The organism is Metamycoplasma hyosynoviae (genome assembly GCF_004365165.1).
GTDB classification, from domain to species: Bacteria; Bacillota_I; Bacilli_A; order Mycoplasmatales; family Metamycoplasmataceae; genus Metamycoplasma; species Metamycoplasma hyosynoviae.
Window position 1 is genome coordinate 115343 of the sequence record NZ_SOCH01000002.1, and the last position, 57671, is coordinate 173013.

Annotated in this window: 40 protein-coding genes, 7 tRNA genes, 2 rRNA genes and 2 pseudogenes (1 of these 51 cut by a window edge); 22 read left to right on the forward strand and 29 right to left on the reverse strand. The window is 29.1% G+C overall.

Annotation, left to right across the window (positions count from 1 at the left end; all coding sequences use genetic code 4):
• Positions 1-840: 840 nt before the first annotated feature.
• The 20 genes and pseudogenes from JN03_RS08390 to JN03_RS08415 all read right to left on the reverse strand — a co-directional run bounded on the left by JN03_RS08390 (position 841) and on the right by JN03_RS08415 (position 25113).
• On the reverse strand, positions 841-2178 hold the full coding sequence (locus JN03_RS08390) for an MAG4530 family protein (protein WP_036441855.1): 1338 nt from the start codon (positions 2176-2178) through the stop codon (positions 841-843).
• The gene (locus JN03_RS08395) at positions 2169-2921 is read right to left on the reverse strand and encodes a hypothetical protein (RefSeq protein ID WP_134076447.1); all 753 of its coding nucleotides are present in this window, start codon (positions 2919-2921) and stop codon (positions 2169-2171) included. The genes JN03_RS08390 and JN03_RS08395 overlap by 10 nt, the downstream gene beginning before the upstream one ends.
• Before the next feature lie 89 nt (positions 2922-3010).
• Positions 3011-4609: an MATE family efflux transporter gene (locus JN03_RS08400; RefSeq protein WP_134076448.1), complete on the reverse strand. Its 1599-nt coding sequence runs from the start codon at positions 4607-4609 to the stop codon at positions 3011-3013.
• Positions 4610-4665: 56 nt separating this feature from the next.
• Positions 4666-5433: a DUF2779 domain-containing protein gene (locus JN03_RS08405; RefSeq protein WP_134076449.1), complete on the reverse strand. Its 768-nt coding sequence runs from the start codon at positions 5431-5433 to the stop codon at positions 4666-4668.
• Between the two features lie 49 nt (positions 5434-5482).
• Entirely contained in the window at positions 5483-6361 is an 879-nt protein-coding gene (gene tsf, locus JN03_RS00465; protein WP_134076450.1) for a translation elongation factor Ts, read from the reverse strand.
• A 313-nt stretch (positions 6362-6674) separates the two neighbouring features.
• A pseudogene (gene rpsB, locus JN03_RS04260) lies at positions 6675-7622 on the reverse strand (30S ribosomal protein S2); the annotation flags it as partial.
• A 277-nt stretch (positions 7623-7899) separates the two neighbouring features.
• The gene (gene dnaK, locus JN03_RS00475; protein WP_036441886.1) at positions 7900-9675 is read right to left on the reverse strand and encodes a molecular chaperone DnaK; all 1776 of its coding nucleotides are present in this window, start codon (positions 9673-9675) and stop codon (positions 7900-7902) included.
• 113 nt (positions 9676-9788) lie between these two features.
• Positions 9789-10607 (reverse strand): nucleotide exchange factor GrpE, encoded by an 819-nt coding sequence (locus JN03_RS00480; protein ID WP_036441889.1) that lies wholly within the window; start codon positions 10605-10607, stop codon positions 9789-9791.
• Positions 10597-11625: a heat-inducible transcriptional repressor HrcA gene (gene hrcA, locus JN03_RS00485; RefSeq protein ID WP_036441892.1), complete on the reverse strand. Its 1029-nt coding sequence runs from the start codon at positions 11623-11625 to the stop codon at positions 10597-10599. Before hrcA ends, JN03_RS00480 begins: the two co-directional genes overlap by 11 nt.
• 129 nt (positions 11626-11754) lie before the next feature.
• A tRNA-Arg gene (locus JN03_RS00490) sits at positions 11755-11831 on the reverse strand.
• Between the two features lie 4 nt (positions 11832-11835).
• A tRNA-Cys gene (locus JN03_RS00495) sits at positions 11836-11910 on the reverse strand.
• A gap of 128 nt (positions 11911-12038) precedes the next feature.
• Positions 12039-14947, reverse strand: a 23S ribosomal RNA gene (locus JN03_RS00500).
• A 205-nt stretch (positions 14948-15152) separates the two neighbouring features.
• Positions 15153-16670, reverse strand: a 16S ribosomal RNA gene (locus JN03_RS00505).
• The 16S and 23S rRNA genes sit together here with 2 tRNA genes alongside, the layout of an rRNA operon.
• A gap of 364 nt (positions 16671-17034) precedes the next feature.
• Entirely contained in the window at positions 17035-17505 is a 471-nt protein-coding gene (gene greA / locus JN03_RS00510) for a transcription elongation factor GreA (protein ID WP_036441895.1), read from the reverse strand.
• On the reverse strand, positions 17506-18225 hold the full coding sequence (locus tag JN03_RS00515) for a BC85_0335 family putative methyltransferase (RefSeq protein WP_134076451.1): 720 nt from the start codon (positions 18223-18225) through the stop codon (positions 17506-17508).
• Positions 18225-18551: a hypothetical protein gene (locus JN03_RS00520; RefSeq protein WP_036443772.1), complete on the reverse strand. Its 327-nt coding sequence runs from the start codon at positions 18549-18551 to the stop codon at positions 18225-18227. Before JN03_RS00520 ends, JN03_RS00515 begins: the two co-directional genes overlap by 1 nt.
• Positions 18551-18976: a Holliday junction resolvase RuvX gene (gene ruvX, locus JN03_RS00525; protein WP_036441904.1), complete on the reverse strand. Its 426-nt coding sequence runs from the start codon at positions 18974-18976 to the stop codon at positions 18551-18553. The genes JN03_RS00520 and ruvX overlap by 1 nt, the downstream gene beginning before the upstream one ends.
• Positions 18969-21626: an alanine--tRNA ligase gene (gene alaS, locus JN03_RS08410; protein ID WP_134076452.1), complete on the reverse strand. Its 2658-nt coding sequence runs from the start codon at positions 21624-21626 to the stop codon at positions 18969-18971. Before alaS ends, ruvX begins: the two co-directional genes overlap by 8 nt.
• 34 nt (positions 21627-21660) lie before the next feature.
• Positions 21661-22773, reverse strand: a complete 1113-nt coding sequence (gene mnmA, locus JN03_RS00535) for a tRNA 2-thiouridine(34) synthase MnmA (protein ID WP_036443777.1) — start codon at positions 22771-22773, stop codon at positions 21661-21663.
• Positions 22774-22881: 108 nt separating this feature from the next.
• Positions 22882-25113 (reverse strand): putative immunoglobulin-blocking virulence protein, encoded by a 2232-nt coding sequence (locus tag JN03_RS08415; RefSeq protein ID WP_036444653.1) that lies wholly within the window; start codon positions 25111-25113, stop codon positions 22882-22884.
• 1228 nt (positions 25114-26341) lie between these two features.
• On the opposite strand from JN03_RS08415, the gene JN03_RS08420 reads away from it, so the two are divergent.
• The 7 genes from JN03_RS08420 to JN03_RS08445 all read left to right on the forward strand — a co-directional run bounded on the left by JN03_RS08420 (position 26342) and on the right by JN03_RS08445 (position 36837).
• The gene (locus JN03_RS08420; RefSeq protein ID WP_134076453.1) at positions 26342-27226 is read left to right on the forward strand and encodes a hypothetical protein; all 885 of its coding nucleotides are present in this window, start codon (positions 26342-26344) and stop codon (positions 27224-27226) included.
• A gap of 103 nt (positions 27227-27329) precedes the next feature.
• Positions 27330-28523, forward strand: coding sequence for a phosphopentomutase (locus tag JN03_RS08425; RefSeq protein ID WP_036441920.1), 1194 nt, complete (start codon positions 27330-27332; stop codon positions 28521-28523).
• A 5-nt stretch (positions 28524-28528) separates the two neighbouring features.
• A complete protein-coding gene (locus JN03_RS08430; RefSeq protein WP_036443783.1) occupies positions 28529-29470 on the forward strand; it encodes a hypothetical protein in 942 nt (313 codons plus the stop codon).
• A 13-nt stretch (positions 29471-29483) separates the two neighbouring features.
• The gene (gene proS / locus JN03_RS08435; RefSeq protein WP_134076454.1) at positions 29484-30923 is read left to right on the forward strand and encodes a proline--tRNA ligase; all 1440 of its coding nucleotides are present in this window, start codon (positions 29484-29486) and stop codon (positions 30921-30923) included.
• A 98-nt stretch (positions 30924-31021) separates the two neighbouring features.
• Positions 31022-31321 carry a thioredoxin family protein gene (locus tag JN03_RS00565; protein WP_036441928.1) on the forward strand — a complete coding sequence of 100 codons (300 nt, stop codon included), beginning with the start codon at positions 31022-31024 and terminating at the stop codon, positions 31319-31321.
• A gap of 207 nt (positions 31322-31528) precedes the next feature.
• Positions 31529-33442 (forward strand): MnuA family membrane nuclease, encoded by a 1914-nt coding sequence (locus JN03_RS08440; protein ID WP_134076455.1) that lies wholly within the window; start codon positions 31529-31531, stop codon positions 33440-33442.
• A 164-nt stretch (positions 33443-33606) separates the two neighbouring features.
• Positions 33607-36837 carry a DEAD/DEAH box helicase gene (locus tag JN03_RS08445; RefSeq protein WP_134076456.1) on the forward strand — a complete coding sequence of 1077 codons (3231 nt, stop codon included), beginning with the start codon at positions 33607-33609 and terminating at the stop codon, positions 36835-36837.
• A 276-nt stretch (positions 36838-37113) separates the two neighbouring features.
• Here JN03_RS08445 and JN03_RS00580 read toward each other — a convergent pair.
• The 4 genes and pseudogenes from JN03_RS00580 to rpmH form a co-directional block, all read right to left on the reverse strand.
• A pseudogene (locus tag JN03_RS00580) lies at positions 37114-37524 on the reverse strand (UpaP162 family type II restriction enzyme); the annotation flags it as partial.
• A 341-nt stretch (positions 37525-37865) separates the two neighbouring features.
• A complete protein-coding gene (yidC, locus tag JN03_RS08450) occupies positions 37866-39974 on the reverse strand; it encodes a membrane protein insertase YidC (protein ID WP_134076458.1) in 2109 nt (702 codons plus the stop codon).
• Entirely contained in the window at positions 39952-40278 is a 327-nt protein-coding gene (gene rnpA / locus JN03_RS08455; RefSeq protein WP_254735335.1) for a ribonuclease P protein component, read from the reverse strand. The genes yidC and rnpA overlap by 23 nt, the downstream gene beginning before the upstream one ends.
• Before the next feature lie 74 nt (positions 40279-40352).
• Positions 40353-40499, reverse strand: a complete 147-nt coding sequence (rpmH, locus tag JN03_RS00595; RefSeq protein WP_036441939.1) for a 50S ribosomal protein L34 — start codon at positions 40497-40499, stop codon at positions 40353-40355.
• Between the two features lie 544 nt (positions 40500-41043).
• On the opposite strand from rpmH, the gene dnaA reads away from it, so the two are divergent.
• The 6 genes from dnaA (at position 41044) to JN03_RS08465 (ending at position 45979) form a co-directional block, all read left to right on the forward strand.
• A complete protein-coding gene (dnaA, locus tag JN03_RS00600) occupies positions 41044-42444 on the forward strand; it encodes a chromosomal replication initiator protein DnaA (RefSeq protein WP_134076459.1) in 1401 nt (466 codons plus the stop codon).
• A 14-nt stretch (positions 42445-42458) separates the two neighbouring features.
• Positions 42459-43556, forward strand: coding sequence for a DNA polymerase III subunit beta (dnaN, locus tag JN03_RS08460; protein ID WP_134076460.1), 1098 nt, complete (start codon positions 42459-42461; stop codon positions 43554-43556).
• The gene (locus JN03_RS00610; RefSeq protein WP_036441948.1) at positions 43557-43775 is read left to right on the forward strand and encodes an RNA-binding S4 domain-containing protein; all 219 of its coding nucleotides are present in this window, start codon (positions 43557-43559) and stop codon (positions 43773-43775) included.
• A 98-nt stretch (positions 43776-43873) separates the two neighbouring features.
• Positions 43874-44071: a 50S ribosomal protein L28 gene (gene rpmB, locus JN03_RS00615; RefSeq protein WP_036441950.1), complete on the forward strand. Its 198-nt coding sequence runs from the start codon at positions 43874-43876 to the stop codon at positions 44069-44071.
• A 54-nt stretch (positions 44072-44125) separates the two neighbouring features.
• Positions 44126-44659: a cysteine hydrolase family protein gene (locus JN03_RS00620; protein ID WP_134076461.1), complete on the forward strand. Its 534-nt coding sequence runs from the start codon at positions 44126-44128 to the stop codon at positions 44657-44659.
• Between the two features lie 210 nt (positions 44660-44869).
• Complete coding sequence (locus JN03_RS08465; RefSeq protein ID WP_134076462.1) at positions 44870-45979, forward strand: alanine/ornithine racemase family PLP-dependent enzyme; 1110 nt, start codon at positions 44870-44872, stop codon at positions 45977-45979.
• Between the two features lie 97 nt (positions 45980-46076).
• On the opposite strand, the gene JN03_RS00630 is transcribed toward JN03_RS08465, so the two are convergent.
• From JN03_RS00630 to JN03_RS00640, 3 genes are all read right to left on the reverse strand, one after another.
• A tRNA-Lys gene (locus tag JN03_RS00630) sits at positions 46077-46152 on the reverse strand.
• A 5-nt stretch (positions 46153-46157) separates the two neighbouring features.
• Positions 46158-46244: transfer RNA gene (locus tag JN03_RS00635), tRNA-Leu, on the reverse strand.
• Positions 46245-46478: 234 nt separating this feature from the next.
• A tRNA-Leu gene (locus JN03_RS00640) sits at positions 46479-46562 on the reverse strand.
• A 58-nt stretch (positions 46563-46620) separates the two neighbouring features.
• Between JN03_RS00640 and JN03_RS00645 the strand changes: the two genes are divergently transcribed.
• Together JN03_RS00645 and gyrA are read left to right on the forward strand one after the other, a co-directional pair.
• Positions 46621-47106, forward strand: coding sequence for a dUTP diphosphatase (locus JN03_RS00645; protein ID WP_036441959.1), 486 nt, complete (start codon positions 46621-46623; stop codon positions 47104-47106).
• 246 nt (positions 47107-47352) lie between these two features.
• Positions 47353-50103 (forward strand): DNA gyrase subunit A, encoded by a 2751-nt coding sequence (gyrA, locus tag JN03_RS08470; RefSeq protein WP_036443803.1) that lies wholly within the window; start codon positions 47353-47355, stop codon positions 50101-50103.
• Positions 50104-50598: 495 nt separating this feature from the next.
• Here the strand turns inward: gyrA and arcA are convergent, their stop codons facing one another.
• Positions 50599-51831, reverse strand: coding sequence for an arginine deiminase (arcA, locus tag JN03_RS08475; protein ID WP_036441965.1), 1233 nt, complete (start codon positions 51829-51831; stop codon positions 50599-50601).
• 600 nt (positions 51832-52431) lie between these two features.
• Here arcA and rpoE point away from each other — a divergent pair.
• From rpoE to JN03_RS08485, 5 genes are all read left to right on the forward strand, one after another.
• A complete protein-coding gene (gene rpoE / locus JN03_RS00660) occupies positions 52432-52701 on the forward strand; it encodes a DNA-directed RNA polymerase subunit delta (protein ID WP_036441968.1) in 270 nt (89 codons plus the stop codon).
• A 59-nt stretch (positions 52702-52760) separates the two neighbouring features.
• Complete coding sequence (gene fba / locus JN03_RS00665; RefSeq protein ID WP_036457651.1) at positions 52761-53648, forward strand: class II fructose-1,6-bisphosphate aldolase; 888 nt, start codon at positions 52761-52763, stop codon at positions 53646-53648.
• Entirely contained in the window at positions 53620-54609 is a 990-nt protein-coding gene (locus JN03_RS08480; RefSeq protein WP_036457648.1) for a thermonuclease family protein, read from the forward strand. The genes fba and JN03_RS08480 overlap by 29 nt, the downstream gene beginning before the upstream one ends.
• A gap of 32 nt (positions 54610-54641) precedes the next feature.
• Positions 54642-54734: transfer RNA gene (locus JN03_RS00675), tRNA-Ser, on the forward strand.
• A 180-nt stretch (positions 54735-54914) separates the two neighbouring features.
• Entirely contained in the window at positions 54915-57062 is a 2148-nt protein-coding gene (locus JN03_RS08485; protein ID WP_051599436.1) for an ATP-dependent Clp protease ATP-binding subunit, read from the forward strand.
• A 35-nt stretch (positions 57063-57097) separates the two neighbouring features.
• On the opposite strand, the gene JN03_RS00685 is transcribed toward JN03_RS08485, so the two are convergent.
• A tRNA-Lys gene (locus JN03_RS00685) sits at positions 57098-57173 on the reverse strand.
• Positions 57174-57293: 120 nt separating this feature from the next.
• On the opposite strand from JN03_RS00685, the gene JN03_RS08490 reads away from it, so the two are divergent.
• Together JN03_RS08490 and JN03_RS08495 are read left to right on the forward strand one after the other, a co-directional pair.
• Complete coding sequence (locus tag JN03_RS08490; protein WP_119863624.1) at positions 57294-57485, forward strand: N-6 DNA methylase; 192 nt, start codon at positions 57294-57296, stop codon at positions 57483-57485.
• Positions 57486-57502: 17 nt separating this feature from the next.
• Positions 57503-57671, forward strand: the start of a protein-coding gene (locus tag JN03_RS08495; RefSeq protein WP_422385921.1) for an Eco57I restriction-modification methylase domain-containing protein. The gene runs 656 nt beyond the window's last position; only the first 169 of its 825 coding nucleotides appear in the window; the start codon lies at positions 57503-57505; its stop codon lies off the right edge, out of view.

The window sequence follows — 57671 nt, forward strand, 5'->3', positions numbered from 1 at the left end:
TACTTGTTTTACATTAATAAAATTATAGCATTATTAATTATTTTACTCTATTTACTAAATATTGTATAGGTGCTGTTCAATATTTTTTTGTTTAACATTTTAAACAAAAATAATTTTCTATTTAATACACAATTTTAAACAAAATATCAAGCACATTGTGTTGCACTTGATATTTTCTCCAATTTAATTGCTGGGGTTATTTTAATTTTGTTTTTTTGCTTTGTTGTAAAATAATTTCAGCAAAATATTATTTATTTATATCATTTATTAGTAAATTAAAGTAGGATTTTAATGATTTTGATTTTATGAACTTAAATTACTTTGTTCTTGTTGAGATGAATTCTCAACATTTTCATAAAAATTTATGTCTTGTGAATTGAAAATAGATAGAACTATTGGCTGCTTTTTAATTTGTCAAATTAAAAGCGAAAGAAATACCATAAGTATTACACATGAAATTATTGATAATAGAGAAAATGTAAATACTCATATATACTTATATCATTCAATTACAGTTAAAAATAAAATAATATTTAAAAATAAAATGAATAATAGAGAAAAATATGCTATTAAAATTTTAGTTTTGTGTTTTCTTAATTTCGGAATTATCAACATATCTATTAATAAATAAATTAAAATAAAAGTAATTAAAACTATAAATATAAAAATCAAAGACCCAAATGTTACTGTTGGATAAAATAGTTTATATTCTTTGCCAACCATTCCATAAATACTATATATAAACTTTCAAAAAAACATAAATAAAATAGTTGAGAGAAATGACAACAAAATGGATATTTTTATTATTACATTTTTAAAATAGTTTTTCATTTGCTTCCTTTATATTAATTTTTTATTCAATTCTAATAACATTATTTGTCTAATATCCAGTGTGTCAAGTTGCTTGTTAGGATCATTTTCGAATAAATCATAAAATAGTTTAATTACTTTTGAACCAAAGGAATAATCTTGATAATTATCTTTAATAAATTTATTTTTCTCAGCTTCAGATGAAAATATTCTTTTTAATGAGGAAATTTCTCTTTCTTCACTGCTTGAATAATTTAAGAAATTATTTTCTAATTTTTCTTTATCTTTAATTATTTGGTTAATTGATTTAGCCATCTTAATCATTAATGTATTAGACTTCAATTTACTAATAAGTTCATCAAAGAAGAAAAATAATTCATTTACATTTTTTAAATCATTTATTTCAGTTGCAAGATATTCAGAAAACTTTGTTATATTTCCATCACTAAAATCATCGAAACAATTGCTATTTAAAAAATAACCAATAAAGAAATTAGAAATATAAAGATATTGAATATTTAAAATAATTTTGTTAATATTAAAGATTTTTAATTTACTCAATAGAAATGCTGTATCTATTAAAGTATTATTAATCTTTTCTTTTGAAACTATATTCCCATCTTTTCTTAAATTATATAATTTAACTAATTGATGAAATTTCATCGCTATCATTCAAGTAATTTTTGGAATTTTTATCCCTCTTTTATTTTCAACAAAATAACTAGGAACATATTTTGAAATTATAACTTCTACCGAGACTCCATTAAAAATAAGTTTCCCTACTATATTGTCTTTTTGTTTGATTTCAATATTTTTTTGTTTTTCCAAATTATTTAATTTAGCATTAATTTCAAAAGCATTGAAATCAAAATCATTAGTTTGTCTTTCAAAATCTTTATATTTTCATAATATGGATTTGCTTCCTTGAAGTAAGAAACGATTTTTTTGCATATATTTAACAAAATCTATTTCTTCTTCTTTGAAATCATTAACTCTTTTACACAATTGGGTAAATAATTTATATCTAAACGTAAAAAATAATTTTAATTTCAATCATTTGCTGCAACGATAAATATTAAACCTATAATATTTATTTATAAAAATCATTGCAAGTGAATCAATGAATCAAATTAAATTAAATGCTATAGATAAAAACAAAACCATCCATAAATAAATCTGTATTTTTTGTTTTGTTGTAATATTTTTTGAATCAAATATTTTAAATGTTATTCCCATTTTTTCAGTTAAAAGAAAAATAAAATATAATGATAGAAAAAATAAAAATGTACTAAAAAATAAGAAAAAATAGTATTTTTTTAAATTTATTTTTAAAATTTTCTTCTCTATTAAAATTTTTTCTAATAGCATCCACCACCTCAAACATTGTTTCTCAAATATTCTTCGTATCTATTAAAAGCGAGACGATAAATATTTATAACTTCATTTAGGCAAATATTTACCTTTCTTCTTGCAATTGGTAATGTTAATAAAATAGAAAATGATAATGTTTGTTCATCAAGAATTCTCTTTGCTTCTCATAAAGTAGATTTTAGTATTTCAATATTCTTTGTATTTTTGGCTTTTATTATTTTTTCTAAAATGTCAAGAATAAATTCTTTAGAATATTCAAATTTTTTATTATCTACACGCAATGCAGCTAAAACTGCTCCAACAGTTTTGCCCACTAAAACAGTTGTATCAAAAAGAGGTATTCCTGTTGGGTTCATTTCTGATAAAACATTAGATAAATTATCACCAAATTCTAACAATGGATCTATTGTTTGTAAAAATTCTTTAATTTTAGTCAATGTACTTCTTACAACTGAATGAAAATTATAAAATGTTGTTATATATTTATATATATTGTGGTCAATACTTTTTCATTCTTCTTCTGTAACAAAATCATTAACATTAGCAGAAGTAGAACCAATTGATGCAGTTTGTATTCTAATTTCTTTTTCTTTCGTTAAAGTTGTAGCATCAAATAATTGATTTATTTTTTTATCAAATTTTGCCTTTAAAGCATCAATTTTCTCTTTAAATTTTTCAAAACTTTCAGTTTCGTTAATTTGATTTTCGCTTTTATAATATATAGGTTGAATAGGTAACATTTATCTCCTTTTTTAATGTTAAATTTTTAACAATTAAAATATACCTATAATAAATTATATTATAGGATTTTAAGTTTTTAGCTATGTGGTTATTGAACTATTTGAATTTGCGGATTTTCAGAAGTTTCAAGTGTAATATTTTGTTTTCAATTAGATTTACGCAAAACTATTTCGAATATAATAAAGCGAATAATATCGAAAATATAGAAGATAAAATAAGCTAATGGAAGTGATATTGTTGGGTTAAATTTAACAATAGCAAATAAAACTATTACAAGTCATGCAAAAGAAAGCATATTAGTTATAAGCATTGTTACAGACCCTAAATATGTACGTCCACCTGATCTAATTAAAGCGGCTGCTGTATAAAATCAACATCATAATGGATTAACTAAAATAAATGTGAAGCTAGAATGTAAGAAATTATTTCTAAATACTTGTTTAGCCACTGTTATTCTTTCATCTAAAAAACTAGAAGTTAAAGTTCAAGTATTTGGTAACTTAGATTCTTGTTTTATTTTAATAAGATTATTAGGATCTTCAAAATAAGTTCGAACTGAATTTTCTACACCTTTAGTAATAGTTGGTGTATATGCTATAGCATATACAGTACCAATCATAGCAAGTGACATTATTATTCCGGTTAATGTGTGAAAGCCTTTTAATTGATATGCATGTTTTTCAGCTTCCTTGAAATTACCCTTTCCAAGTTCAGTTGCGACAAAATAAGAAACATTTGAAGAACATGCACTTGTAGTAGCAGCAGCTACATTAGATAAATTTTCTACAAGTCCAAGAATGGTCACACCACTAATCCCCATCCATTTTTCACCAATACTATTTTCAGGAAATGTTTTTGACCATAAAATCATACGAATAGGAATAGTAATCATAGCAGCTATCATTAATAGCATTGCAGGGATTTTGCTTAAAATTTGTTTAGCAATAGGTTTAGTTATATGAAATAGTTTGAATGGATTTATAAAGATATTCCTATCTTTATAATAAGCAAAAAGTGAATCACTTATCGTACAAACAATATTAGAAATAATCGATCCTATAGCTGCATAATAGATAGGTTTTTTTAGAGCATATAAGAAAATTGCATTAATTGTAACATTAGTTGTAACTGAAAACACTGCACTAGTTAGAGCATAATTAGAATGCCCTACTTCATTTAACATAATGTTGGTATTAAAGTTATATGAACAAATAAGTCAAGAAATAGTAATTAATAGTAAATAAGGTTTAGCCATCGCAATAGTATTATCGCTAAGCGGAGTGGCAGCAGCTGATTTTATCATCATCTGAGGAACTATTCAACTTGGAATTGAAAACGACATAGCAATAACAAAGAATATTCAAACCCGTAAGTTCATAATTTGGTTGAGTTTATCATATTCTTTTTTACCGTAATATTGGCCTACAAACATAGCTGCTATTCCTTGAATAGCAAAAAAGATAACAAATAATATTCCAGTTCAAGTGTTTGCATAAGTCAAAGCATCAATACCATTAGAATGATGGCTTACCATAAAATTGTCGAGGAATCCGTTGATACAAAATAGTATTTCACCAATTATGATTGGTACTGTTTTTTTGAAATACAAAATTCAATCAGTTTTTGACTGTGGAAAAAGTTTTTTAATATTCTTACATCTACTTTTAGTTTCTTTTGTGCTAGTCATAAATTCCTCCTTTTGAATGTTTTAATTTGGATTTAGTTATAGTTAGGGTGATAAAACTACAAAGTTCAAATTTTTTCTTTGATTTCTTTGATGGTTAGATTATCATCAAAGTTTAAGTTCTTTAAGATTTTCATTAAATCCTTTTTCAAACTTAACTCACGCATCAAAATTTTTGCTTCTTCTGGATTTTGTTCAACAAATATCATTTTATGAACATCATCAGCAGAATAATTTCGAAGATCACGCGTTAAACTTTTTTTATCAAGGTCATAAAAGTATTTTAACTTTTTATCGTTACTACGCAAGTTCTTGATACTTTTGGTATAAAGTCAATAACCTGCAAATGAAGCTAATGCACCATTATTTTCTATAGTCTGTTTCATAACGCTTGAATCTTTAATTTGAGGAAGTAAGACCTTACGTGTATTTTTTCAATAGATAGTATTAAATTTTTTTGCAGTTAATTTAGAAAGCGATATAGTTTGCTTACTAATCAATTCACGAACCGTGTTATTAGGAAAAAGTTTTTTAATACAATTGGTTTCCAAAACAGGATTATGTCCAACAAAGACTATGTCTTTGATATCTAAAGTTTTATTGATTTTGTGAATATCATGCACAATAAAACGACGCAATATAGTTCAAATAGAACTTAATTTGTTGTGCTGGTTAAAGTCCATAATGAAGGTAGTAGTTTCAAATGTATTATTTTCATTAATAAGACCAAGTGTATAAGCATAAGGAGTACCACTTGGAAGATCTAAAAGTCTTGCAAATGGATTAGTGATTGCTTCAAAATCAATATAAACTTCGTTTTTGTTCATACTTATTCCTTTAAAAAAGCACCTTAGGAAAAGGTGCTTTACTACTATTTTATTGTTTCATTTGTTCAGCTACTTCAGCTGCAAAGTCTACAATTTTTTTTTCAATTCCTTCACCTAATTCAAAACGAATTGCTTTTTGAAATTTCAAATTAGATTGTTCTAAAAATTTTTGAACAGTTAATGAATCATCAACAACATAAGGTTGGTATTCTAATACACCTAAATCATTATATTCTTTTTTCAACATACCAGCTTTAATGCTTTCTTGAATTTTTTCAGGTTTGCCAGCTAGTTTAGGGCTTGTTGAAATTTTTTCTTCAATTTGTTTAACAACTTCTTTAGGTATTTCTGATACACACATATATGTTGGATTTAGCGCAGTAATATGCATTGCTAAAAATCTTAATTGTTCAGCATTATTTCCTTCAACTAATACAATAGTTGCAACTCTATTATTTGCGTGAGTATATGAAGATACAACTTCTTGTTTTTTAGCAGTATATTTTTCTACTCTTCTTAGAGAAATTTTTTCACCAATTTTAGCAGTTAAATCTTTACAATGATCTTCAATGGTTAATCCATCAATTTTTAATTTTAGAACATCATCTATAGTTTTAAATTTTGCATTAATTAAAAACTTTTCAAGTTTTGCGGCGAAATTTAAAAATAATTCATTTTTAGCCACAAAGTCAGTTTCTGAATTTAATTCAAATAAAATTGCAGTTTGACCTTCAGTATATGCCCTAACAATTCCTTCAGCTGCGATTCTTGAAGATTTTTTAGCAGCTTTAACAATACCTTTTTCTTGCAATCATTTGATAGCTTTTTCAATATCGTTGTTAGTTTCTTCTAAGGCATTTTTGCAATCTAGAAAACCCGAATTTGTGCGTTCTCTTAATTCTTTTAACTTATTTAAATCAACAGCCATTTTACTATTCCTTTACTTCTTCTTTTTTAGTTGCTTTTTTGGTAGTTTTAGCTTTTGTTGCTTTTTCTTCTTTAACTTCGGCAACTGCTTTTTCTTTTGTAGTTTCTTTAGTGGTTTTCTTAGTTTCTTTAACTTCTTCTACTTTTTCTTTTGCTTTAGCTTTGGTAGTTTTTTTAGGTTTTTCTACTTTTACTTCTTCTGTAGCTTCTTCTTTTTTTATGGTTTTAGTTACTTTTTTTGTTTCTTTTACCGGTTTTTCTTCTTCAACAACTTCTACTTTAGTTTCAACTAGTTTAGATTCCACAATTTTAGTTTCAGTAGCAGGAGTTGAAGTTTCAGTTGATGAAGTTTGGGCGTCATCTGCTTCTTTTTTCATAAATGGTCTTTTTACAAAATTTTTCTTATTTGGATCTTTTTTAGGATCTTCAGGTAAGATAATTTCTTCATCTTTTTTGTATGCAAATAATTCTGGATTACCTTTTGCAGCACAAATAGCATCAGCTAATACTGTTAAAATCAATGTAATTGATTTAACAGAGTCATCGTTTGCAGGTATTACAAAATCTGATAAATCAGGTTTTGAGTTAGTATCATTAATGGTAAAAATTTTGATACCTTTTTTAGCGGCTTCTTTAATAGCAATTTCATCATCAATAGGCGATGCACAAATCATAACTTGTGGTAATGAGTTTTTTGTTGCTAATTTTCTGATACCATTTAAGTTCTTTTGTAGTTTAGCAATTTTCTTGTCAAATAAAAGGCCTTCTTTTTTGCTATAACCTTCATATTCAGTTTTTTGTAATTCTTCTAATCTTTCAAGTTCTTTAACTGATTTGAAAATAGTTTGTGAGTTAGTTAAAGTTCCACCTAATCATCTTTCATTTACATAAACTGAGTTAGTTCTCATAGCAGCATCTTCGATTGCTTTTTTAGCATGTTTTTTAGTACCTACTCAAATAAATGAAATAGCTGATTTTTGGCACATTTTGTAAAGTATTTTGTATGCATATTCCAAAGCTTTTTGGGTCTTAGAAATATCAATAATGTGGATACCCAATCTTTTACCATAAATGTATTGTTTCATTTTTGGGTTTCATTGGTAAGCACGGTGTCCAAAATAAACTCCAGCTTCTAATAATTTTTCTCTCGAAATTATTTCAGGAGTGGCTTCAAGTCCTTCTCCGTTTTCTAATGTTGTATCAGCTTCAGTTTTAGCTTCAAGAGCTTTTTCAACTACAACTTTCTTGTCTTTTTCTTCCATTGTAAAATAATTAAAATCCTTAATTTGTTATGCTTCCTATTATTTCTAACAATTTGCATTACTAATGTAACACACGCAAATTGAATTCATAATAGTGTTTGATTAAATCATTTGTGTAATAAAATCAAGTACTTTGTGTTTTTAAAATAATTTTAAAAGTACTTTTTTATTGTATCATAAAAAGCCAAATTTTTTTAAGTGTATTTTACAAAATTTTAGACCAATAAAAAAATGCTCACTAAACTTAGTGAGCAATTATTAAGGATTTATAATTTTATTATTTTTTGTCTTTGCTGTCGTCGTCTTTATTTGGTTGTTGCTTGTTCAAAGCATCCATTACTTGCGCCATTTTTTGTTCAAATTCATTCAACTTCTTTTCAAGAGTGTCAATTTCTTTTTTAGCTACTAAATCTTTAAACTCTTGAATTTCTTTTTCAACTTCTTTACGTTGTTCTTCTGGAATCATTTTAGCTTGTTCACTTGTAAGTGATTTTTCAAGTTGATTAATGATTTGTTCAGCACGTACAACTACTTCAATACTATGACGTTTCTTTTGGTCAGCTTCACGGTTTTCTTCTGCTTCTTTAACCATTTTTTCAATTTCTTCTTTGGTTAGATTTGAAGTGTTTTGAATAGTTATAGTTTGTTCTTTATTGGTTTTCTTATCTTTTGCAGTAACTTTAGTAATACCATTAACATCGATTGAAAAACTTACTTCAATTTGTGGAACACCTCTAGGAGCTGGTTCTATTCCTTCTAAGTTAAATTGTCCTAAGATTTTATTATCAGCTGCCATTTGTCTTTCACCTTGTGTAACCACAATAGTTACAGCTGTTTGATTATCCATTGCAGTTGAAAACACTTGGCTTTTGGTTACAGGAATTGTTGTATTTCTATTAATTAAAGGAGCTACTATATCACCTTCAACTACAATTCCAAGAGTAAGAGGAGTAACATCGATTAATAAAACATCATTGATTTCTCCAGCTAAAACCCCACCTTGAATAGCAGCACCTGCTGATACAACTTCATCTGGGTTGATTGAAGTATTTAATTTTTTGTTTAAAATCTTTTTAACAAGTTCTTGTACTAATGGCATTCTAGTTGAACCACCAACCAGTAAAACTTCATGTAAATCACTTGGTTTTAGTTTAGCTTGTGAAAGAGCGTCTAACAATGGTTTTTCTAATCTAGCAATTAGTTTTTCAGTCATTCTTTCAAATTCTGATCTTTTTAGTTCTAGCTCAACGTTAATTGGACCATTTTCATTCATTGCTAGGAATGGAATATTGATATTTGCAACAAGGCTTTGTGAAAGGGTGATTTTTGCAGTTTCGGCTTGTTCTTTTAACCTAGACATTGCCATTTTATTTGAAGTAACATCATAGTTATAATTAATTCTAATTTGATTAATTAATCATTCAACAATAGCATGGTCTCAATCATCCCCACCTAAATTATTGTCTCCTGATGTTGAAAGTACAGTATAAGTTCCTTCTTGTTTTTCAAGAATTGAAACATCGAATGTTCCCCCACCTAAGTCGAATACTAGAATTCTTTCTTCATCAGAATCTTTTTTATCAATTCCATAAGCAAGCGCAGCTGCAGTAGGTTCGTTTATAATTCTAACTACATCAAGTCCTGCAATTGTACCAGCATTTTTAGTGGCTTCACGTTGTGCATTATCAAAATAAGCAGGAACTGTAATAACAGCTTTTTCTACTTTATGTCCGATTTTCTTTTCAGCATAATCTTTCATATATCCTAATATTAAAGCTGATATTTCTTCAGGTTTATAGTCACGTCCATTTACATGAACTGTTTTGCTAGTACCCATCAATCTTTTGATTGATGCAACACAGTCTGGATTGGTTTCGAGTTGACGTTTTGCAACTTCACCTACAATAATATCTCCATTTTTAAATGCTACAACTGATGGAGTTGTTCTTTTCCCATTTGGGTTTTCTAAAATTTTTGGCACACCATTTTCTATAATAGAAACTACAGAGTTAGTAGTTCCAAGGTCTATTCCTAATATAATTTCTTTTGCCATAATTTCTCCTTAATAAACTATTAATTAGAATTTCATAAAATAAATTTTAGCACTTTATAAAAAAGAGTGCTAAAAATATTTTTATTTTTTTATAAATAAGTAATAGGAGAGGATTATTTAGAAACTACAACTAAAGCAGGTTTAATTGTACGATCATGCAAACGATAACCTACATTCTTGACTTCAAGGATAGTATCTTTTGGTTTATCCGATTCAACAAGTTCATATACTTGATGAATTTCAGGACTAAATTTTTCACCAATTTCAGGAATTATTTTGGTAATGCTAAAACTTTCTAAGACACCAAGAATTTGTTGATACAGCATTTCAAAACCTTTTGCATAAGCAGCTACACTTTCATTAGTTGATGAAAGTGAATGATTTAATGCTACTTCAAAGTTATCAAAAGGTCCAATTAAGTTTTCCACAAATTTTTGCAGAGCAAATTTCTTTTCTTCAGAAATAATTGTTTTCATATGGTTGTCATTTTTAGCAATATGTTCTTGAATAGTTTGCTGTGCTTTTGCTTCCATTAATTCAATATGTTTCTTAAATTCTGTTTCCATTGTGGCATATTTTGTTTGTTCTTCGGCTAATTTTTTTTCTAAATTTTTAGCTTTTTCTTCTAAATTAGTCATTTGAATCTGAAAATATTTCATTTCCATAATGAAATTAACAAAACGGTCAGGTGTTTTATTATATTTAAGCAGTTTAATTTCAAATGTATTTTTTTTATCTTTAGGATTTACAAAGGTTAAAATTTCGTCTTTTTTTTCGGCTTCTTGCCCAATTAAAAAGTTCTCAATTTTTTCATCAAAAGGATCAAGTCCAATATATATTTTTATAACTTCTTTAGGAAATGTCTTTTGAATTTTTTTATTTTTATATTCAACTATTGTAAATTCAACATAGTCATACTTTCTAATCTTCATTTTTCTTCTCCTTGATGATTTTTTCTAGTAGATTAATTGCTTCAAACGATTCATTGAAGTTGATGTTTGAAGGTCCTATTACACTTATTTCTTTTATATTATCATTATTTGAAAAGTCTATTTTTTTACTAATTATACTTAAATTAGGTCTTGAAAGATCTAATTTAATATTATTTTCTTCGTCTAGATTATTTTCAATTGCTTCTCAGACAGAGTGTTTTTCAATGAGTTCTAGTACTTTATTTACATCTTCACGACTAATATTTTCTGAAAGTATAATGGCGCCTTTGTTATAAGCTTTGGTTTTTGTTTCTTCCTGAAAAACAAAAACATTTTTAATAAATTGTTGAATAATAACTTCAAAATTTTTGATTTTTTCTGAAAATATTGGTACAAGTGATTCAGCTTTCTCTGAAAGTTGAATCAAAGGTGTATCTACTAATCTTTCTTTAAACAAACGAATTGCAATTTTTAAATCATTGAGTTCAATTTCATTTGAATCATAATTAAATAATTTGCTTTCCACTTTTCCCGTACTTGTAACAAGTACAACTACAGCGCTATTTTCATTAAGCGGTGTTAATTGAATACTTTTTAAAAGTTCGCTTGCATTATTGGCAGTTGCAATAACAGTAAAATTTGCAATTTTACTAATAACTTGTGCAGCTTCATCTAAAGTAGCATCTACTTTTATTCTTCTTTTGGCTAGTAAATCTTCTAGTTTTTGATTGAAATATTTTTTAGGATCATAAACCAAATATTTTGCATAATACTCAAGGCCAAAAGTTGAAGGTACACGACCACCAGAAACATGTGGTTTTTCAAGTAAATTTACTTCTTCTAATTGACTCATTATATTTCTTACTGTTGCAGAACTACATGAAAGTATACATCTTTCAACAAGTTTTTTTGAACCTACAGGTTCACCTGTTTCTATATAAGTTTCAACAATTAAACGAAAAATTTCTCTCTGTTTTTCGCTCAAATCAAAGTGATTAGAAGAAAAATCAAATGCCATTTATACTCCTTTTATTGAAAATAACCTCTATTATTTTAGCACTCAATTAGCACTTTTTTTACTTAATTGCTAAATTAATGAAAAATAAAAACCACAAAAGTGGTTATTATTCGGTCGATTGTGTCGTAATGGCGCGCCCGGCAGGAGTCGAACCCGCAACCTCTTGGTCCGTAGCCAAGCGCTCTGTCCAATTGAGCTACGGGCGCATTATGGAGCCACCAACCGGATTCGAACCGGTAATCAGGGTGTTGCAGACCCATGCCTTGGCCGTTTGGCTATGGTGGCAACACAGGCAAGTATTATTATAATACATTTTAAGTTAAAATATGAAAAATAAAATGCAGGTATCCTGCATTTGTTTTCGTTCTCTGAAAACTGAATTAGACTTAATTTTATATCACTTCTATAGAATTACTATTAAACCACTCAATTTATTAGTATCGGTCAGCTGAATGTATTACTACACTTACACCTCCGACCTATCAACCTCATAGTCTATAAGGAATTTAAAGGGAATATTCATCTTTGAGGAGGCTTCCCGCTTAGATGCCTTCAGCGGTTATCCTTGCCAAACTTGGCTACCCAGCTATGCTCTTGGCAGAACAACTGGAACACCATCGGTTTGTCCATCCTGGTCCTCTCGTACTAAGGACAGCTCTCATCAATATTCCAACGCCCACATCAGATAGGAACCAAACTGTCTCACGACGTTTTGAACCCAGCTCGCGTACCGCTTTAATGGCCGAACAGGCCAACCCTTGGAACCGACTCCAGCTCCAGGATGCGATGAGCCGACATCGAGGTGCCAAACCTTCCCGTCGATGTGATCTCTTGGGAAAGATAAGCCTGTTATCCCCGGGGTAGCTTTTATCCGTTGAGCGACGGCCTTTCCACGAAGAACCGCCGGATCACTAAGTCCTGCTTTCGCACCTGCTCGACTTGTAGGTCTCGCAGTCAATCACACTTCTACCTTTATGCTCTTAAATACGGTTTCTGACCGTACTGAGTGTAACTTTGAACGCCTCCGTTACCTTTTGGGAGGCGACCGCCCCAGTCAAACTACCCACCACACACTGTCCTCTTACCAGATAATGGTAACAAGTTAGAAGTTCAACGTAACAAGGGTGGTATTTCAACGATGACTCCACAAAAACTAGCGTCTTTGTCTCACAGTCTCCCACCTATCCTACACAAGTTAAATCAAACTCCAATATGAAGTTATAGTAAAGCTCCACGGGGTCTTTTCGTCTAGATGCGGGTATGCGGCGTCTTCGCCGCAACCATAATTTCACCGAGTCCAATGTCGAGACAGTTAAGAGATAATTACTCCTTTCGTGCAGGTCAGTATTTAGCCGACAAGGAATTTCGCTACCTTAGGACCGTTATAGTTACGGCCGCCGTTCACCCGGGCTTCACATCAACGCTTCGCATAGCTAACGCCTTTGCTTAACCTTCGGGCACTGGGCAGGAGTCACCCCATATACATCGTCTTGCGACTTAGCATAGAGCTGTGTTTTTGATAAACAGTTCCCCCTTACTATTCACTGCGGCCTATGTTTTACCATAGGCATCCCTTCTTGCGAACTTACGGGATGAATTTGCAGAGTTCCTTGACATTGGTTTTCTCGCTCGCCTTAGAATACTCATCTTGGGGACGTGTGTCCGTTCTCGGTACGGGTTTCACAGAATTTATAGTTAGAAGCTTTTTTAAGAGGTATGAAATCATTTAATTCGTTACTTTGTTGCCATTTCACTATGCGTCATATCTTCCGGTTAAGCCGTGCGGATTTGCCTACACGACCCAGTAAATACTTACCCCACATTTGCTTGCGCTTCCAGTTTGTGGTAAAACTATCCTCCCCCGTCACTCCATCACATTCAAGAAAGTACAGGAATATTAACCTGTTATCCATCGACTACGCCTTTCGGCCTCGCCTTAGGACCCGACTAACCCTGGGTGGACGAACCTTCCCCAGGAAACCTTCCCCAATAGGCGTCAAAGATTCTCACTTTGAATCGTTACTCATACCGGCATTCTCACTTCTAAGCGCTCCACTAGTCCTTACGGTCTAGCTTCAATGCCCTTAGAACGCTCCTCTAACGCATCACTGCCCGTAGCTTCGGTATTGTGTTTTAGTCCCGTTGAATTATCGGCACAGAATCTCTCGACTAGTGAGCTATTACGCACTCTTTAAACGATGGCTGCTTCTGAGCCAACATCCTAGCTGTTTAAGAAACTCCACAACCTTTCTCACTTAACACAATTTTGGGACCTTAGCTGACGATCTGGGTTGTTTCCCTCGCGTGCATCGACGTTATCACCGATGTACCGACTGCATAATGATACACGACAGTATTCGGAGTTTGATTATAGTCAGTACGGCTAGGCGCCGCCATCCCATATTCAGTGCTCTACCCCCATCGCTTAACATTACACGCTAGCCCTAAAGCTATTTCGAGGAGAACCAGCTATCTCCAAGTTCGATTGGAATTTCACCCCTACCCACAAGTCATCCGGGCACGTTTCAGCGTACTGCGGTTCGGTCCTCCACTTAGTGTTACCTAAGCTTCAACCTGCTCATGGGTAGATCACCTGGTTTCGGGTCTATATCAACATACTCATTCGCCCTATTCAGACTCGATTTCTCTACGGCTCCGCTTTAATCTGCTTAACCTCGCATGTTGACATAACTCGCCGGTCCATTCTGCAAGATGTACGCCATCACCCATTAACGGGCTCTGACTAATTGTAAGTAATTGGTTTCAGAATCTATTTCACTCCCCTCCCGGGGTTCTTTTCACCTTTCCCTCACGGTACTAGTTCGCTATCGGTGTCTGGTTAGTATTTAGCCTTACCGGGTGGTCCCGGCAGATTCAGACAGGGTTTCACGTGCCCCGCCCTACTCAGGATACTACTAGAAGATTTACACATTTCGCTTACGGGGCTTTCACCTCCTATGGCAGAGCATTCCAACTCTTTCTGCTATATGTAAATATTTGTTCAACTTCGTGTAAGTAGTCCTACAACCCCAACAACAAATGTTGGTTTGGGCTTTTCCCCGTTCGCTCGCCACTACTAAGGGAATCATTCTTTATTTTCTTTTCCTGCTGCTACTGAGATGTTTCAATTCACAGCGTGTCTCGTCATTCAGCTATGGATTCACTGATATGACAATTGAGGATTAGCTCAATTAGGTTTCCCCATTCGGAAATCCCCGTCTCATTGCTTATATCCAACTAAACGAGGCTTATCGCAGGTAATCACGTCCTTCATCGACTTCCAGACCCAAGGCATCCACCAAAAACTCTTGTACATTTAATAGTTAATATGTATGACCTATTGTTTTGTCTATTTTTGAATATTCTATAGGTTGATCTAAACTTTGAAATATTAATTTGATAATTTTTCAATGTCTAATTCAGTTTTCAAAGAACAAAAAGAGAGAATAATTCTCTCAAAACTAGATACGAATATGTTCCATTAACTTTAGTCTAGAAGTATGGATAACTTCAATTGTACTCCGTAGAAAGGAGGTGATCCATCCCCACGTTCTCGTAGGGATACCTTGTTACGACTTCACCCCAGTCACCAGTCCTACCTTAGGCAGTTGCCTCCGAGGTTAGCAAACCGACTTTGGGTATTACCAGCTCCCATGGTGTGACGGGCGGTGTGTACAAGACCCGAGAACGTATTCACCGTAGCGTAGCTGATCTACGATTACTAGCGATTCCGACTTCATGGAGTCGAATTGCAGACTCCAATCCGAACTGAGATCGGCTTTTTGAGATTTGCTCCATGTCGCCATATTGCTTCTCTTTGTACCGACCATTGTAGCACGTGTGTAGCCCCACTCGTAAGAGGCATGATGATTTGACGTCATCCCCACCTTCCTCCCAGTTACCCAGGCAGTATCTCTAGAGTCCTCGACATGACTCGTTAGTAACTAAAGATAGGGGTTGCGCTCGTTGCAGGACTTGACCAAACATCTCACGACACGAGCTGACGACAACCATGCACCATCTGTCACTCCGTTAACCTCCACTATATCTCTATAGCTTTGCGAAGGATGTCAAGAGTGGGTAAGGTTCTCCGCGTATCCTCAAATTAAACCACATGCTCCACCGCTTGTGCGGGTCCCCGTCAATTCCTTTAAGTTTTACTCTTGCGAGCATACTACTCAGGCGGATCATTTAATGCGTTAGCTGCGTCAGTGATTGGCCACCGACTAATGATCATCGTTTACGGCGTGGACTACCAGGGTATCTAATCCTGTTTGCTCCCCACGCTTTCGTCCCTCAGCGTCAGTATAGACCCAGTAAGCTGCCTTCGCCTTTGGTGTTCTTCCATATATCTACGCATTTCACCGCTTCACATGGAATTCCGCTTACCTCTATCCAACTCTAGTTTACCAGTATCCAAAGCGAGCCAGGGTTGAGCCCTGGGATTTGACTCCAGACTTAATAAACAGCCTACGAACGCTTTACGCCCAATAATTCCGGATAACGCTTGCGACCTATGTATTACCGCGGCTGCTGGCACATAGTTAGCCATCGCTTTCTAACAAGGTACCGTCAGTTCAGTTGCATTTCCTCAACTGCTTTTTCTTCCCTTGCAACAGCACTTTACAACCCGAGGGCCTTCATCGTGCACGCTGTGTCGCTCCATCAAGCTTTCGCTCATTGTGGAATATTCCCTACTGCTGCCTCCCGTAGGAGTTTGGGCCGTATCTCAGTCCCAATGTGGCCGTTCAGTCTCTCGACCCGGCTAAACATCATAGCCTTGGTGGGCCATTACCTCACCAACTAGCTAATGTTCCGCACCCTCATCTCTTAGTGAAGCAAACGCTTCTTTCATAACGAAATCATGCGATTTCATACTTATCCGGCATTAACCAATGTTTCCATTGGGTATTCCAATCTAAAAGGTAGATTAAGCACGTGTTACTCACCCATTTGCCGCTAGAGTATTGCTACTCCCGCTCGACATGCATGTATTAGGCACACAGCCAGCGTTCATCCTGAGCCAGGATCAAACTCTTAAATAAAATTTGATTGTGTGTTATTTTTAAATTATTAAATTGACGTTAATGGTATTCGTACCCAGTTTTCAAAGAACTATTTTTGGCTATTTCAAAAAAATAGCAATTGTAATTATACATAAATTTTTATTAAATTTTTAAAAATATTTATTTTCCAATTTTTGTTCTTGAAAAACAAATTTTAAGAATGTTATTTTTAATAAAAATACGTTAATTATTTGACTAACTTATCAAAATTAGCAAATAAAAGTATATCAAAATCTTTTTTATATAAATCAAAATTCTTTATTAATTTTTTTAGCCTGGATTTTATGTTGAAACCCAACAAAAATTAATAAAAAAACTAGCGTGATAAATCAGCTAGTTTAGATTATTTAATTGAAAGAATTCTTATTTTGTATTTGTGTGGTCCATCAACTTCAATGTCTTTTTTTTCAACAGTTTTACCAATTAATGCTTTTGCAAGTGGAGAAGTATTTGAAATCTTACCTTGGAAAGGATCGGCATCTAATGATCCCACAATACTTACAGTGTGAATTTTTTCTGATTGAAGGTCGATATATTCTACAGTTGATCCAATTTTGATTTCATTACTTTTAGTAGCTTTAATAATTTCATAGTTATCAAGGATTTCTTGAATTTGAATAATTTCATTTTCAATAGCAGCTTGTTTTTCACGAGCCGAATCATATTCAGCATTTTCTGATAAGTCCCCTTGCCCACGAGCTTCTTTAATTTCTTCAATTACTTGAGGGCGTGCTACTTCTTGCAAGTATTTATATCTTTCTTTATATTGTCTTAGGCTTTCTTCTGTTAAATAAATTTTTTCAGTTTTTTTCATTTATTCTCCCTTGCTTGGAATATTTGTTTCAGTAGGTTGTTGAGTGTTAGCTATTATTATAATATTTTTGCCCTCAAAATTTTGTGTTTCATACTTTAAGTTATTTTGTATTAGAAAGTTTTTAATTTCTTTAACCTCATTAAATTTGTCAAATGAAACTAATAGCATTGATTTTTCTTTCATTTGAGATAAAGAGTTTGAAATTATTTGTTGTAGGTTTTCTATGGTTTTATTTAAATATAGAATAAGATCAAAAGTTTCGGTTAATATTTCATCTTGATTTTGTTTAATAACGCTAGATTTTGAATTAATTAATTTTTCATCTTCTTCTGAAAACTTTTGATTTTCTATGTAGTTTGGAAGTTTAACTAGATTAACTGAAGTTTCCAATAAAATAGAAATTGAATTAGCCAAATAAGAATTAATGTCATACAAAAGAATGGTTTTATAATCATTTAAACAAATGGTGTTGGTCGAAAAAGCTACTAATGTGTCATTTAAAGGCGTGTCATAGTATTTTTTAAGACCAGTCAAAATTATTCCGTAGCTTGGATTTTTGATTTTTAGCTTTTCTAGTTCAAGCTTACCATCAACACTAAAATATTGTTTGTGGATTTTCTTTTTAAGAAAATGCATAACAATTAAAACAACAATTACTAAAATGATAACTACAAGTGATGAAATACCAAGCCCAATTTTTACATTTGGTGGAATTTTCATTATTCTTCTACCTGTTGTGATTTGAAAATAGTTAGAAGTTGAGTGTTAGGATCATCAATAACCTTAACATCATTATTTTCTAAAAATTCAGTAATCAAATCTTCAAATACTAAATTTTCATCTTCATTTTCTACAACTACATATTCACTTGCTTTTTCATCATCTTTCAAAACCAAAAATAAATTTTTACCATTAGTTACAGTAAGGTATTCTACATTTGCTTCAATTATAGAGAACATCACATAAAACTCAGCTTTATGTTCATTATTACCAATAATAATTTTTCGATCTTCAGTATAAATATTAATTTTCTCTTGTTCTTCCATTATTGTTTCTCCAAATATGATTCTAATATAAATTGTGCTGCTAGTGAATCTTTTTTTGTTTTGCTTTTTGTTTTACTATATCCTGCTTGTTTTAATATATCCATAGCTTTTAAAGTAGTTTGCCTTTCATCTTCTAAGATGATAGGGAGTGAAATTTCTTTTTTTAACATTTGCATAAAATTTTCTACCATAATGCTACGTTCGGATTTTTCACCGCTCATATGCAGTGGATATCCCAAAATAATTTCATCAATTTGCCCTTGATACTCACTTTGCTGCAAGTATCATTTAACTTTAGCAATCACTTCAGAAAATTTTTTTGGTGTGAAATAAAAATTTTCTAAACCAATTGCAATAGTCTCAGACATATCCGAAATAGCAAAACCGCAAGTTTTAGTTCCTAAGTCAAGACACAATTTACGCATTTAATACCTCTTGCAGTTTTTTAGTTAATTTAGTTTCATCTAAACTTTGTTGGATTGAACCTTGACAAATTAGCTCATTACCACCACCCTTGCCATTAAGAGCTTGAGTTAATTTATCAAACACTAATTTAGCATTGTGTTCTTTTGAAGCTACTACTAAAAAGTAATTTGTATCTAATTTACTTAAGCCTACAATAAGAGCATTAGCATATTTTTCACGAAGTGAAACTGCTATTTTTTTTGTTTCACCAACATTTGGTGCAAAAAAGATGAATGTATCAATACCATTCAATTTAATCGATTTATAAGCATCTACTTCAACAACTTTATTTTGTTCTTCTTTTAAATAGGTCTTATAATCTTCACGAATTTTAGTTTCCAGAGCTTCATAATCAAGTAGAAGTTTTTCTAGTTCAGAAGTTGTGCTTGGAATTTTAGAAGCAAATTTTTGGGTGTAAGAAGAATCAAATTTTTTATTTATATTAATTAAATTTAATAATAATTCTTGATATTTTTGAGCCTGTTCTTTTAAATAAGAAATAACATCATGAGTTGAAGTTATTACTCTCAAACGATAAACTCCTGTACCTTTAGAATCAACTGAAATAATTTTGAAATCCTCAATATCTTTTGAATTTTCAGCATGTGTTCCACCGCATAAGTCAAGTGTAATACCATCAAATTTAACAACTCTAACTTTGTTAGCATCATGATATTCACTTTCTTCAATGGTCATTCAAGCCCCTAATCTTTCAGCTTCTTTAATAGAAGTTACAATGTAAGTTCTTTTAGCTTGCATTGCAATATATTCACGCATTACATTTTCAATTTTTCTAATTTCATTTTTGGTAGGTTTGTGATCTAAACCAAAGTCAAAAGTGAAATGATCAGGCGTAATATTTGAACCTAGTTGTTCAATTTTTTCACCTGGATAAATTTTTCTAATAGCATTATATAAAAGGTGAGTCGATGAATGCCCTCTAGCAAAACCTTGACGTTTTAATTTATCAACATAGCATTCAATTGGCTTGCTTGAATCAATTTTTCCTCTTACTTTATGAATATGATTTCAGTGTTTATCTTTAAAAATATCTAAAACTTCGATTTTGTTAGAACCTTGTTTCATATAACCAAAGTCATGATTTTGACCACCGCTTGTTGCATAAAATGGAGTCTGTTTCAATATTAAATAAGAGATGTCTTCTTTATTAGTTTTGGTAATTGAAGTTTCTTCATTTAATAAGTACAAAATTTCGCTTTTGTTTTCTAATGTGTCGTATCCTACAAATTCTGAAACTAGACCAGGAATTAAACTAAGTGAATTAATAACTTTGTCCATTCCTTTTTCTATATTAGATCTTGAAAGTTCTTGATGTTTTTCGATATATTTTTGGAAGTCTTTATCAGTTCAAGTGTATTTGATTTTACGCTCTTGCAAAATTTCTTTTGTTAGTTCAATCGGAAAACCATAAGTGTCAAACATTTTAAAAGCAATTTTGATGGTGATTTCACCATTTTTTGCAAGTTCAGATTCAATTAATTTTTCACCAGATGAAATAGTTTTAGCAAAAAGCATTTCCTCTTCTTGAATTACCTTTTCAACCCTTGGAACATCAACATCATAGATTAGTGAGTCTTTAACTATTTTTGTAAGCTTATATAAAAAAGATTTTTTTGCAATTCCAAGTAAAAGCATAGCACGGTATGATCTTCTTATTAAACGACGAATAATGTATCCACGTCCTACATTAGAAGGAACTACACCATCATTTATAGCGTTAACACTTGCTCTCATATGGTCGGCAATAATTTTAAAATAAGTATTTATTTTGGTTTGTTCAGGATTTTTAGTGAAATAGTTTTGAATGTCGTATTTATAAGATGTATATCTTTCAATTTCTCTAATGATAGGTAAAAATAAATCTGTATCAAAGTTAGTAGGAGCATCTTGTATTATAGAAGTAATTCTTTCAAGACCGGCTCCAGTATCAATATTTTTTGTAGCAAGTTCAGTGTAATTATTTTCACCATCATTATTAAATTGTGAAAATACTATATTTCAAATTTCAATATAACGGTCATTTTCAATATCATCTTTTAAAAGTTCAATACCGCGCTTGTCATATTTTTCACCACGATCATAAAAAATTTCTGTGTCAGGTCCACAAGGCCCTTGGCCAACATCTCAGAAATTAGTATCTCTTGTTCCTTTTATTAGATGTTCTTTACTAATGCCACATTTTATTCACTCATTGTAAGTGTCTTTATCTTCTGAAAAATAAGTGATATATATTTTTGATTTTTCAAATTTTAAAACATCAAAAATAAATTCATAAGCAAAGGCAATAGCTTCTTTTTTGAAATAATCCCCAATTGAAAAATTACCAAGCATTTCAAAAAATGTATGGTGTCTTGCGGTTACACCTACATTTTCAATATCATTGGTTCTAATTGATTTTTGAGAGTTAGTCAACCTTTTTGCAGGTGGAATTTTTTTTCCACTGAAAAAATCTTTTAAAGTTGCCACTCCAGAATTAATTCATAAAAGTGATGGATCATTTTGAGGAATTAGAGATTTTGATTCTATAACCATATGGTTTTTTGAAGCAAAAAAATCTAATCATTTTTGTCTTATTTCTTTTGAAGTCATTTGCCCTCCATTGTTGCTTTATATTATAGTTTTTTTATAGATAGTTTTTTAATTTTGAATTTAAATATACTTTGTCAATTACTCCGCCGCAAACTACTTTATCACCTTCATAAACTACCACTTGTTGACCTGGTGTAACTGCTTCTGTTAGTGGGTATTCTATGGATATAGAATTATTTTCTAATGTTTTTAAAGTTATAGGAATATCGTTTTGACGATATCTAAATTTAGCAGTAAGTTTTTGTGGTTCATAAGAAGCTTGCAAGAAATTAACATCAGTTGCTATTAATTTATTTGATTGCAAATATTCGGGATGATCATCATTTGCTACATATAAAATTTTTTTATGAATATTGTGTCCTACAACAAAATAAGGTTTTTCAAAGCCGCCAAGTGATAGTCCTTTGCGTTGACCAATTGTATAATACATAGCACCAGTGTGTGTTCCAACAATTTGGTTAGTAGCAATATCAATAATATTCCCAGGCATTGCTGCAATATAGTTTTTCAAAAATTCTGTGAACTTACGTTCGCCAATAAAACAAATACCTGTTGAATCTTTTTTATCAGCAGTTTTTAGTTTTAATTTTTTAGCAATATTGCGTACTTCTTCTTTTGTTAAATCTGCAAGTGGAAAAATTACTTTTTGAAGCTGTGTTGAACTAAGCTGAGCTAAAAAATAAGATTGATCTTTTGATAAATCTTTTGCTTTATATAACATTCCATTTTCTTGTTTTGCATAATGTCCCATAGCTATATAATCTGCTTTTAAAGTTTCAAAAGCATAATTTGCAAAATGATGAAACTTTATATATTTATTACAATAAATATCAGGATTAGGAGTTCTACCTTTTGTGTATTCATCAATTAAATATTGAAAAACATTATCTCAATATTCTTTTACAAAATCAACACGATACAATTTAATATTAAATTGATCTGCTACAGCCTGAGCGTCTTTATAATCTTGTTCTTGTGGGCAAATATCTTGTGAAATATGTTGATTACCTAAAAAATCATTATTTGTAAAAGAATCTCAATTACGCATAAAAAGTCCTATAACTTCATATCCTTGTTCTAATAATAGATGTACGCAAACGCTAGAATCTACGCCACCTGACATCCCTAATACAACTCTTTTTTTCACCTTATCTCCATAAAAAAACAAAAATGCAAATTTAAGAATATTATATTGGTAATTTGCATTTGTCTTATATTTTTTGTGAAACTTTTGTGAAAGCTAGTATAGCGTTATTTAGTTATATTCGTTATCATCTTGTGAAGCATCAACATTTAATCCATGAGCTTTTAAGAAGTTAGCTATTTCTTCATTATCAGTTTTAACTGTGTCACGTTTCAAACCATCACCATATTCTAGTAATACTTTTAAGTGTCTAAATCCTTGTTCAGTTAAAGGACCTGATTTACCACTAATTTTTATAAATCTTGTTTGACGGTTAGAAAAGAAGATTTTGGTCTTAGGCATTTGTGGTTGTTTAGTTATCATAATGTCAGCAAATTGTGAATTATTTAACTCATCAGCATCAATTTCAAATGTATTACTATCGTTATATAAAGTTAAACGTTTTAATTTTCTTGTACCATTTGAAGGTTTTAATTCATCATTAAAAATTAATCCACGCAATGACTTTCTCGATTTAATTTTACTCAAATCAAGACCTAAAGGTCAACTATTTTCACCTTCGTTATGGTCAGGACTTAATCCAGGTCCCAATCCACCTTGGAAGAATGGTTCATTGTTTCTAACAAAATATACCATTCTTAAACCATCATTAATTCTATTTAATTTTTCATCTTCTTCATCAAAACCTATAGTATCAAACGTAATTCTTGTAGCAATACGACTTCATTTAGAATAGTCTGAACTTACATTATAGTCAACAGTGTTAACTCATTCAACCTTTTTTAGTCCAAATGGGTTAATAGTTCACTCATCACGAAGTGAATTACCAGTAGTAATTAAAGAGAGTTCTTTAATATGTTTATTTTCTAAATACTTCAAGGCATCGGTATTCATTGTTTCAAAGAATACTTCAAGTTGAGGCAACACATCAGGAAGTTCTTGAACTATTTCACCCATTTTTTGGTTAGCATCAATTTTGCCAACGTTTAAGAAACGATATGATGTAATTTCAACTTTTTTATCTTTTAATTTTTTGATGATTTCTTTTGATTTTTGATATCCAGCTTCATTAGAGAAATCGATTGTTATGACAATTCCTTCATTTAATTTGCCTTCTTGTTCTTTTTCTCTTTTTAGTTGGTGAATTTCAATACCATCAGTATTTCCAATTCCAAGATCTTTAAATCTTTCATCATTTTCAGGTCAAATTTTAGTTCGTTTTCAACCTGGATAATCACCCGTCATAATAGAATTTGAAGGACGCTTGAAATTGTGAATTTCAGAATCAAAACCAAACACTCTTTTATCTTGATTATCTCTTTTAATTCTTTCAAAAGTACTATTTGATCCAGGAAATGGAGAAAATGATCTTGAATCAATTTCGCCGTCTTTATTTATGAAAACGTTATCATCATCAGCTGTTAAACCTTGACGTAAGTACTTTTCGGCATTATTAGATAATTTTTTGAACTTAGACATATCTAGGCGTTTAACAATTAAAACCATTTTTTTAATTTCATTAGGTTCAGCTTTAATTTTTGGTCAATCACCTTTAAATTCTTCTTTGAATCAATTTACTATATTGTCGCCTTGTGCGTCAATAAAATCTTTGAATTTTCAAAGCTGCTTATCAAATCAAGGGCGATTATTTCTAATATGTTCTTCTCATTTAAATTTTTCAGTATCATCTTCCGGAAGATCTTGAATTCCAGGAAAAACGTGACCTAACCCTTGTTTAGCATGTTCCATATTTTTGTTAATTAATTCTTCAGTTACTTCAACGTTAGTAATTTTAAAAGCAATTTCACTATAATATGGATTTAGATTGGTAATTCCTTTTTGGACGTCACTAGGATTATAGACTCTTTTAGCTCTTTCTTCAACATCAACTTCAACTTGAACACCAAAGATCGTAATTTTTCTCTTGTTATGAGTTACTTTAATTTCTTCATTTTCTTTAGGTTTGGGTTTTTCAACTGGAGGTTTAGGTATAGGAGTAGGAATAGGAGTTACTACAGGTGGTTTTGGTTTAGGCAAAGGTTCAAGTTCTGGAGCTATAGGTGTTGGTGGATTTGGTATAGGTTTAGGCTCAGCAGGTTTTACTTCATCTACTATTTTTATAATCTTAGGAATATTTTGGTCAGTAATACTTGGGTTTGCATTGTTTAAATCAAGATCTCCTTTTTGAATCTTCATCTGCGGGTCTCTTAGGTTTAATTTAACTGAATTTGTATTTTTGGCTTGCGATAAATATCAAATACTTGCAATAGTAATAAGTGAACCAACAAAAGCTGATGATCCTACCAATGCTAATTTAGCCTTTTTCTTTTTGAATATCCTCATAAGTGTAGTGTCCTATTCTTTTTTATGCATAAATTGTAATTTATTATATTTTTCAATTGAAAATTCAAACTATTATATCCAAATATGCAAAAAGTTTGTTTGAAATGAGATTATAAATTGTAAAAATTTTTATAAACTTATATTTTTACCTCTAAAAACCCATTTTTTTTGGATATTTACTAAATATATAATATTTAGTAAAGTATTTCCTAAATATTTTGTTTAAAACTTGATTATTAAAATTTCTTAATTTTATTTTATTTTTCAAGATTGTTGTGTTCAAAATAAGTCAAAACTTTTAAGAAATAAAATATAAATTAAAAATTTTGCATCAAAATTAATTGCGCATACTCACAATTTAAGGCTATGATTTTTGAAGAAATCTACAAGTTTAGAATTATTATTGTATTTAACTTTTTATTAAGTGAATTAGCTCATTAATAATCAACAATTTTTTTTAATTTTATACTCTTGCCCATTTAACATTTTGCCTTTATTAAAGATAATTTTTACATTTATACCTACAAAAATTTTAATGAATATAATTCTTACCATTTGGAATTGTTTGATTATGAAAATATCTTCAAATTAAATATTGTTTAAATCGAGTTTTCTTTTTTTGAAAATTTATTTTTAGATTTCTTGAATATAAATTTAAACATTAAATCTTACAACAAACTTTAATTTGTCCCTCCCATAAATGCTGATAAATAAATTTAGTTTTATTTTCTCAAATAACTCATTAATTATCTATTTCATATTTAAACTATTAATCTAAATTCACATCAAAAATTATAGTTATATACAATAAAAATTGAGTAATTATAAGGCAATATTTAAGTGGCTAAAAAATAGATTAAAATACTGGTTTTTTAAAAAGGTAAAAGTGTTTTTTTGTCTTATTATAAATTAAATAGTAATTTTTTATTTTTCGCCTTATATAAAGGAAAATTTTAAATTTTATATTTTTATTCTTTGCTTTAAAATAGAAAAAAATTCTAATAATTTTTTGTTTGCAGCTACACTATTATTTATAGATATATTTATCTAATAAAAACATAATCAACATTTTATCAAATCAAAGATGTTATCCCTATGAATAAAATATGTCTTTCATTACAGATGACATCAATTTTTAAAACCAATGTAACGACTATCTCTAAGATATCAAAACAGGCTATTTTGTAGTAAAATATAATAAACAGCAAAAGCCAAAAAAAGAGGATAAATGAAGCATACTAAAAAAATTGTTTTTTCTGGAGTTTTAGGTTCACTAACACTATTTGCATCATCAGTTGCATTAGTTTCAAAATCTTGTCCTGGAAAAAATCCAGAAGTTATTGAACAAGAACAAAATAAATATGAACATATAAAAGTTCAAAAGAAAGTAAATGACCAAATTTCCCTAGCTATAAAGGCAAATCCAGAATTAGAGGGCTTATTCACAGATAAGATAAAAGAAAAAATAAATAAGATTATTGAAGAATCATCGAAATCATTTTTTGAAGTAGCCAAAGAATTTAATATCACGAAAGAAGTAGAAAAATACTATGAAGATTTTTCTAAAAAAACTGTTGAATACTTAAGTAAATTAAATGAGTTCAATCCTAATCAACCAACTGAATTTTTGCCAAAAGATTTTATTAACATTTACAAAGACATTGTGAAACTAGTTGTTAATAACGACACCAAAATTAAAGAATACTTGGAAACTGAAAAAATAACAAAGGAAAAAGCAATTGATGTTTTAACTGATTTTGAAGCTAAACCTACTTGACAAATTACTTTCTTTTTAGGTGTACAAACAACACTTAATATTTCTATTGAAAAACTTGCAAAAGTTTATGATGCACAAACTCAAAAAATAAACTATGACAAATTAGTTGAAGTAATTGAAGAAATCGCCAAAGAAGCATTTACAAAAGTTAAAGAAATTTTAAATCTGATAGTTGAAACTTTCATTCCTAAAGAAGATTGAGATATGGCTAAAAAATTATTTGAACTTACTTACTTGAGAATAGTTCCTAAAGTTGAGACATTAGCAAAATTAGAAATAGAATTCATCAAAGAATTAGTAAATACTGAATGATTTAAAAAGCACATTAATCAATAAAACCTATTGTTCCTATAAGTTAGAAGTTGCAAAATATACAATTTGATATATAATTATTATTTAATAATTGTATATTTTTTTACATCAAAAAGGACGCATAGAAATGTATAAATTTAAAAGAATATTCTTTATAGTTACCGATGGTTTAGGTATTGGTGAAGAACCTAGAACTGCAGAATTTGGTGATAAAGGTGCTAATAGTTTCCTTCACGCTTCACAAGTACTTCCTTTGAATATTCCAAATTGAACAAAACTTGGAATTACAGAAGTTGCACAAGTTGCTGGGCATGTAAGTCGTGTAAAGAAACCTTTAGCTTATGTAGGAAAAATACATGAAATTTCTAATGGGAAAGACACTTTAACTGGACACTGAGAAATGATGGGTGTTTATACCGAAATTCCTAATCCTCAATTTATTGAAAAAGGTTTTCCAGAAGACCTCGTTAAAGAACTTTCAAAAGCTTTTGATAATCGTAAAATAATTGGAAATAGACATGAATCAGGAACTGTCATTTTAGAAGAATTGGGTAAACAACATATGGAAACAGGTGATATGATAATCTACACTTCTCCTGATTCAACCCTTCAAATTTGTGGCGATGAAAATACATTAGGTGTTGATAAATTAAATGAATACGCTAAAAAGGCAAGAAAAATTTGTTCATCAAAACCTGAATGAAATGTTGCTCGTGTTATTTCAAGACCTTTTGTTTACGAAAATGGTAAATTTACACGTACATTTAATCGTCATGATTACGCAAATAAACCTACAAGCCACATCATTCTAGAAGATTTGCAAAAAGCTGGCGTTGAAGTTATTGGTGTTGGAAAAATTAATGATATTTTTACAGGCGTGGGTATAGACAAAGTTTACGGACCTGCATCAGATGACGAGAATATGGATATTGCTATCGATATAGCTGCATCAGATTCAAAAAGCCAATTAATATTTGTTAACCTAGTACAATTTGATAGCCATTATGGACACAGAAGAAATGCAATTGGTTATAGTGAAAACATTTCACGTCTTGATATTAAATTAGGTAAATTAATTCGTGCTATGCATGAAGATGATTTATTAATAATGACTTCTGATCATGGAAATGATCCAACTATGCCCGGTTCAGATCACACAAGAGAAGCTTTGCCTTTCACAATTTTTTCAAAATTGTTTAAGAATCCAAAAGTCTTTAAAACTCCTTTTAAAGGACTTGGAACTGCTGGTAATATTGTAGCAAGAAACTTCAATGTTCCAACTTGTGCTACTGGTGAAGATATCTTTGATGAGTTAATTTAAACATAATGAAAACTAAATTTTCAAAAAAATCATTGCCACAAAAAATGGCTATTATTATTGGAAGTGTTTTAGTTATTTTAAATTCTTTAATCCTAATTAATGATTTTTTATTTCATGACACGCAAATATTTCAAATCAAACAAATTGGAATTAAAGCTTTTAAAACACAAGTATTATTTTATTTACTTCGATTTACTTTTATAACTGTGCATATTAATGCTTTTATGGCTATTTCCTTGCTAATTTACGGAACAAGCAAAAAACATCAGTTTTTTGCACGAAGACTATTAAACTTTGCAATGGCATATTTTATCCTGGGTATTATTATTTATTGATCTGCTGTATCTTTTGAGCTACACGCTAGATTCAATAGGATGCAGGAAAAACTTCCAAACCATTTGCAAAATAAAAAGTTTTACCAATATTTCCATATTTATTTCACTCATATGACTACATTTATCTTAGGTTTTATAGGATATGGATTTGCTAAAAATGATTTAATATTAGTAAAACGTGATATTTGAAATTCAAGCGTTTATCCTGCTATATATCTTTTAATGTTCACTATTAGTTATTCAATCATTTTTGCAAATGGATATAATAAAACGCAAGGCTCTTATACAGATAAAATAATAGGCGGACATAGTTATGCTGCTGTACTATATCAATTTATTGCACTTGCAAAACCTTTATTTATGGAAAATCCCGATCCAAATATACCCATATGATTTGTATGAACAAAAGCAGTATTTATAGATTTATTAATTTTTGCTTGCATTATTTTAGGAACAGTTTTAATTACATTTTGTTTGCAAAAGTTTTTCAAAATTAAAACATTTGCCAATGAAAAAGAATACAAAACCGAAAGAGATATCTTCTACCAAAACTATTTAAATCACAATACTGCAGAAATAGTTCAAAACTCAACTCAAGCACAATCACAATAAGAAAGGGAAGATTATGAAAAAACTTGAAAAAATAACACCACAAAATGAAAATTTTGCTAAATGATTTACCGATGTAATTCAAAATGGCGATTTAATGGCTTATGGAGCTTCAAAAGGTTCTATTATTTTTAAACCACTTTCTTTTGGTATCTGAGATAACATTAGAAAAGTTTTAGATGAAAAATTCAAAACTAATGATGTTAAAAATGTTTACCTACCACTTTTGATTCCAGAAAGTTTGCTTCAAAAAGAAAAAGACCACTTGCAAGGTTTCAATCCTGAACTTGCAACTGTTACAGAAGTTGGCGGTAAGAAACTAACTGAAAAATATTTCATCCGTCCTACAAGTGAAACTCTATTTGGGGATTTTTTCAAAAACGAAATTGAATCTCACAATGATCTTCCTTTAATATTGAATCAATGAGCTAATGTTATGCGTTGAGAAAAAACCACTAACCCTTTTTTAAGAACACGTGAATTTTTATGACAAGAAGGTCATACCATTCACTCTTTTGAAAAAGAAGCAGTTGATTTTACTAAACAAATGTTGCAAGTATATTATGAATTTGTTACAGAATATCTTGCCATTCCAGTTATATCAGGGCAAAAAACTCCAAAAGAAAAATTCTCAGGTGCAGAATTTACTTTTACAATTGAAGCGATGATGAAAGATGGGAAAGCGCTTCAATCAGCAACAAGTCATTACCTTGGACAAAATTTCACCAAAGTATTTGATGTCAAATTCAAAAACAAAAACAACGAATTTGAACATCCTTATGGTACAAGTTGAGGAACTAGCACAAGACTTTTAGGAGCTATCATAATGACTCATGGGGATGATCGTGGAATTATTATTCCTCCTAAAATAGCCCCAATTCAAATAGATATTATTGAAATACTTGCAAACAAAAATCCTAAAGTTCACGAATTTGGAATATATTTAAAAGAAAGACTTTCACAAATATTTTCAGTTAATTTAGACACTTCTACAAAAAGCCCTGGCTTTAAAGCAGCTAATAGCGAAATTCATGGAACTCCTTTAAGAATTGAAGTTGGACCATTGGATGTAGAGCAAAATCAAGTTACATTTGTTCGTCGTGATACTCTTGAAAAATTTGCTGTTGGAATTGAAGATGTTTTATTTGAAGCAAAAAAAGTTCTAGAAAACATTCAAAACAATTTATACAACTTAGCTCTTAATAGATTAAAACAAAACTTTGTAATTGCTACAAATTACGAAAATTTTAAAGAAGCCATTAGCCAAGGTAAATGAGTTGTAACTAATTTTACATGTGGTATTGATGATGAAATCAAAATTAAAGAAGAAACAGGCGCAAGCAGCAGATGTATTCCTTTTGAACTTGGTTTCATTGACACAAAGAAATTAAAAGGCAAATGTTTTTATACTGGCAAAAAAACTGACACTATAGTAATATTTGCTCGTGCTTATTAGGAAAAAAAATAAAATAATTATTTCTAGCACTTTACAAAAAAGAGTGCTAAAATATATATACTTTTTTCTTTAAAAATATTTGAACAGAAGGAGATATTATGCTAGAAAGAATTACACAACAAGAATTAAAAGATAGACATTTAACTGGAAAAGCTATTATAGCTTTTAGAGCAACTTGATGTCCACCATGTAGAATGATTGGACCAGAACTTGAAAAATTAGCACAAAGATATCCCGATATTAATGTATTTGATTTTGATGTTGATAAAAATATAGATTTTGCACGTGAAATGAATGTGAATGGAATACCAACGCTTTTCTACTACAAAGATGGCAAATTAGTAAATAGCACTAGCGGCTATATGCCAATGGAAGAACTAATTAAAAAATTCAAATAATTTTTCAATTAAAAATAAATTAATCGGACAAATATGTCCGATTTTTATTATTTTCTTAAAAATCTTAAAACGTTATTTTTTTAAAAATACCTTATTTGATGTTCCCTTAGGGCTTTATAGGGCTGTATGTGATATAATATACACATAGTTTTTTTCTAAAGAAAAAAATAGAAAATAAATTTTTAAGGCTTTAAAACAAGATATTTTATGAGAAAAAGTACATTATTAGTACCATTGTCATTTACATTTGCTGCGCCTTTATTTTTGGTCGCTACTCAATGCAAAAACCCATGGGAAAAATTCAAAGGTGTTACTGTTTTATTAAAAGACCCAAGTAAACCAATAACCACAATTACACTTGATGATTTTGAATTTAAATTCAATAACCCTTCACAAAGCGCAAACTATGAAATTAAATTCAAAGAATTGATAAGAGATGTTAATAAAAATAAAATAACTATAAAATATCGTGTTTTACACAAGGTATCTAATGAAATTTCAGAACAAAAAGAAGTTTCTTTCCAATTAACATCGCCTATTTCTGAAATTAACAAAATTGCACTAAACATTAAATTTGAATTAACTTCAGAAGCACAGAAAAAGAAACCTTCAGAGATTGAAAAAAGTGATTTAATAGTATTCGATCTCGATGAAGATTTATATGAAGTTGATATAAAAGAACTAAAGCCTAATGATGTTGAAGGCACATTAAAAATTTTATATAATGTCAAAAGTATCGATGAAGGAGAAACTTCTGATGTAATTGAATATCAATTTTCTTTAAAAGATGACATCAATTTCGAAGCTAAAAAAGTTAGTTTTACATTAACTAATGGAAAAATATTAAACCAAACATTACCATCAGAAGTTCAAAAAAGTGATCTTCAAGCATCTGGATATAATACTTCAGCCTTTAATTTAGAAATAAAAACTTTAAATCCTAATAATAATGGTGGAGTATTAACTATTAAATTTGTACTTTCAAACGTTAAAACTGGCGAAAAAAGTCAACCAATCAATTTTGAAATTAGAGGATTTAAAAAAGCCAGTACTGGGGGGGGCGGAAGTGGTTCTACTTCAGCTACTTCATTAAAATTAGCACATTGAAATGTATGCAACTTTGGTGAAAAGGCATTACCTAACGGGGAGAAACCCAAAGCAAAAGCTCATGCAATTGCTTCAATAATACATAATCAGCAATATGATATAGTAGGATTAACCGAACTAGATTCAATAGAAGTGTCTCCGATAATTGTTGAATTATTGAATGAACTTGAAAATAAAAAAGGTACAGGCAATAGTTGAAGTTATGTAACTGGCGATTACCACGATAGTATGGGACAATCCATTACACAAATTCCTCATGGTGATAGGGCTGCTGATTACATATATAAAAATAATAAAGTAGCCCCTGTTGAAACTAATGGGAAATTAGGTCATTTCTATGATGGTACTGGATTTGTAAATCACTTTAATAGTGATTTAAACGAATATGCTCGTACCCCATTTTGTGTAAAATGAGAATTATTGAATCAATCGCTATCTAATAAAGATTTTGTATTTGCTATATCACACTTTGATGGTCCAGGTAGAGCTAAAAAGAAAAACAAACTCACCGGCAAATACGAATACATAGAACCTTCAGCAAATATAGGTCACAGTGTAGGAGCGCGTGAAGCAAACGAAGCTTGAAACATTCCAAATGTGTTTAAATGGATGGAGACTAAATTTAATGATAACGATGTAGTTTTTGAAGGAGATACTAATATTCCAGCGGGTGCTGCTTCGCAAGCTTTTGGTTCTTTAACTACCGAAAAAATGTTGCTAGATGAAGGATCTGAAAATTATAGTTCACTTCAAACGACAGAAGGTGGATATTCAAATCCTTACGACAAAATTATATTAAAATCTAATCTTGAATATTCAACCCCCGGAGTATATAAGTTATGAGATTTTGTTAATCAAGATATTTTCGGTTGACAATCAGGAATAACTTCATATAAAAAATGAAAAGATTATTGTAACCATTATTATTCTGGTTCAGTGACAGAATCATTCGGTGCTGTTTATAATTATATTTCCGATCACTGTCCAATCCACTTTACATTAAATTTCAAATAAGATAACTTAATTATCAAAAACTAGGGCTCAAAACTCTAGTTTTTGAATAACGCGAAAACGTAAATTAATAATAAATAAGGAATAAAAACTACTTAAAATTTATTTATAGCAATTTAACATTTAACAATTATAATTTTAGAACTATTAAATTAAAGGAAGATTTTATGAAACAGATTTTAGCATTAGATGCAGGCAAAGTTAAGAAAATAGATGTCAAGAAAATTCAATCTTCAAAATACAAAAGATTAGTGAATAATTTACTCGATATCAAAAGCAAGGGTGACAATGCTACTTTTTATAAAATAAGTAATAATAATATTAATTGTGATCTTAAAAAATTGATTGGCATTAAAAATCTTAGAGACATTCTTGCAACTAGTGAATTCAAAATTCAATTAAAAAACACAATTGAAAAATCTTCACTTGATAAGTTAAATTTAATTAATAACATTAAAAATTTCAAAATTTGAATGCAAGAAAGCGACTTCCAAATAACTCCTAAAATGGAAGAAAATTTAACACTTGATTCACAAAAATGACTTCCTTATTATAAGAAAAGAATTATTGAAAATAATTACAACTTTGTAAAAACTTGAAAAGCTAATGCTAAAAAGATTGAAGAAATTTATTCTGAAACTAACTTATGACCTTTATATATTGGAACGTATTTTTTAAAATTTAGAAAGGATGATATTTATTTATATGCACCTTTTATTTTGAAAGCCGTAAAAATAAAAATTGAAAATGATTCTATATTCTTGCAAAATGCTGATACAAACATTATTTTAAATGAAAAATTGAAATACTTACTTGAACAACATAGCGAATACAAACTTCCATTTTTAGTAGATGGTGAAGATGTAACATTAAACAATGTTTTATCTGATATTCAAAATTTACAAAAATCTTTTTTATGGAATGATAAAAACGATTTCAACATTTTTACAAATCCATTTAATGAATTAAATAAACAAAATTTTGAAAACAACGCAAAAATTGAATTAGTAGAAGGAACAGTACTACTTCAAGGAAATCCTTCAGGAACTAAACTACGTGATGTAATGTTAAATTTAATTGCGCAAGATAAAATTGATAAGCTAATTAAAGTAGATGATTTATTTAATTACAATAAAGAAGCACATGAAAAATCACTCGAAAGTAATAATATAGCAAGAATCACTTCATCAGATTTTAGTCAAGAAAAAGCTATTATAGGATCTTTATGCAATTCAGCCATTATTATAGGTCCACCAGGAACCGGTAAAAGTCAAACAATTGCTAATATTTTAATTAATATCGCCAAGAACAATAAAAAAGCTTTATTTATCTCACAAAAGAAAGTTGCTCTTGACGTTGTTTTAAAAAGACTTGGAAAATATCAAAATATGCTATTTCAATTTTCCGAATCTGCTAAAACTAGCAAAATGGAAAAAGAATATTTCTATAAGCCAATAATAGACTATTTTAACAAAATCAATAATTCATTCAAAATGCAAGGCACAAGTGAAATAGATCTTGGATTTTTTGACAAAATTGAAATGAATTATTTGAATTCTAAGAGTGAAATTGGCGAAATATTCAATAAAGACTTAAACGCTTATCAAAATCTAAAAAAGCAAGGTAATTTAAATGAAGATTTACATAACTTAATTAAGTTTTATAAACTCTTCAATAAATTTAAATCAAAAAATGATTTTTTAAAAATTTATAAATATTACAAAAAACTTTCTAAAAGAAAAATAGTTAAAAAGCTTAGAATAAGTGAAAATAAAACTATTTTCAATGCTTATAGTGGTGAATTCAATTTCAATTTTTCATTAACCAAAAAATTAGTTTCATTCTATAAAAGACATTTAGCAAAATATGATATTTATGATTTAATTCAACTATCTAATTTCATAAGATTAAATTCATTTATTCAATTTGATAATCAAGAACAAGAATATTCTAAGTTTCTAGATTTCAAATCGCCTGATAATACTACTCCTGAACTACTTGAAATTATTTATAATAATAGCGCTTTAAACAGTAAAAAGAAACTTGATAACTACCGTACATTAAGTGATAAAAAACACCAAAAACTTAACAAATTTTTTGGTCGTCTTGAAAGAAAAATTACTCCGCCTTACATTATAACTTCACTATTTAACGACATTATAAAGCAAGTTTATAATATCTTTGTTGGAACTCCTGAAATTTTAGGTAATTTTATCGACTTTGAAAATGATAAATTTGACTATGTTATTTTTGATGAAGCCAGTCAGATATTTATTGAGAAAGCAATCCCATTTATTTCAATCAGTAAAAAAGTTATAGTTGCAGGCGATAGCCAACAAATGCAACCAACAAATTGATTTGCCACTCGTGATGAAACAGATGATGAATACACCGAAGAAGAAATAGCTTCGCTTCTTGATTGAGCAATTCACAACCATTTACCTAAATATATTTTAGAAATGAACTACCGTTCAAATTCAAGTGAATTAGTATTATTTTCAAGTAAAGAATTTTACAACTCTAAACTTAAAGGCCTTGATAGTTTTAATAAGAAAAGTAAAACTAGTATAGAAGTTATTGATGTAAGGGGAATATGAGAAGATAATCATAACGAAGTTGAATGTGCGAAAATGATTGAAATCTGTGAAAAAAATTTAAACAGATATAACTCAATAATTTTACTTGCTTTCAACCGTAAACAGCAAGATTATATTTGCGAACAAATCGCTTTAACTTCACCTAAAATATTTGCAGTCCTTGAAGATAAAGTCATTTTAAGAAACATAGAAAACATCCAAGGTGATGAAGCAGATTTAGTTATAGCTTCAATTGGATATACAGCAGACACTTCACTACATGCTACTTATATAGGATCTCGCAAGGGCAGAAATGCATTAAATGTTGCTATCACTCGTGCTAAAGATAAAATGATTATCATTAAAAGTATTAAGAATACTGAAATAGATCCAAAAAACGATAATTTATTAACTTTCAAAAAATGATTGAATTACATTCAACTTTCAAGTGAAAAACAAAAATCTTACACCGAAGTTTTAATTAATGAAAGTAGCAAGATGAAAAAATCACAATTCATTTTTGAAATCAATATGTGATTAAACGAACAGCCTTTTGCTAATGATATTAAAGTTAAATTAGATTATTGTATCGGATCATACAATATCGATATGGCAATATTAGATAAGAAAAATAATTTTATTGTTGGACTTAACTTAGATTCAGTAGCTGATGAAATTAACATTGATGAATTCATTGAAAATAGAATCAAAACAGATTTTATGGCAGTAAAAGGATATCCAATCTACCGTGTTTCAAATTTCAGATTTAATGAAAATAAACCTTCGATGTACAAATTCATCACTGCACTTTTAAATAAATAATTAAAATTAGTTTCATAATAAACATTTACTTCTCAAATCTTTTGAGAAGTTTTTTTATTTAATTAATAAAAGAAATTAATAAAAATAAGCTAGCTAATATCAAAATGTTTTTTATATGATTCAATCTTGTCGCCAGTATTTTTAAGAAACATTGATTTTAAAAATTCGCAAGTTTTTTGATAGCTTATTGCTTCGATTTTTAATTTATTATTAATTCTAAAATTATTTGAAATTTGAAGCCTACCTGAATTTAAATTTAATTCTTTGCTTCAATTTCTATGATCTTGACTTCAACCTTTTGAAAAATCAATTTCTTCAAGGAAGAATGAAATCTATTCCTTTTATTAATACTTTTACTTGGCTATCAAATTCTGATTTTCCAATAGAATAATTAATTTTTAAAATCAAAAAATGAAGCGATTTGTTTGTATTATTTAAAACATAATCATCATAAATTTTATTAATTGCAGCAATTGCATTATTGTTAGATTTATTTGCTTTTAAATTCACTAAAAATATTTCATTTTCAAACAAAATGGAAAAATCATAACTAGCGTGAGCAGTAGAATTTTGATTTTGAATCATTATAAGTGAAGATCTTTTGCTTGCTGCAAAATAATTTTCTAATTTGCTAACAATATATTCTTCTAGTAAATAACCTATCGGTATTGATGATTTAATAGAATTGTTTTTTCTTTTAAATTAAGAGTGAAATATTTTTTTCTATTTCTTATTATATATGTAAAAATTTTTTTGAATATTTTATTTTTTAACTTCTATCAAAATTAATTTTAATGTACTTTTGTTTTAGTATATTATCAATATTTTCTATTTTTATAAAAAAATGGTTAATTGAACCCTATTTACTAAATTGAGAATTCAAATGAAATAGAATTGAATAAAATTAATCCTTGCCTTTAATCATAAATTTTAAAATAAAAAAACTCAAATCTTTTTTTTGATTTGAGTCTAATATTTTTTCTAGGTTTAATTTGTTGTATGTTTTTATTTGTTTTTGTTTTAAATTATTAAGCTGTTTTAGTTTGTGGAAAAATTTTTGGTTCAATTTTCTCTTTATAGAATCTAGTTTTCATAAAGTAGTGAACAAATAATCTTTCACCTATTGTTCAAAGCCCACCAATTATTCAATAGATTTGTAGACCTGTGCTGAATATCGCCCCCATACCAATGAACAAGATTTGAATCATATTACTTGTTTTATTACCTTTTTTGGCGGCTTGTTGAGCATATACATCAGTTCTAAATGCATTTTTATTTTTCTTTAAGTTCAAGAGTTTTGGTAGATATTGTGCTAGTGCTTGGATACCGACGGAAACTATAATGAATGGTAGATATATAAAGTCTTTTGCTATAACACGTGAAATTGATGATGCTGAGAACTGAATACCATATCAAGAAACTTGTTTGATTTCAGGTGCTGCAGAAATAATTCTAAACACAACAATAAGAATAGGAAGAGTAACAAATGAAGAAATCAATGCAGTAAATGGTGATATTTTAGCTTCTTTGTAAAGCTGTGAGATTTCTACTTGTTTACGTTGCTGAGCTGCTTTATCGTGTTTTAAATCAGCATATTTAGCTTCAATTTTAGCTTTCTTTTGGTTAACTTCTTCAAGTTTAGATTGACCAAATGCTGATTTAAGTGAAATGAAGAAAGCAATTAATCTAACAATGATAACAGTAATGGTTAAGGCAAGTATAACACTTCATCCTGTAGTTCCTAAACTTGTTGAAATCTTGCTAATCATCAAGTTTATAGGTTGTACAAACATTCCAAAGAAAGGACCTTGTTTTCAATAATCACTCATTGTCGAAAGCGGTTTGTGAGGTATTGTACCGCCACTAGGAGCTAGAAGATATGCAATTTGAGCATTATTATTAACATTTCCTACTTTAGTTAGATTAGATTTAATGTAAATTGCTTTTCCGTCTTTAGTGAATGAGTTTTTGTAATTTACATAATTTGTATATTTATGAAACACTACATCCAACATTGCAATGAAGTTTGAAGCTTCTTTTAATCACAAGTATTTATTTCACTTGTTCAACTCTTTTTCTTTTTCTTGATTTTTAAGATTTGCAAATGTAGGTTGTTTTCAAGGAGCAGTAGGATCATCTTGGAAAATACTTGTAGTGGTTTCAAATTTATCAGAAACAATAGCAGTATTGAAGATATTTATAAACTCATTGAAACGTGTCATTTTTTGTTCAAATGTAACACTTGGATCTTTGAAATTTATTTGTGGTGTTGAATAAATTTTACTTCCATTGGTAATTGCTTTATGATCTTCATCAGTTTTGATGGTAGGTTCTAATAATCATTGAATATTTCCGGTGTTATTTTCAAATCATTGTTTGAAAGTTTCATTAAATAAAATTTGAAGATTATCGCGAGCAAATTTTTCTACCACTGAAGATCCACCTTCAAGTTTACCTTCAATTCTACGATATTCCTTAGATTTTAATTTGTCATATCTTTGGAAAGTATATTTGTCGCTATCAGTTGTACTTTGCGCATGAACTAAATAATAGAAACTATCTATATTAGTAAAATGTGTTATTGGTGTATAGTTTTTTGACCCTGCAATTCCTGGGCTTGTATTGATGTAAGTAAATTTATTTCCATCATTATAAATTTCGCCATTTAGAACTTCAAATTTCTTAGCATTAGTTTTTGTAGGAACTTCTAATTGTAAAGCTAGTGAACTACCGCCATAAGAACCATAAACCGCACCAGTTTGTTCATCTTGTTTTTTTAGTTTTTCAATCAGATCATTGTTTTTATTATTAAGTCCTAGAAAAGGGTTCTTAGCAATAAATTTATCAGTGTTTAAGATTTCAAAAGCATTAGTATTAGCATTGTATCTTAATACTTCAATATTAGGAGATATTTGTTTTTTAGAAGCATAAAATTCATATCCTGATCCAACTTTTGATGATGTTTTAGTCACAAATGATTGCACACAACCAATAAGACCAACACTTACAAAAATAACTATTAGAATGATTTTTAGTCATCTTCATATTTTTGATCATATTTGGCGAGGCGTTTTTTGTTCGCTTGATTTAGCTGTATTAAATTCATCATAAAACTTAGATTTCTTTAACTTTGCCATTTTTTCTAAACCTTTCAAATAATCTGACTATGCTTTCTTGTTTTTTGGCAAAATCAAGATGCATAAAACTTTTTCTTGCAATAAGTACACAACGTAAATTTACTTCTTCAATTCAAGGAATACTTCTCAAAATTGCCTTGATTTGATTTTTATAATGATTACGTTCGACTGCTTTAGCAAATTGTTTCGGAATAGCAATTCCTACTTTTAGTGTTTCTGATGGTAAGAAATAAATAATTAAATTAGTCTCAACAATTTGCTTTTTTTGATTGAGAATTTTTTGAAATTCTCAATTTTTTTTCAATATATTATTTTTATTAAACATTAATAATAAGTGCATAAATTAACTATTAAAGTAAAAAATAAATCAAATTCTTTTTACTTAGAATCTGATACAGTTAATCTTTTTCTTCCCTTTGCACGTCTTGCAGCCAAAACTTTTCTACCGTTTTTAGTTTGCATTCTTGCCATAAATCCGTGAACTTTGATGTGTTTACGTTTTTTAGGTTGATAAGTTCTTTTCATAAATACTCCTATTCCACTTTAATGACTTAAAGATAAATTTTCCAAATTAAAACTGATTAATATGTTTTATAAAATAATTATTATATTTTAACAAATTTTTATAATTTTGTTTGCATTGTTTTGAATACTAGTAAATATTTTTATAATTGGCCATTTTTAGTTTTATTTTTTAGATAAAAAAAATATGTGGTTTTTAAAAACTACATTCTAAATTAATTGAAATTTGTTAAAGTAAATTAAATAATCGACACCTTAGTCTCATAAGAACTTCATTTGATTATTTAATGGTGAAAAAATTAAGGTTATTTTTGAAACTATGAGCGGTGAAATTGCTAAAAACTTATGTTTTTCCTCGTTTTATTGACAAACAAAGTTATTCACAAAAAAATTTTTGGAAAAAATTGTTAATTATTAAAATTTATCCTTCTGTAAAGAGGAATTTTTTGTAATTAATTGTTAATAACTTTGTCATTTCGTGTCAAAAACATAAAATATTATTGGTTAATATATTAATTTTTAAAATTCTAATTTATCATTTAAATATATGAATAATAATCAAAGCGAAAATTCAGATAAACAACTCACAATTAGAGCCAACAATCTTACTTTTAAAAATGAACTTAAAAATAATTTAAGTGATGATTTTGCTTTTGAACACTTGTTTTCAAATGTACAAATTGTGTATGAAGAACCTGAAATTATTTACCTCTTAGTTCCTCATCAAATAAAGGATTTATTAAAAAATAGTTATTTTTCTTCAATAGAACGTGCAATTCATAATGTTTATAGTAAAAAAATGAATATTATCTTAATTACTGATATCGAAGAATTAAATGCATTGCATGCTCTAGATTTACAAAATGAAGAAAATGCAAACAAAAACCAAAAAGAAACTGTAAAAAATATAAAAACAAATATTAGAGAAAATCTAAAATTTGAAAATTATGCAATTGGTAAATTCAATTCATTTACAATAAAAGCTGCGAAAAATATTTGTGAATCACAAAAAGTTGAAATTTCACCATTTTTTGTGCATAGCGATAGCGGTCTTGGAAAAACCCATTTACTACATGCTATGGGAAATGAATATTTAAAGCAAGGAAAAACCTGTTTGTATATAAATCCTGATGATCTTACTAGAAAATTAGTTGAACAACTTCGTAATAAAAATCAAGATGAAATAAATAAAATTGTTGATGAAATTATCGCCTATGATTGTGTTATGTTTGATGACATTCAACAATATGCTCATAAAGAAAACACACTAAATGTTTTATTTAATATCTTAAATCACTTAATTAACAACAATAAGCAAATCATAATAGCTGCCGATAAATCTCCTTCTGAACTTGGAGGATTTGAACAAAGATTCATCACACGTTTTTCAGGTGGAATCATTGTTAATATAAATACACTTGAACTAGAAGATGTGATTGAAATTCTAAAATTCAAATTACGTGAAAATGATATAAATCCTGAATATTGAGAAAATGAGAGTCTTAAATTCATTGCTCGGAATTTCTCTACTTCCATACGTTCATTAGAAGGTGCCATAAACCGGATAAAACTATTTAAGCAAGATGATGATTTTTTCACTTATGATATAGCAACTATTAAATCAATCTTCCAATATGTTTCTCAAATTAAAGAAACAATTACACCAGATAAAATAATTGAAGTAGTTTCAAAATATTACAAAATCGATAAGAAAAAAATCACTTCCAAAACAAGAAAAGAAGAAGTTGTTATGGCTAGAAGAATTGCAATGTGAATTATCAAAAATTACTTTGATTATTCACTAGAACAAATTGGTAAAATGTTCGGTGCGCAATCACATTCAACTGTTATAGTTTCAGTTCAATGAGTTGATAACAACCGGAAAACTAATCCAACACTAAAACTTGCATTAGAAAAAATTGATGAGAATTTAAATAAAATCCTATAAAGTAAGGAACAACAATGGAAATAATTATAGATAAATTAACACTAGATGAAGCGCTTGAAAATGTAACTCGTGCTGTAGAATCAAATCCTTTTCTTCCAATAATGAAAGGTGTTTTAATAGAAGCAGAAGATAGTCAAATTACCTTCATGGGATCAGATGGTGAAATAAGTATTAAATATACCATACCTACTTCAATAGATGCTAAGATAATAACTCCAGGAGTGTGCTTGGCAGAATTAAGTTTATTGAAAAATGTTATTAAAAAAATTGATAAAGATATTCATTTGAAAGTAGATGGCAATCTTATTAAGATTTCATCAGGTAATGACAAGTTTTCAATAAACTTATATAATGCAGCAGATTATCCAGTAATAGATTTCACCATATATGGTGAAAAACTTACAATTGATTGAAACAAATTAAAAGATGTGGCAAAAGATGTTTGAAATATAGCATCTCCTGATGACCGTAATATTATCCTTTCATGTGTTAATATATCAGCCAAAAACAAGATTCTAAAAATGGTAGCAACCGATAGATATCGTTATGCTGAAAAAACTATAGATATTGAAGAAAATATTGATATCAATATTTCAATCATTGCTAAGAATCTAAAATCACTTTTATCTTATGATCTAAATGGAAAAGTACTGTTCTACATTTCAGATCATAAAATCATTTTCCAAATTGGAAGTTCAATTATTCAATCAAAAATAGTTGAACAAGTTTATTTAGATACTTCAAAAATTATTCCAACTCAGTTTGCTAACACACTAGTAATTGATAAAAAAGAAATTAATAACCTACTAACAAAAGTAAGTGCTATCACAAATGAAAACTACAATAAAATTAAATTGTGAATCAAAGATAAAGATCTAACCATTTTTTCTACCCGTGAAGAAAAAGCAGTTGCTGAAGTTAAAACACAAAACTTTAAATTTTCATCAAGTGAAGTCAAAATTGCTATGAATATCAAATATTTAAAGGATGCAGTTGCTGTATTTGATGATGAAATCACAATTTCAATTACTAAAGATAATTTGAAAATGATTGCAAAATCAAATTCTAATCCAAGATGTTTGCAACTATTTACTGCACAAAAAGGTTTTTAGATGGAAATTGAAATTTACGGAGATTCAATTAAAGTAAGCCAATTTTTAAAAAAAATTGGCATTACTGACACTGGTGGTAAAGCAAAATTTTTCCTAAAAGCTCATAAAATCACAGTAAATGGCGAAGAAGTTTCAGGAAGAAATGCCAAAATTAGACCAGGCGATACTGTTTGAATTGATGATAGCCTTTACAAAATAATTGCTTCTAAAATGCAATAAAAAAAGCTTTATTTGTAATACAATATATATCATAAATATTAACGCTGATTTATCTTTATTACTTTTTATCGTATTATAAAACACTAAGGAGAAGAAAAATGCCAGGAAGAGATCGTCTAACAGGACAAAAAGCATTAAGTGGGAACAGAAGATCACATGCTTTAAATGCAACCAAAAGAACATTTGACTTAAACCTACAAAAAGTAACTGTTCTACAACCTAATGGTTCTAAAAAAACTATTTCAGTAACAGCAAAAAACGCAAGAACATTAAAAAAATATGGACTTGTTGCTTAACACTAATATCTCTTAAAGAGATATTTTTTATTAATAATTAAATATAATAAAACTATGAAACAAAACAAATTAATATTCGTTATTGATATGTTGAATGGATTTTGCTACGAAGGAAATTTAGCATCACCACATATTGCAAACTTAGTTTCTAAAATAAAAGATTACCTTGAAACAAACAAACAACATGATAATATTTTCTTTTGTGATGCTCATTCAAAAGATGATATTGAAATGGAACAATATCCATATCATTGCCTAAAAAATACATCTGAAGCAGAAATAGTTAAAGACCTCAAACCTTATGTTAAAACCAAAATTGAAAAAAATACAACTAATTCTTTTTTAGTGTTAAATCCCGAAATCCTTTCAAAATATGATGAATTTATCATCACAGGATGCTGCACTGATATTTGTATTCTTCAATTTGGTTTGAACTTAAAAACTTATTTAAATTATATTGGTCATAACAAAAAAGTAATTATAAAATCTTCACTAGTTGATACTTTTGATACACCATCACACAACCGTGATGAATACAATAAATTTGCATTGAAACTGCTTCAAAATGCAGGGATTATCATTGAATAACTCATAAAATCATCTAATTTTTGTTTAAACCAAAAGATAAATTTCTTGGTACTTTTCTATAATTTGATACATCTTACATATCGCAAATTTATTGCATTTTGGTCATTTATCAAAATGTTTGTTAATTTTATATAACAATTTTTTATTGGTTATAATGTTAATAATCTCAAAGATTTAACAAGGAAAAAAATCACTGCATTTAAGATTAAAATGACTAAAAAAAATAAATATCCCAGAATAATAATTGATGAATTTAAATTCAAAACTAATGTAAAACAAGCAATAGAAATTTGCAAAAAAAATAATATAAAAGTACTTGCTGTTACCAAAGGTTTTTGTGGAAACAGAAGGATGGCTGAATTATATAGCGAATGTGGAATTGAATATTTTGGTGATTCAAGACTAGAAAATTTTGATGTTTATAGTGACATTAAAGGACATAAGCAACTGCTTAGAATTCCTTTAATTTCAGAAATTCCCGAAGTAGTTTCAAAATGTGATTCTAGTTTAAATGGCGATTATGGTGTAATCGAAAAAATTAGTGAATACTGCATCAAAAACAATCTAAAACCTCATGAAATAGTTTTAATGATAGACTTAGGTGATAGACGTGAAGGGATTTTGCCTGAAGAAACAAAAGAAGTTTGCGACAAAATTATGAAACTAAAAGGTGTAAGACTTATAGGATTAGGTTGCAACTTCGGATGCTATGGAGCAAGAATTCCTTCTGATGAATCAATGAAAACTTTTGTTGAATTACAACATCAAATTGAAAAAGATCATAATGTAAAATTAACCCATATGTTAGGTGGTAATTCACTAAGCTTACATATGGTTTGAGAAAACAGAATGCCTAAAGAAATCAATTTCTTACGTATGGGATTCGCAATGATTTTTGGCACTGAAGATATGTACCGTAAAACTATAGAAGGTATGTATCGCGATGCTTTTAGATGTGAAGCAGAAGTGATTGAAGTTGATTACAAAAGTTCACTTCCAGTTGGTGAATGTGGAATTGATGCATTTGGACATAAGCCATATTTTGAAGACATAGGCACTATTAAAAGAATTATTTTAGGGATTGGAAAATTAGATACTATGTTTGATGCAATGATCCCATATGACCAAGATTTAAAAATATTAGGTGGTTCATCAGACCATTTAATCATAAATGCAAATGATTCAAAAATAGATTATAAAGTTGGAGATATCGTAACATTTGCTCTTGATTGAGGATCATTACTATATTTATTTAATTCAAAATATGTAGAAAAAGTATTTGAAAATAAAGAAACTACTTCTCGTAAGAAAACAAAATAAACAATATTTCCCATTTTAAATAAAAATTGTTAATAATAAAACAAAATAAAAAATTAAAAAGAGCTACACGCTCTTTTATTTTGCCAGTTTCCTGAAATGGTACGCCCTAGAGGACTCGAACCTCTGACCCAATGGTTAAAAGCCATTTGCTCTACCGCCTGAGCTAAGGGCGCATATATGGTGCCCGAGACTGGACTTGAACCAGCACGACCATTACAGTCAAGGGATTTTAAGTCCCTAGCGTCTACCATTCCGCCACTCGGGCATTTAGTATTAAAATGCGTTTATTATTATAATATATTTTTCTAAAAAAATTTAATTAATTTATAAACCTAAATAATAAGAAGTTATATGCATAAATAAATAAGGTTTCTACTTATTTTTTAGACATTTAAATTATTATTTTTTTAACCTTTTTTAGCTTTAATTATTTTTAAAACAATTTAAAATAAAAACACATAGACTTGATTGTCTATGTGAAATGATACCTATTTATACATGGTGCTCCAGACTGGACTTGAACCAGCACGATTTTGGTCGGTTGATTTTGAGTCAACTGCGTCTACCATTCCGCCACTGGAGCGTAAAAGCAATTATTATTATAAACATTTTTATTTAATTTTTCATATATAATAAAATTTATGAATTTAAAAATGATTTTTGAAACTCAAGTTAGTTTGGATGAGACATTGCTCAAAAAAGTGATTGATCCAAATGAAAAATATTTAGACACTAAAAAAGTAATTGCTCTTTTGGTTGAACTTGGTGAATTTGCAAATGAAGTTAAATCCTTCAAATATTGAAAAAAACATAAAGAAATAGATAATGAAAAAATGCAAGAAGAATTTGCTGATGGAGTGCATTTTCTAACTAGCTTGGCACTAGTTTATAAACTTGATTCAGAAATCAAGATTATTCAAAAATCACAAGATTTTAGTTTGCAACTAGCTTATGTATATAAGACTTTTGCAAAACTTTTAAAAAAAGTTACAGTAAGTTCATTAAAAGTGGCCTATGGAGCTTATTTAGGTTTGGGAAAAATTGTCGGTATTACAGAAGAAAGTTTATGTGAAGCTTATTTCAAAAAGAATAAAATAAATTTCAAAAGAATAGCTGATAACTACTAATAATAAGTATGAAAATTAATTGCCATAAACTGGTAATTTTTTTGAAATTTTGGATAATAAACTTCAAAATTTCAATTTATTTTTATGATTTTTGAACTTAAATCTTTAAACTTCAAAACCATAAAAATATACTTTTTTATAGGCATTTTTCTTGGTATTTTTGGTGAAATAATTTGATATAATTTATATTTAATAAATATGTTATTTATTAAATTCTTATACTAAGACTTCAAGGGGATAATTAATATGCCATCAAAAAAAGATGAAAAAGAAAAAAAATCAATAGAACTCGAAGAAAAAAAATTAGATAACCAAGCTCCAGAAGATGATGACCAAAAATACTATGACTTTGACGACACTATAAAGAAAGTTTTTGAAGAACCAAAATCTATCCTTCCTGATGAAGATGAAGAAGAAGAAATTCCACAAGCCAAAGAAGGATATAAAGTCAAAAGTCAAATCTTAGAAACTGAAACAAATGGTCTAAAACCTGCAGACCTTGCAAAAGTTATGAAATCATCATTCATTGAATATGCTATGAGTGTTATAGTAGCTCGTGCATTACCTGATGCTCGTGATGGTTTTAAACCAGTTCATAGAAGAATATTGTACGCTATGAGTGAACTTGGTATTTTACATAATAGCCCTCACAAAAAATCAGCTAGAATTGTCGGGGAAGTTTTAGGTAAGTATCACCCACATGGTGATTCATCTGTTTATGAAGCTATGGTTAGAATGGCCCAAGACTTTTCAATGCGTTATCCTCTTATTGATGGTCATGGTAACTTTGGATCAGTTGATGGTGATGAAGCTGCTGCTATGCGGTACACTGAAGCTAGAATGAGCAAAATTGCAACTGCTATGGTTGATGGTTTAAAAAAGAATACTGTTGATTTTATTGATAACTATGATGGTAGTGAAAAAGAACCGGTTGTTCTTCCTGCACGTTTCCCTAACCTTTTAATTTCAGGAACTAGTGGTATTGCTGTTGGTATGGCAACCAATATTCCTCCTCATAATTTAGGTGAAGTAATAGATGCAGTTTGCGCACTTGCTAAAAATCCTGAAATTACAATCGATGAATTAATGGAATATGTACTTGCACCTGACTTTCCTACTAGAGGCATTATATTCAACCGTGCTGGATTAATTGAAGCTTATAAAACAGGTCGTGGTTCTATTACAATGCGTGCTAGAGCACATATTCAAGAATTTAGTAATGGTAAAAGTAAGATTATAATCACTGAAATCCCATATGAAGTTAAGAAAACTGAAATTATGGAAAAAATTGCAGACCATATCAAGAACAAAAGAATTGATGGTATTGCAGATTTCAGAGATGAGTCTAATAGAGATGGTATTAGAATTACCATTGATGTTAAAAAAACTTTCGTTCCTGAAGTTATATTAAACCAACTTTATAAATTAACAAGACTTCAAACTAATTTTAGTTTCAATATGATTTCACTTGTTAATAATGAACCTAAACTATTAAATTTAAAACAATGCTTAGAAGTTTATCTAGCTCACCAAATTGAAGTAGTAACTAGAAGATTAAACTTTGACTTAGAAAAAGATTTGGCTAGAGCTCATATCCTAGAAGGTCTAAAGATTTGTGTAGAAAACATTGATAAAGTTATTGAAATCATCAAAAAATCTAAAAACGATACTGACGCACAAGAAGCATTGATGAAAGAATTCAGACTTTCAGATCTTCAAGCAAAAGCTATTGTTGATATGCGTTTAGGTCGTTTAACTGGACTTGCTATTGAAAAAATGGAAGAAGAGCTTGAACAAGTTCAGGCTAGAATTGTTGAATACCGTTCAATTCTTTCAAATCACAGTCTACTTATCGATTTAATTATTAAAGAACTTCAAGATATTAAAAATACTTATGGTGACAAAAGACGTAGTGAAATCAATTGAGATGAAATGGGTAATATCGATAATGAAGATCTTATTCCTCAAAAAGAAATTGTTATTACCATTAGTTCAAATAGTTATGTAAAAAGAATTGACTTAAATGAATACCGTGAACAAAAAAGAGGCGGTGTAGGATCATCTACTGTAAAAACTTATCAAGATGATGATGTTCGTGACATATTGGTAACTAACACTCACACCGACCTTCTAATTTTCACAAATCAAGCAAGAGTTTATCGTATTCGTGGACATGAAATTCCTATTGGTACTAAGCAAGCTAAAGGAACTCCTATTATTAACATAATTCCTGCTATTGATAAAAATGAAAAAATTATTAAAATAATTTCAATTAATGAATACAATGATAATAATTACTTAATAACTGTTTCAAAACGAGGCATTATTAAGAAAACTAAAATTGCTGAATATCAAAAAATTAATAAAAACGGTAAGTTTGCACTTTCTTTAAATGAAGGCGATGAACTAATTGATGCATTAATTGGTGAAGACAATGATGAAATCTTTATCGCAGGATCTAATTCAAGAGTTAATAGATTTAACATTAGTGAAGTTAGATCAATGGGAAGAACCGCTACTGGTGTTGGTGGTATAAGATTAGATGAAACAGACGAAGTTGTTACTGTATCAAGTTCTAAAAATGGTAAGTATATCTTTAGTATTGGTGCACGTGGATTTGGTAAAATGACACTTGCTGAATCATACCGTAAAACCAAAAGAAATTCACGGGGTGTACTTGCTTTAAATAGTGAAAAAGCCGGAAATTTGGTTTATGCTTCTACGGTACATGGAACTGAAGATTTAATCATAATGTCAAAAGATGGAATTGCTATTAGATTTTCGTTAAGAGATGTTTCAATTGTTGGTAGAAATTCAAAAGGTGTTAAACTAATTAATCTAAAAGGTAGAAACTCTTCAATTGTTGGTGTTGCTAAGATTTATGATGAAAGTGAAGCTCAAAATGACCGTGAGTTAACTAAAGAAGAATACATTGAAGTAACCCGTGAAATGGAACTAGACCTTTCAGAAGATGAAGATGATTACGGAGACGAATAATTTATAAAGACTCTCTCCCACTTATATATTTACAACAAACTATTAATAATTAATGACTAACCAATAGTCATTTTTATTTTTATTTTGTTTTCTTTCCTTGATTTATAAAATTCTTCTGTCACGTCATCACTAACACGTAACACACCACACATAAAAAGCAAAATAAAAAAACCAGGGCAGGAGATTAGCCCTGGTTGCTCCTGACATCCAAATGTATGGAAATTGCATTTATAATAATCTAACTAAAGACAACTAGGAGTAAGAGTGAGACATTATTGTACATTTAAGGAAAATAAAAATCATTTCAAAACTTAACAGATATGCAATATAACAACAATTTTTTAAAAATGAACTAATAATGTATACAAGAATGAATGAAGAAAATAGATTAGATTATTGTGCAGAAGCCTATATATTATAGATTGTTTATGGGATTGAAAGAAAATTTTTGACTATTTTTTCTATATATAATATGTAAAGAAATGCTCTATTTTTTTATCATTTAACATCTTTACGAGAAAGAGGCATTGACATACAACGAGCGTTACCCATTCCAAGTGATAATTGGTTACCTTTGAATGGAAGAACTTTGATTCCAGCTTTTTCTAAAGCCTTGTTAGTTTTTTCATTACGTGCGTATCCAATTACAACGCCTGGTTTAATTGCTAGATAGTTTGTACCATCGAAGTGAGTTTCACGTGCTATTTCAATATCAGATGCACAGCAACCTGCGATTGGAATTAACACTGGTTTTTTACCAATAATTGATTCTAATAGTTTTTCTAGAGGTAATCCGTTATCTTTTGGTTGAGGTTCTGAACCACCATTTACAAGGTCATAATCTCAGAATTTGAAGATATCGTTTGCAATAGGTGAGTATAAGAATTTATCCTTATCCAACATTGTTAATCAAGTATCTAGGTGCATCAAGTTTGTTCATTTAGGAACGTTGATTGCAACTATACGTTTGAATTCACATTCTTTGTTTGCTTTAATGTTTTTAGCAAGTAATGTAATGGTGTCAAGGTCAGTTCTTTCAGAAACACCAACAACCAATGTGTCATTATTATAAATAAATACGTCACCACCTTCAATTGATAATTTCATTGCGGGGTCGTAGTATCAAGGTGTGCTAGTTAGTTTAGGGTGATTTCTAAACACGAACCTACTAAATAATGTTTCACGTTGTCTTACTTTGTAACGCATGTAGTGAATTGTTACACCATTACCTACTGATGCAAATGGGTCACGAGTAAAGTATAGGTTTGGCATTGGATCTATAATTAATTCTTTTTCAGATTCAATTTCTAGATCATATTTGGTAATACCAGCCATCATTAGTTTTACTAATTCTTTAGTATCTTTGATACCTAGAAGTAGTTTTTTAACTAATGGTTTAACTTTAGCGTCAACTACTGGCTCAGAATCTTCGATGTATTCATCGATTAAAGCTTCTTTTTTCTTAGCATCTACTAAGTCAATAGTTTCAGCAATTAAGTCAACTAGTTCTACTACATTAACTCCTTCTTTTTTTAGAATTTCTACAAATTCCTTGTGTTCTTTTCTTGCATCATTACTTTCCAAAATTGCTGAGAATAGTAATTCGTCAAGTCTAGAAGGTGTGATGTAATCGATTTCTTTCCCAGGTTCATGTACCAAAACTGATTCTAGATCACCAATTTCTGAGTATACGTGAATCCCTTTAAATTTGCTGTTAAATACAGACATTAATTTTTCCTTTCAAAAAAATTCGAAATAATTTGTATAAACTTTACTAACTATTTTCAAAAACAATATTTTGTTGTAAAATTAGAAAGTCTTATTGATTTATCAAAGGACATCATTTTACTAAAATTTATTTTTGAGATTTTACTATTTATACAGTAATAATTATACTCCAAACAAGGCACAATTCAAATTATGTACGATTTGTAATAAGCCTTTTGCATAATATGAAATTTTAGTTCCTTGATTATTTATTCTTCATTTTCAAGGCTAAATAGTAAGCCATATCACCCTCTATTAATACAATTTTATTCTTCGAATTGTAGGCTTATAAATTTAATAAGTATTCTTACATAATCAATTTAGGTTTTTAAAATTTCTTTCTTCATCAATCATCATTATTTTTTCCCTAATTGATTTAAAATTTAGATTGCTTCAACTAATTCAATTCAACAAAATCGTTCTATATTCAAATACCACAATATCACAATATCTATAATAATTTTTTTACATTTTTTATTTTTAGGTTCACAAAAAAAGTCATTAAGAACATAATCAACATTATTTATCATACCTAATGTTGATACTTATAAGGAGATAATTATGAAATATGCAACAATGACAGAAATAGCTTACCAAATATTGCTCGAAAGAAAAACCCTCACTTTCGACGAGCTTTTTAATAGTGTTAAAAATGTTTTACTAGAAACATGGAATGAAGAGTTGTCTGCAAATTACACTATTGAACAAATCATTGAAAAAAAGCGTGGAGAATTGTACAAGCTCCTAACGATTGATAGTAAATTTTTCAGAAATAATGATGAAACTTGAACATCAATTAGACCGGACAAACCTTTACAAGTAGGATCTTAATCCTACTTTTTTTATTACTTTAATTGATTTTTTATAACTTTAATTTAAAATTAAAATATATGGCTAAAAATAATTTAATAAATATAAAAAAAATTCTCCACACTGCATATTTACAAAAATATGCAGTTCCTCACATCAACATCAATAATTTAGAATGAGCAAAAACCATTCTTGAAAGTGCAGAAGAATGCAAAAGTCCAGTAATTTTAGCTGCTTCGAGTTCTGCTATAAAATACATGGGAGGATACAATATAGTTTTCCACCTTGTTACTAGTTTAATAGATGATTTAAATATCACAGTGCCAGTAGCACTACATTTAGATCATGGTAAATTTGAAGATTGTAAAAAAGCAATTGATGCTAATTTTTCTTCAGTTATGTATGATGGCAGCAACGAAAAATTTGAAGTTAATTATTTGAATTCACAAAAAATCATTGAATTAGCTAGCAAAAAGAATATATCAGTTGAGGTTGAAATCGGTCAAATCGGTGGTGAAGAAGATGGGATTAGTTCAGAAGGAAGTATTAGCGATCCTAAAGAAGCTAAAAAAATGGCTCAACTTGATATTTCATGTCTTGCTATCGGAATTGGAAATATTCATGGACCTTACCCTCAAAACTGAAAGGGTATAAACTTTGAAGTTTTGAAAAAAATTAATGAAGAAGTTAAACTTCCTTTAGTTCTTCATGGTGGAAGTGGAATACCTGAAGCACAAATTAAAAAAGCCATAGCTAATGGAATTGCAAAAATTAATATTAACACCGAACTTCAAATTGCTAATGCTAAAGCATTAAAAGCATATTTTGAAACTAATGAATTTATGGAAAATAAAAATTATGATCCTAGAAAAATCTATAAATTTTCATGTGCCGAGATGAAAAAAGTCATAATTGAAAAAATCAAATTATTTGGATCTTATGATAAGGCAAGTAAGAACAAAAACTAGTTTCAAGCCCTTATTAATTCCAATTTCATTAGTTTCAATTCCTTTAACTGTTGTAGTTCAATCTTGTTGAACTACTGTAAAAGTTAAAAATTTAGTATTAATTAATTCAAAAGCTGATTATGATAATTTAAAAGTCTCTGATTTTAGATATGATGGTATAGACTTAGATAAATATTGAATTGGTAATTTTAGAGTTCAAAAAGACACTGAAAATTCAAAAATTTGAATAAGTTTTGCAATTTTGGTTAAAGGAACTTACAAAATTGTTACCAACAATCAAACTTTCTCATTTAATTTACCTGAACCAGTACTTCCTGAAGGCAATATTTATTTTAAAAATAATTTAGCTAATACTATTTATGATGATATTCCCTACCCGATAAATAATAGTAGTGATTTAAAAATAAATGAAGCTTCAAAAATAAATGTAACCAATATTCGTGATGGCGATACTTTTGAAGCAAGCAATAAAGAAGCTTATCGTTTTGCAGGAGTAGACACTCCTGAAAAACGTAAAAAAATTGGAAGTGAATGACATCCTACTGAAGGAATTCAATATAAGTATGCCATGCTTGCAACTCATTACACAGAGTTTTATGCCTATTTATCATTTCAAGCTAAGTATCAAAATTATGAAGATCGCGCCACTGAAATTTATGTAGTTCCTCAAAAAACTAAAAATGGTAAGCATTATAAATATAGTGAAATGTCAGATCACTATGGTCGTATAGTTTCAATTGTATTTTACAAAGATATTCACAACAAATTTCATTGTTTGAACGAAAAATTAGTTTTAGAAGGTAAGGCTAGAAAAAATTATATTTCACTAAATTCAAGTAGCATTTATTACACTTCAAACACTTCATTTTACAATCAACTAGAAGAAGCGTCTCAAAAAGCACAAGCAAATAAACTTGGAATTTATTCTGATCCTAAGGAATTTGCCAATATTTTTCCTTAAAAATACTATATAATATAATTGAATTTTGGTACGGGTAAGTACTCAAGTGGTCGAAGAGGCGGTCCTGCTAAGACTGTAGGGGGGCGAAAGTTCCCGCGGAAGTTCAAATCTTCTCTTACCCGCCATTTTTTTATTTTGTTTTTCTGAATCGAAATACATTAAAAATAATGTACTTTTAATATACTAAAAAGCAGAATTAAAAAAATCCACTTCTCAAAAAATTATTAAAATATTTTTAGCACTCAAAGCTTTAAAGTGCTAAAATAGTATTATATTATTTTATTGATAATATCAGAGGAGGAAAAATGGACTTTTCTTTTACACCTAATGAAGATAGTAAAGACCCTATTAAAGAATATTGTAGAAACTTAACTAATTTAGCAATTGCTAATAAATTAGAACCTGTAATAAATCGTGATGAAGAAATTAGAACACTAATCAGAATTTTGAGTCGTAAGACAAAAAATAATCCTGTGTTAGTAGGCGAACCAGGTGTGGGTAAAACCGCAATTGTGGAAGGTCTTGCAAGAAAAATTGTAGAAAATCAAGTTCCAGAAAATTTAAAAGGCAAAGAACTTTTGGAACTTGATTTAACTTCACTTATTGCAGGAACTCAGTATCGTGGGCAATTTGAAGAACGTATTAAAAAATTATTAAAAAAAATTGATGAATCTAATGGTGAAATAATTTTATTTATCGATGAAATCCATATGATAGTAGGAGCTGGTAGCACTAATGAAGGTTCAATGGATGCTGCTAATATTTTAAAACCATTGATGGCTCGTGGTAGACTTCATTTAATTGGAGCTACAACACTTGATGAATACCGTGAAAAAATTGAAAAAGATCCAGCTCTTGAACGTAGAATGCAAAAAGTTACAATCTTAGAACCTTCGATTGAAGATACAATAACTATTTTGCGGGGAATCAAAGAAAGATACGAAACATTTCATGATGTAAAAATTGAAGATGCAGCTTTAATAGCAGCAGCAAATTTATCAGCACGTTATATTTCTGATCGTTTCTTACCTGACAAAGCTATTGATTTAATTGATGAAGCTGCATCAAATATTAAAACTGAAATGAATTATATTCCTGAACCACTTGAAAAAGTGCAACAGCAAATTGCTCGACTTGAAATTGAAAAAGTGGGAATTAAAAATGATAAAGAAAATGCTAAAAATAAAAGTCGTCTTGAAGAAATAGAAAAAGAGTTAAAACTTCAACGCCAAAATGAAGAAACATTAAAAAAATCATGAAATGAAGAAAAAGAAATTATTCAAAAAATTTCTTCTATTAAAGAAAATCTTGAAGCTTCAAAAAATAAATTAAATATTTTACAAGGTGATGGTAATTATGTTGAAGCATCTAAAATTATGTATGTTTTAATCCCTTCGCTTCAAAGTCAATTAAAAGAATATGAGACTAAAATTTCAAAGAAGAAAAATCGCTTAGTAAAAGAAACTGTTGATGAAGAAGAAGTGGCTGATGTAGTAAGTAAATGAACAAAAATCCCTGTTACAAAGCTTTTAGAAAGCCAAAAAGATAAGCTGGTTAATTTGCCTCAAGCATTAGCTAAAAGAGTTAGAGGCCAAGAAGAAGCTATAAAAGTTATTTCAGAATCTATTCAAAGATCAAAAGCTAATATCAACGACCCTAATCGTCCAATTGGAAGTTTCCTTTTCTTAGGGCCCACTGGTGTTGGAAAAACCGAACTTGCAAAAGCACTAGCTGAAAATTTATTTGATGATGACAATAGAATCATAAGAATAGATATGTCTGAATATATGGAAAAACATTCAGTTAGTAGATTGATTGGTTCACCTCCGGGATATATCGGTTATGAAAAGGGTGGACAATTAACTGAAAAAGTTAGACAAAATCCTTATTCAATAGTTCTATTTGATGAAATTGAAAAAGCTCATATTGACGTACTAAACCTACTTCTTCAAATAATGGACAATGGTCAAATAACTGATTCACGTGGTAAAATCATCAATTTTAGAAATACAATCATAATAATGACTAGCAATTTAGGAGCTAATGAAGCCATAAAAGAAAGTAATAAACAAGAAGAAATTAATAATATGCTTCTAAAAGTTTTAAAACCTGAATTTTTAAACCGTATTGATGAAATAGTCAAATTCAATTCGTTATCTCAACCTATAATTGAACAAATTGTAAAACTTGAAGCTAATAAACTTGCTAAAAGATTGTTTAAAAATCAAGGCATTAAACTTGTAATTTCAGATGATGTTTATAAATATATTGCTAAAAAAGCATATGATCCTAAATTCGGTGCACGTCCTATAAAAAGATATATTCAAAAAAATATTGAAAACATATTAGCACTTGATATTATCAATGGTAAGATCAAGGAAGGAAAAGAAGTTCCCATTATCATTGAAAATGATAAGATAAAAATTGTATCTAATCAAGAAGATTTAAATTAATAAAAAATTAGCTCATTGAGGGCTAATTTTTTATATGGTACACCCTGTGGGGATCGAACCCACGACCCAGGGATTAAGAGTCCCTTGCTCTGCCGGCTGAGCTAAGGGTGCATATGACTAATTATAAATTAAATGTTTATTTATTTAAAAAAATGAGAAAAATAAACTCAATAAATTTTGAAGATGTCGTGTTTTTCTTTGACCTTTTTTATATATTAAATTATGGAAAATATGGAAGCTAAAAAATTATTGGGACAAGTTTTTACCCCTCAATTTATTGTAGAAAAAATGATAAATTTAATCAGTATTAAAAACCCTAATTTAATTTTAGAACCTTCATCTGGAACAGGCAATTTTTATTTTGAACTCATAAAAAAATATGATAAAAAAATGTTAAAGCAATTGAAATTGATAAAAAAATAGCTCATAAAAATGCTATTATAGATTCTTATTTTAATACAGCTTTTAAAGCTGATGTTATTATAGGTAACCCACCTTATGTTAGCTTTAAAGATATACAAAATAAACCTCAAAGCAATTTACTTTTTCATAAACCTAATTTATATATGTTTTTCTTTGAAAAAGCAATACATGATTTAAATGAAAACG